This is a genomic window from Streptomyces sp. DG2A-72, from assembly GCF_030499575.1.
In the GTDB taxonomy this organism is placed as follows: Bacteria; Actinomycetota; Actinomycetes; order Streptomycetales; family Streptomycetaceae; genus Streptomyces.
In genome coordinates, this window is the sequence record NZ_JASTLC010000001.1 from 9,470,211 (window position 1) to 9,527,881 (window position 57,671).

The 57,671-nt window shown below is 70.6% G+C and carries 50 protein-coding genes and 4 pseudogenes (2 of these 54 cut by a window edge); 35 read left to right on the plus strand and 19 right to left on the minus strand.

The window, feature by feature from the left end; genetic code table 11:
- The 3 genes in view from panD to QQY66_RS44745 are tightly spaced (at most 37 nt apart) and all read left to right on the plus strand, a layout consistent with a single transcriptional unit that may run on beyond the window.
- Nucleotides 1-19, plus strand: the final stretch of a protein-coding gene (gene panD / locus QQY66_RS44735) for an aspartate 1-decarboxylase (protein ID WP_301986200.1). 401 nt of this gene lie to the left of the window's left edge; 19 of the gene's 420 nt are visible here — the last part of the coding sequence; its start codon lies beyond the left edge, outside the window; its stop codon occupies nt 17-19.
- Nucleotides 20-56: 37 nt separating this feature from the next.
- Nucleotides 57-404, plus strand: a complete 348-nt coding sequence (locus QQY66_RS44740) for a GNAT family N-acetyltransferase (protein WP_301986201.1) — start codon at nt 57-59, stop codon at nt 402-404.
- A gap of 11 nt (nt 405-415) precedes the next feature.
- A complete protein-coding gene (locus QQY66_RS44745; protein ID WP_301986203.1) occupies nt 416-1,078 on the plus strand; it encodes an aspartate/glutamate racemase family protein in 663 nt (220 codons plus the stop codon).
- A 473-nt stretch (nt 1,079-1,551) separates the two neighbouring features.
- Here QQY66_RS44745 and gndA read toward each other — a convergent pair whose 3' ends face one another.
- The 6 genes from gndA to QQY66_RS44775 form a co-directional block, all read right to left on the minus strand.
- Nucleotides 1,552-2,994, minus strand: coding sequence for an NADP-dependent phosphogluconate dehydrogenase (gndA, locus tag QQY66_RS44750; protein ID WP_301986204.1), 1,443 nt, complete (start codon nt 2,992-2,994; stop codon nt 1,552-1,554).
- Between the two features lie 16 nt (nt 2,995-3,010).
- Nucleotides 3,011-3,445 (minus strand): tyrosine-type recombinase/integrase, encoded by a 435-nt coding sequence (locus QQY66_RS44755; protein ID WP_301986205.1) that lies wholly within the window; start codon nt 3,443-3,445, stop codon nt 3,011-3,013.
- Nucleotides 3,442-3,768 carry a hypothetical protein gene (locus tag QQY66_RS44760; protein WP_301986206.1) on the minus strand — a complete coding sequence of 109 codons (327 nt, stop codon included), beginning with the start codon at nt 3,766-3,768 and terminating at the stop codon, nt 3,442-3,444. The genes QQY66_RS44755 and QQY66_RS44760 overlap by 4 nt, the downstream gene beginning before the upstream one ends.
- 44 nt (nt 3,769-3,812) lie before the next feature.
- Entirely contained in the window at nt 3,813-4,373 is a 561-nt protein-coding gene (locus QQY66_RS44765) for an IS630 family transposase (RefSeq protein WP_301987704.1), read from the minus strand.
- The gene (locus tag QQY66_RS44770) at nt 4,370-4,720 is read right to left on the minus strand and encodes a winged helix-turn-helix domain-containing protein (RefSeq protein WP_301987705.1); all 351 of its coding nucleotides are present in this window, start codon (nt 4,718-4,720) and stop codon (nt 4,370-4,372) included. Before QQY66_RS44770 ends, QQY66_RS44765 begins: the two co-directional genes overlap by 4 nt.
- A gap of 590 nt (nt 4,721-5,310) precedes the next feature.
- The gene (locus tag QQY66_RS44775) at nt 5,311-6,219 is read right to left on the minus strand and encodes a LysR family transcriptional regulator (protein WP_301986207.1); all 909 of its coding nucleotides are present in this window, start codon (nt 6,217-6,219) and stop codon (nt 5,311-5,313) included.
- A 176-nt stretch (nt 6,220-6,395) separates the two neighbouring features.
- On the opposite strand from QQY66_RS44775, the gene QQY66_RS44780 reads away from it, so the two are divergent.
- The 4 genes and pseudogenes from QQY66_RS44780 to QQY66_RS44795 all read left to right on the plus strand — a co-directional run bounded on the left by QQY66_RS44780 (nt 6,396) and on the right by QQY66_RS44795 (nt 11,287).
- Nucleotides 6,396-7,631, plus strand: coding sequence for a sulfatase-like hydrolase/transferase (locus tag QQY66_RS44780; RefSeq protein ID WP_301986208.1), 1,236 nt, complete (start codon nt 6,396-6,398; stop codon nt 7,629-7,631).
- Between the two features lie 143 nt (nt 7,632-7,774).
- Nucleotides 7,775-8,185 (plus strand): annotated as a pseudogene (locus QQY66_RS44785) (dihydrofolate reductase family protein); the annotation flags it as partial.
- Between the two features lie 742 nt (nt 8,186-8,927).
- A pseudogene (locus tag QQY66_RS44790) lies at nt 8,928-9,881 on the plus strand (PHB depolymerase family esterase); the annotation flags it as partial.
- Between the two features lie 242 nt (nt 9,882-10,123).
- Nucleotides 10,124-11,287 carry a transglycosylase family protein gene (locus QQY66_RS44795; RefSeq protein WP_301986209.1) on the plus strand — a complete coding sequence of 388 codons (1,164 nt, stop codon included), beginning with the start codon at nt 10,124-10,126 and terminating at the stop codon, nt 11,285-11,287.
- On the opposite strand, the gene QQY66_RS44800 is transcribed toward QQY66_RS44795, so the two are convergent.
- Complete coding sequence (locus QQY66_RS44800) at nt 11,277-12,380, minus strand: DMT family transporter (RefSeq protein WP_301986210.1); 1,104 nt, start codon at nt 12,378-12,380, stop codon at nt 11,277-11,279. The two genes, QQY66_RS44795 and QQY66_RS44800, sit on opposite strands and share 11 nt — an antisense overlap.
- A gap of 210 nt (nt 12,381-12,590) precedes the next feature.
- On the opposite strand from QQY66_RS44800, the gene QQY66_RS44805 reads away from it, so the two are divergent.
- The 9 genes and pseudogenes from QQY66_RS44805 to QQY66_RS44845 all read left to right on the plus strand — a co-directional run bounded on the left by QQY66_RS44805 (nt 12,591) and on the right by QQY66_RS44845 (nt 24,428).
- Complete coding sequence (locus QQY66_RS44805; RefSeq protein WP_301986211.1) at nt 12,591-13,346, plus strand: (2Fe-2S)-binding protein; 756 nt, start codon at nt 12,591-12,593, stop codon at nt 13,344-13,346.
- A gap of 37 nt (nt 13,347-13,383) precedes the next feature.
- Nucleotides 13,384-14,535 carry a glycogen synthase gene (gene glgA / locus QQY66_RS44810; RefSeq protein ID WP_301986212.1) on the plus strand — a complete coding sequence of 384 codons (1,152 nt, stop codon included), beginning with the start codon at nt 13,384-13,386 and terminating at the stop codon, nt 14,533-14,535.
- A 132-nt stretch (nt 14,536-14,667) separates the two neighbouring features.
- Complete coding sequence (locus QQY66_RS44815) at nt 14,668-15,639, plus strand: zinc ribbon domain-containing protein (RefSeq protein WP_301986213.1); 972 nt, start codon at nt 14,668-14,670, stop codon at nt 15,637-15,639.
- Nucleotides 15,640-15,727: 88 nt separating this feature from the next.
- Nucleotides 15,728-16,948 (plus strand): glucose-1-phosphate adenylyltransferase, encoded by a 1,221-nt coding sequence (glgC, locus tag QQY66_RS44820; RefSeq protein WP_301986214.1) that lies wholly within the window; start codon nt 15,728-15,730, stop codon nt 16,946-16,948.
- Nucleotides 16,949-17,140: 192 nt separating this feature from the next.
- Nucleotides 17,141-19,708 (plus strand): PA14 domain-containing protein, encoded by a 2,568-nt coding sequence (locus QQY66_RS44825; protein ID WP_301987706.1) that lies wholly within the window; start codon nt 17,141-17,143, stop codon nt 19,706-19,708.
- Nucleotides 19,709-19,728: 20 nt separating this feature from the next.
- Nucleotides 19,729-19,905 carry a hypothetical protein gene (locus tag QQY66_RS44830; RefSeq protein WP_301986215.1) on the plus strand — a complete coding sequence of 59 codons (177 nt, stop codon included), beginning with the start codon at nt 19,729-19,731 and terminating at the stop codon, nt 19,903-19,905.
- Between the two features lie 88 nt (nt 19,906-19,993).
- A pseudogene (locus QQY66_RS44835) lies at nt 19,994-20,653 on the plus strand (glycoside hydrolase domain-containing protein); the annotation flags it as partial.
- 144 nt (nt 20,654-20,797) lie between these two features.
- Nucleotides 20,798-22,141: a wax ester/triacylglycerol synthase family O-acyltransferase gene (locus QQY66_RS44840; RefSeq protein ID WP_301986216.1), complete on the plus strand. Its 1,344-nt coding sequence runs from the start codon at nt 20,798-20,800 to the stop codon at nt 22,139-22,141.
- 793 nt (nt 22,142-22,934) lie between these two features.
- Nucleotides 22,935-24,428, plus strand: a complete 1,494-nt coding sequence (locus QQY66_RS44845) for an SDR family NAD(P)-dependent oxidoreductase (RefSeq protein ID WP_301986217.1) — start codon at nt 22,935-22,937, stop codon at nt 24,426-24,428.
- 25 nt (nt 24,429-24,453) lie between these two features.
- On the opposite strand, the gene QQY66_RS44850 is transcribed toward QQY66_RS44845, so the two are convergent.
- A complete protein-coding gene (locus QQY66_RS44850) occupies nt 24,454-24,903 on the minus strand; it encodes a hypothetical protein (RefSeq protein WP_301986218.1) in 450 nt (149 codons plus the stop codon).
- Nucleotides 24,904-25,375: 472 nt separating this feature from the next.
- On the opposite strand from QQY66_RS44850, the gene QQY66_RS44855 reads away from it, so the two are divergent.
- The gene (locus QQY66_RS44855) at nt 25,376-25,549 is read left to right on the plus strand and encodes a hypothetical protein (RefSeq protein ID WP_107082809.1); all 174 of its coding nucleotides are present in this window, start codon (nt 25,376-25,378) and stop codon (nt 25,547-25,549) included.
- A gap of 331 nt (nt 25,550-25,880) precedes the next feature.
- On the opposite strand, the gene QQY66_RS44860 is transcribed toward QQY66_RS44855, so the two are convergent.
- Entirely contained in the window at nt 25,881-27,224 is a 1,344-nt protein-coding gene (locus tag QQY66_RS44860; RefSeq protein ID WP_301986219.1) for an amidase, read from the minus strand.
- Between the two features lie 254 nt (nt 27,225-27,478).
- Between QQY66_RS44860 and QQY66_RS44865 the strand changes: the two genes are divergently transcribed.
- From QQY66_RS44865 to QQY66_RS44875, 3 genes are read left to right on the plus strand one after another with little or no spacing between them, the layout of a single operon-like run.
- Nucleotides 27,479-28,024, plus strand: a complete 546-nt coding sequence (locus QQY66_RS44865; RefSeq protein ID WP_301986220.1) for an alpha-L-fucosidase C-terminal domain-containing protein — start codon at nt 27,479-27,481, stop codon at nt 28,022-28,024.
- Complete coding sequence (locus QQY66_RS44870; RefSeq protein WP_301986222.1) at nt 28,017-29,852, plus strand: family 20 glycosylhydrolase; 1,836 nt, start codon at nt 28,017-28,019, stop codon at nt 29,850-29,852. The genes QQY66_RS44865 and QQY66_RS44870 overlap by 8 nt, the downstream gene beginning before the upstream one ends.
- Before the next feature lie 12 nt (nt 29,853-29,864).
- A complete protein-coding gene (locus QQY66_RS44875) occupies nt 29,865-31,409 on the plus strand; it encodes an alpha-L-fucosidase (RefSeq protein WP_301986223.1) in 1,545 nt (514 codons plus the stop codon).
- A 45-nt stretch (nt 31,410-31,454) separates the two neighbouring features.
- On the opposite strand, the gene QQY66_RS44880 is transcribed toward QQY66_RS44875, so the two are convergent.
- The 3 genes and pseudogenes from QQY66_RS44880 to QQY66_RS44890 all read right to left on the minus strand — a co-directional run bounded on the left by QQY66_RS44880 (nt 31,455) and on the right by QQY66_RS44890 (nt 33,927).
- Nucleotides 31,455-32,483 (minus strand): S9 family peptidase, encoded by a 1,029-nt coding sequence (locus QQY66_RS44880; RefSeq protein ID WP_301986224.1) that lies wholly within the window; start codon nt 32,481-32,483, stop codon nt 31,455-31,457.
- A 194-nt stretch (nt 32,484-32,677) separates the two neighbouring features.
- A pseudogene (locus QQY66_RS44885) lies at nt 32,678-32,995 on the minus strand (hypothetical protein); the annotation flags it as partial.
- 227 nt (nt 32,996-33,222) lie between these two features.
- Nucleotides 33,223-33,927, minus strand: a complete 705-nt coding sequence (locus QQY66_RS44890; protein WP_301986225.1) for a FadR/GntR family transcriptional regulator — start codon at nt 33,925-33,927, stop codon at nt 33,223-33,225.
- Between the two features lie 212 nt (nt 33,928-34,139).
- Between QQY66_RS44890 and QQY66_RS44895 the strand changes: the two genes are divergently transcribed.
- Genes QQY66_RS44895 through QQY66_RS44930 form a run of 8 tightly spaced genes read left to right on the plus strand, consistent with a single transcriptional unit; the run spans nt 34,140 to nt 42,073 of the window.
- Nucleotides 34,140-35,171, plus strand: coding sequence for a sugar ABC transporter substrate-binding protein (locus QQY66_RS44895; RefSeq protein ID WP_301987707.1), 1,032 nt, complete (start codon nt 34,140-34,142; stop codon nt 35,169-35,171).
- Entirely contained in the window at nt 35,168-36,778 is a 1,611-nt protein-coding gene (locus tag QQY66_RS44900; RefSeq protein WP_301986226.1) for a sugar ABC transporter ATP-binding protein, read from the plus strand. Before QQY66_RS44895 ends, QQY66_RS44900 begins: the two co-directional genes overlap by 4 nt.
- A complete protein-coding gene (locus tag QQY66_RS44905) occupies nt 36,771-37,796 on the plus strand; it encodes an ABC transporter permease (RefSeq protein WP_301986228.1) in 1,026 nt (341 codons plus the stop codon). Before QQY66_RS44900 ends, QQY66_RS44905 begins: the two co-directional genes overlap by 8 nt.
- 36 nt (nt 37,797-37,832) lie before the next feature.
- Nucleotides 37,833-39,185 carry an L-fuconate dehydratase gene (locus tag QQY66_RS44910; protein WP_301986229.1) on the plus strand — a complete coding sequence of 451 codons (1,353 nt, stop codon included), beginning with the start codon at nt 37,833-37,835 and terminating at the stop codon, nt 39,183-39,185.
- Nucleotides 39,182-39,937, plus strand: coding sequence for an SDR family NAD(P)-dependent oxidoreductase (locus tag QQY66_RS44915; protein WP_301986230.1), 756 nt, complete (start codon nt 39,182-39,184; stop codon nt 39,935-39,937). Before QQY66_RS44910 ends, QQY66_RS44915 begins: the two co-directional genes overlap by 4 nt.
- Before the next feature lie 29 nt (nt 39,938-39,966).
- Nucleotides 39,967-40,935 (plus strand): aldo/keto reductase, encoded by a 969-nt coding sequence (locus QQY66_RS44920; RefSeq protein WP_301987708.1) that lies wholly within the window; start codon nt 39,967-39,969, stop codon nt 40,933-40,935.
- Nucleotides 40,932-41,246, plus strand: coding sequence for an L-rhamnose mutarotase (locus QQY66_RS44925; RefSeq protein ID WP_301986231.1), 315 nt, complete (start codon nt 40,932-40,934; stop codon nt 41,244-41,246). Before QQY66_RS44920 ends, QQY66_RS44925 begins: the two co-directional genes overlap by 4 nt.
- Nucleotides 41,243-42,073: an amidohydrolase gene (locus QQY66_RS44930; RefSeq protein WP_301986232.1), complete on the plus strand. Its 831-nt coding sequence runs from the start codon at nt 41,243-41,245 to the stop codon at nt 42,071-42,073. The genes QQY66_RS44925 and QQY66_RS44930 overlap by 4 nt, the downstream gene beginning before the upstream one ends.
- Here QQY66_RS44930 and QQY66_RS44935 read toward each other — a convergent pair.
- Nucleotides 42,061-43,482: a lipase maturation factor family protein gene (locus QQY66_RS44935; RefSeq protein ID WP_301986233.1), complete on the minus strand. Its 1,422-nt coding sequence runs from the start codon at nt 43,480-43,482 to the stop codon at nt 42,061-42,063. The genes QQY66_RS44930 and QQY66_RS44935 overlap by 13 nt on opposite strands.
- A 185-nt stretch (nt 43,483-43,667) precedes the next feature.
- Here QQY66_RS44935 and QQY66_RS44940 point away from each other — a divergent pair, with 185 nt between their 5' ends.
- From QQY66_RS44940 to QQY66_RS44960, 5 genes are all read left to right on the plus strand, one after another.
- On the plus strand, nt 43,668-45,755 hold the full coding sequence (locus tag QQY66_RS44940; protein ID WP_301986235.1) for a SpoIIE family protein phosphatase: 2,088 nt from the start codon (nt 43,668-43,670) through the stop codon (nt 45,753-45,755).
- Nucleotides 45,756-45,786: 31 nt separating this feature from the next.
- Nucleotides 45,787-46,650, plus strand: a complete 864-nt coding sequence (locus QQY66_RS44945; protein WP_301986236.1) for an Fpg/Nei family DNA glycosylase — start codon at nt 45,787-45,789, stop codon at nt 46,648-46,650.
- Between the two features lie 172 nt (nt 46,651-46,822).
- A complete protein-coding gene (locus QQY66_RS44950) occupies nt 46,823-47,233 on the plus strand; it encodes a MerR family transcriptional regulator (RefSeq protein WP_301986237.1) in 411 nt (136 codons plus the stop codon).
- Nucleotides 47,208-48,149 (plus strand): carboxymuconolactone decarboxylase family protein, encoded by a 942-nt coding sequence (locus tag QQY66_RS44955; RefSeq protein WP_301986238.1) that lies wholly within the window; start codon nt 47,208-47,210, stop codon nt 48,147-48,149. Before QQY66_RS44950 ends, QQY66_RS44955 begins: the two co-directional genes overlap by 26 nt.
- A gap of 15 nt (nt 48,150-48,164) precedes the next feature.
- A complete protein-coding gene (locus QQY66_RS44960; RefSeq protein WP_301986241.1) occupies nt 48,165-48,308 on the plus strand; it encodes a hypothetical protein in 144 nt (47 codons plus the stop codon).
- Nucleotides 48,309-48,444: 136 nt separating this feature from the next.
- Here QQY66_RS44960 and QQY66_RS44965 read toward each other — a convergent pair whose 3' ends face one another.
- From QQY66_RS44965 to QQY66_RS44980, 4 genes are all read right to left on the minus strand, one after another.
- Nucleotides 48,445-49,626 (minus strand): PP2C family protein-serine/threonine phosphatase, encoded by a 1,182-nt coding sequence (locus QQY66_RS44965; RefSeq protein ID WP_301986243.1) that lies wholly within the window; start codon nt 49,624-49,626, stop codon nt 48,445-48,447.
- Between the two features lie 126 nt (nt 49,627-49,752).
- A complete protein-coding gene (locus QQY66_RS44970) occupies nt 49,753-50,403 on the minus strand; it encodes a zf-HC2 domain-containing protein (RefSeq protein ID WP_301986244.1) in 651 nt (216 codons plus the stop codon).
- A 152-nt stretch (nt 50,404-50,555) separates the two neighbouring features.
- The gene (locus QQY66_RS44975) at nt 50,556-51,071 is read right to left on the minus strand and encodes a hypothetical protein (RefSeq protein ID WP_301986245.1); all 516 of its coding nucleotides are present in this window, start codon (nt 51,069-51,071) and stop codon (nt 50,556-50,558) included.
- A 135-nt stretch (nt 51,072-51,206) separates the two neighbouring features.
- Nucleotides 51,207-51,755, minus strand: a complete 549-nt coding sequence (locus QQY66_RS44980) for a sigma-70 family RNA polymerase sigma factor (protein WP_301986246.1) — start codon at nt 51,753-51,755, stop codon at nt 51,207-51,209.
- Nucleotides 51,756-51,965: 210 nt separating this feature from the next.
- Here QQY66_RS44980 and QQY66_RS44985 point away from each other — a divergent pair, with 210 nt between their 5' ends.
- Entirely contained in the window at nt 51,966-53,117 is a 1,152-nt protein-coding gene (locus tag QQY66_RS44985; RefSeq protein WP_301986247.1) for a CapA family protein, read from the plus strand.
- Between the two features lie 268 nt (nt 53,118-53,385).
- Here the strand turns inward: QQY66_RS44985 and QQY66_RS44990 are convergent, their stop codons facing one another.
- Nucleotides 53,386-56,355, minus strand: coding sequence for an XRE family transcriptional regulator (locus QQY66_RS44990; RefSeq protein WP_301986248.1), 2,970 nt, complete (start codon nt 56,353-56,355; stop codon nt 53,386-53,388).
- 156 nt (nt 56,356-56,511) lie between these two features.
- Here QQY66_RS44990 and QQY66_RS44995 point away from each other — a divergent pair, with 156 nt between their 5' ends.
- On the plus strand, nt 56,512-57,504 hold the full coding sequence (locus QQY66_RS44995; RefSeq protein WP_301986249.1) for a LysR family transcriptional regulator: 993 nt from the start codon (nt 56,512-56,514) through the stop codon (nt 57,502-57,504).
- Between the two features lie 73 nt (nt 57,505-57,577).
- Here the strand turns inward: QQY66_RS44995 and QQY66_RS45000 are convergent, their stop codons facing one another.
- Nucleotides 57,578-57,671, minus strand: partial view of a M1 family metallopeptidase gene (locus QQY66_RS45000; RefSeq protein WP_301986250.1) — the 3' end only. Its footprint extends 1,406 nt past the window's final position; the window shows 94 of its 1,500 coding nt (coding positions 1,407-1,500); its start codon lies beyond the right edge, outside the window; it ends in the stop codon at nt 57,578-57,580.

A 57,671-nucleotide genomic window follows, 5' to 3' on the forward strand; every position in this document is an offset into this window, starting at 1 on the left:
GCAGGCCGTACGGGCCTGACCGCGTCGGCCGTACATTTCGGACCAGGAGCGTGCCCATGAGCGAGACCGAGATCCGCGACGACCGGGCGGCGGGCCGCCTGGACGCCCTCGGCGGCGACGGTGAAGTCGTCGGCCACATCGAGTACTTCGTGCTCGATGCGCCGGGGCGCGCCCTGGTCCCCGTGCACACCATCGTGGAACCGGCCCACGAGGGACAGGGCATCGCGGGCTCCCTGGCGCGCGAGCTGTACGCCATGGCCAAGCGCGAGGACATCGCCGTAGCCCCGCTCTGCCCGTACGTCGTGAAGTGGGCGGAACGCCACCCCGAGGAGGCCCCGGCGGCCGACCCGGACTTGCTGCGGGCGGCGATGGACTGGCTGGCGGCACACTCCGACCGTTTCTGAGGCCCGGCACCTTGCTCGCACTCCTGCACACCTCACCCGTCCACATCCCCGTCTTCGACGCCCTGCGCGACTCAGACCACCCAGGCCTGGAGCTACGGCACTTCGTCGACGAGTCGCTCCTCGACCGCGCCCGCGCCGAAGGCCCCGAGGCGGTGGCGGACGACGTGCGTGCCGCCCTGCAGCGGGCCGCCGCCGACGGCGCCCGGGCCGTACTGTGCACCTGCTCGACCCTCGGCGGCGTCGCAGAGTCGGCCGGCGCCGGGATCGGGGTACCGGTGCTGCGCGGCGACCGTCCGATGGCGGCCGCCGCGGTGGCCACGGGACCCCGGATCGTCGTCCTCGGCACGGTGGAGAGCACATTCGGGCCCACCGTGTCGCTGATCGAGGAAGAGGCCCACCGCGCAGGGCACCCCACGGACGTACGGACCCGTCTGGTGGCGGACGCCTGGCGGCACTTCGAAACGGGCGACCTGGGCGGATACGCCCGACTGATCGCCACCACGGCCGACGAGGTGACCGACGCCGACGCGATCGTCCTCGCCCAGCCGTCCATGGCTCCGGCCAGGCAGTTGACGACGACCTCGGTCCCGGTCCTGTCCAGCCCCCGCCCGGCCCTCGCGGCCGGGGCGGAGGCGGCGGGCCACCTGGACCCCTCGGTTGACTCCGGCGAGTGAGTGGCCGTACCGCGCCCGGGTACGCGGGGGAGTAGTCCAGAGCCGACGTTTCACCACTGGCCGGAGGACACCATGACCAACCCGAACCCCGACCCCGTCCCCCCGGGTCCGACCCCTGGCCCCACGCCCGGCCCGGACCCTGCACACCCCGAGCCACCACCGTCCCCGGTCCCGACACCGGAGCCCCCGCCGGTACCCGGTCCCCCTCCACCGTCCCCGGGCCCACCCCCAGGCCCCAGCCCGGTCCCCGGCCCGGACCCGTCCCCGGTCCCACCGGGCCCAGAACCAGTACCGAACCCGGAACCGGGCCCACCACTCACGTGAGGCGAGAATGAAAAGGTGATGGGCGGCGCCACAAGACGCCGCCCATCACAACGCGCCCCTTTAGCAACGCGTCCCTTTAGGGGCGCGGGGAACTGCGCGACAAGCCCCCACGCACCCGCACCCCCGAGCGAACCGCTCTCCCCGAGCGACTAGGCGGAAACCTCCGACCGATCCCCACCCCACAACGTGTGGAACGACCCCTCCCGATCGACCCGCCGATACGTGTGCGCCCCAAAGAAGTCCCGCTGCCCCTGCGTAAGCGCCGCCGGCAACCGCTCCGCACGCAGCGCGTCGTAGTACGCGAGGGCCGCGGAGAAGCCGGGCGTCGGCACGCCCTGACGGGCCGCGGCGATGATCACCTCGCGCCAGTCGTCCTGAGCCGCGCCGATCTCCTGCGCGAACGTGTCGTCGGACAGCAGGCTCGGCAGATCGGCTCGAACGTCGTACGCGGCACGGATACGGTCCAGGAACGCCGCGCGGATGATGCAGCCGCCGCGCCAGATGGAGGCGACGGCACCGAGGTCGATGTCCCAGCCGTACTCGTCGCGGGCCGCGTCGATCTGATGGAAGCCCTGCGTGTACGACACGATCTTCGAGGCGTACAAGGCCTGCTCCACCCGGTCGGCAAAGGCCCCGGCCTCCGCCTCGCTCAGCGGCGACGCCTTCGGCCCGGCCAGCCCGCGTGACGCCTCACGGAGTGCCTCGTGCCCGGACAGCGACCGCGCGAAGACGGCCTCGGCGATACCCGACACCGGAACACCCAGGTCGAGCGCGATCTGCACGGTCCACCGCCCCGTGCCCTTCTGCTCCGCCTGGTCCACCACCACGTCCACGAACGGCTCGCCCGTCGCCGCGTCCACGTGCGACAGCACCTCGGCCGTGATCTCGATCAGGTACGAGTCCAGCCGCCCGGTGTTCCAGGTGCGGAAGATCTCCGCGATCTGCGCGGGCGAGTACCCGGCGACATCGCGCAGCAGTTGATACGCCTCGCCGATCAGCTGCATGTCGGCGTACTCGATGCCGTTGTGCACCATCTTCACGAAGTGCCCGGCACCGTCGGGACCGACGTGCGTGACACAGGGAGCCCCGTCGGCGGCCTTCGCGGAGATCTTCTCGAGCATCGGGCCCAGCGAGTCGTACGACTCCTTCGGCCCGCCCGGCATGATGCTCGGTCCGTGCAGCGCGCCTTCCTCGCCGCCGGAGACGCCCATGCCGACGAAGTGGATGCCCTGCTCGCGCAGGTCGCGCTCGCGGCGGCGGGTGTCGGCGAAGTGCGCGTTACCGCCGTCGATGATCATGTCGCCGGGCTCCAGGAGCGGGGCGAACTCCTGGATCACCGCGTCCGTCGGCTCACCGGCCTTCACCATGATGACCAGGCGCCGCGGCCGCTCCAGCGCCGCCACGAACTCCTTCGCGGTCTCGGCCGCGACGAAGTCGCCCTCACTCCCGAACTCCTCGACCAGGGCGTGCGTCCGCGCCGACGTCCTGTTGTGCACCGCGACCGTGTAGCCGTTGCGCGCGAAGTTGCGGGCGAGGTTGCGGCCCATGACCGCGAGACCCGTGACGCCGATCTGGGCTGAAGTGCCGGACATACCCTTTGACCTCCTGTTATGCCGCTATCTCTATTGCAGAGGGCACATTCAGGGCAGTCTGCGGAGGTGTGGCGATACCGGCCATACCCGCAGTCACTGCGTCCCGAGTCGTGTCTTCCGCCGCTTCCCACAGATGTACGTAGTGATTCAGCGTTGTACTCGGCTTGGAGTGCCCGAGTGCACGCTGAACACCCTTGATGCTCTCACCCTGGGCAATCAGCACACTCGCACAGAAGTCACGGAGGCTGTGGAGCGTCGCACCGTCGTTGCCCCGTGGAACCCGGTACGGCCTGATCGCCTCGACGACGAACGGCGCAAGGTGGACCGTACGGACGCTGTGACGGCTGATGGCCGAGCGCTTTGCCAAGCAGCCGACCGGAGGGACGGCGTTGCCTCCGGGACGCGGCCAGCTCCTGCGTCGAACCTGTTCACACCGCTGCCGGATGGTCACTCCCCCGTGATCTTCCGAAGCAGATCGAGGAAGCTGTCTCGAACCTGCCCGCCGGCCCCGGAAAGCGGATCCGCCGAACGCCGAAAGTAGACAGCGCAGGAGACCGCTGCGGGCGCAAGACGGGAGTCCTCGGCAAGGCTTCCACCGGGAGTCACAGGCCGCATGCCTTGGACGATCGCATCAGCGAGAGGGCGCACGGCGACAGCTTCCACGATTCGGATGGCACAGGCGTGCTCAGCCGGGCTCGGCTCCCACCCGTTGCTGTCGAACGCGGCATGCAGATCACGTATGTGTGTCGCCAACTGCTCGATGTCGGCTGCCATGAGCCGACCATACGGAGTAGGACCAACAGGAGTCGAGGCGCCGATCACGCCTTGGTCGGATCCGGTGCCTCGATTGGGGAGAGGCGGAGTCCTTGGCCCGCTCCCAGTAGCAGTTGTCGATCGCGCTGTCCTCGGCGGGGCCGGCGCTTCACATGAGCACGGCGCTGACCGGCACGGTGCCGGATGAGTCCGGGAAGAAGGACTCCGACCCAGTAGGACCAGACGCCTTCGACGGGATTGAGGTCGGGTGCGTAGGGCGGCAGGTGGACGGCGGTGATCCAGTCGCGGGTGTCGATGAAGGTTGTCCCGCACCAGACCATCGGGGCGCCGAGTTGTTGGTGGGCAGCGGACAGCAGGTCGCGGTAATCGGTCCAGGTGAAAGTGCGCCGACGGGTGCGCTTGTGATCGCCGTGCCGGATCAGCCGGTAGATGAGGCGGGATCGGCTGCCCGGCCGGTAGCAGGCCAAAGCGGCCAGAGAGATTCGGCGTTGGGAACCTCCGCGGACCCGGATAACGGGGGCGCGGCCACACTTGGACCAGGTGCGGGAAGTCGGCGGCGTAAGCGAGAACCCTGCCTCGTGCTCGAAGACGACGAACGCCCTCAGCGTCGCCGCGGTGCTCCCACCTGGGGCCAGGTCTCCTTCACCCAGCCGGTCACCCTCTGCTCGTCGCGCTCCACGGCCCGCCGGGCGGGCACCCGGTGGCTGAAGCCATGCCGGTGCAGCATCTGAGCGATGCCGGAGAGGGTGAAACTCTTGTGGATCCGGCGCCCGATGAGCGTCTTGATCCGGGACAGCGTCCACCTCTGGTCCGGCCAGCCGTACGCCGCCGGCCCCTGCGAGCGCAGGCCCCTCGGGCCAAGGTTTTCCCAAGTCCGGCGCCACCGCTGCACCGACCGCACACTCACTCTTGACCGCCGAACGTGATCACTTGATTTCTGCTGGTCAGGCATGGTTTCGCTCGGGCTGAGGGAGGCATGCCGACGTCTGGTGTCCGCTTCATGGGCGAGGGGTGCGCGGTGGCGTCGGTGCTGGGAATGCTGGAGGAACGGGAGGCGGCTGCCCGCGTGCGGGTGGAGGGCTTGCGGGAGGAAGCCGCGCGGCTGGCTGAGGTGTTGGAGGCCGCGGAGATCGAGCTGGACCGGCGGGTGATCGCGCGGGAGGAACTGGTCGAGGCCCTGGCAGTCTCTGCGGCCGAGTCCACTGCCGTGACCACGACCGAGGCGGGGGAGAAAGCGGCGCAGTCGCTCGCGCCGGTGCCGGGCTCGACGGTGCCGCCCTGGCGGGAAGGGTTGCCGGTGAGGGTTCTGGCGCCGGACCATCAGCGGATCCTGGGCGTGCTGGAACAGCAGCGATCCATGGGGCGCGGACTCTCGTCCAGCAGAGGCGCTTCGCGCAGCCAAGCCCTCCCTCCGCTCGAGCTTCCCGACGTCGCTGCGACGTGTGCCGAGCCCGCAGGGTCTACGGGCGCCGCACACCGCGGGAAGATCGGTGATCCTGCGAAGGTCAAGAGACAAGCTGAGGCGTCGGTGCCTTGTCAGGTTCAACCGGTCTTCGGGACATGCGTGACGTCTCGTGCGACGGCCACGAAGTTCGCGGCGACGGGTGAGACGCCGTGGCGCGGGACCGCCACGGCGAGTTCGGTCGGTGACGTGGTGGGGAGCAGCTCGGCGAATACCGCGCCCAGGCCGCTCAGGGCTCCGACCGAGCCCGGGACGATGCTGACGCCGCAGCCGGCCGCCACCAGGCCGACGATCGTCTGCATCTGAATCGCCTCCTGCACCACCCTCGGCTCGAAGCCGCCCGCGTGCCGGCAGAGGGTGGTGATCCGGTCGTAGAGGCCCACACCCAGGTGCCGGGGAAAGCGTACGAAAGGCTCGTCGGCCAGCGAGCGGATGTGCAGGCACTGTCGGTCGGCCAGCCTGTGGTCGCTGGGCAGCACGACGAGCAGCGGTTCACGGGAGACCGGAAGGAGAGCGAACTCCGCGTCGGCGGGTGAGGGGAGCGGTGGACGGACGAAGCCGACATCGAGCGCGTGTGCGCGCAGTCGCTCGATCTGAGTGGCCGTGGGGAGTTCGCTGAAGCGTACGACCACGTCCGGGTAGCGAGTGCGGTAGGCGCGCAGTACGGCGGGCAACGGGTGCAGCGCGGCGGAGCCGACCATGCCGACGGAGAGCTCGCCGATGTCGCCGCGCCCGGCGGAACGCGCGCGGGTCTCCGCCCGCGCCGCCAGAGCCAGCGCGCCGCGCGCGTCGGCGACGAAGAGCTCTCCGGCCACGGTCAGCCGCACGTGGCGGGTGTCCCGGTCGAACAGCGAGACGCCCAGCTCACGCTCCAGCGCCTTGATGGCCTGGCTCAACGGCGGCTGTGCGATGCCCAGTTCGGCGGCTGCGCGGCCGAAGTGGAGATGGTCGGCGACGGCTACGGCTGCCCGTAAATGTCTCAGTTCCACGCAGCCCACGATATGCACCGCGTATTACTGGCGGTCAATTGTGCTATGGATGCGCAAGAAAGCGTCCGTCTCCGACAACCTGGCGCAACAGTGCCGTCTGCCGTCAGGAATGAGCGAGGGACGTTATGTGTGCGGAGCATAGGGATGGGGTCTCGTCGGCGCCGAGTCGTCGGCGTGTGCTGAAGCTTGCCGGTGCTGCGGCGGCAGGCAGTACGGGAGTCGCAGCGGCTGGTGGGACGGCTGAGGCGGCTGAGGTACGGGACGCCGCTCACCCCGTACGGCCCTCCGGCGGCGTGCGGCGCGTGGTGCTGTTCCACATCGACAGCCTGCACCACGAGGCATCCCGGCGCCTCGGCCTGGAGAATGTCCAGCGTCTGGCGGAGCGGGGCACCCAGGTGAAGGAGTCCCTGGTCATCTCGCCCTGGCATCCCACCGTCAGCGGCTATCTACCGCTCTCCACCACGTCCTTCCCGAACCCGACCACCTTCGCGGGCTCGCTGTTCCTCCGCCCCTCGCATGAGCAGCGCTATCTCCAGCACGGCTTCGCGGGATTCACAGCGCATATCGCCAACAGCGAGGCGTACCGCTCCCTCAACCCCGGCTTCGACTTCACCCGCCTGAGCGGCGACGACAGCGATGAGGACAACGTACGCCTCGGCCTGCGTCTGCTGCGCGAGCACAACGACCTCACCTTCATGCGGCTGCTGCTCCAGGACACCAATACGGCCAGCCAGGAGGTTGCCAACGCCCCGGCCGGCGAGCCCTGGGCGCGCGACATCTACGCCAAGGGATCTCCGTACCCCGCGGTGGTGCGCACAGCAGACGCGCTGCTCGGTACGTTCCTTGACGGCCTGGAGCGGCTCGGCATGACGCACGACACGCTGCTCGTCCTGCTCTCCGACGGCCAGTCACGGCACGGCTGGCACCCCGTCCAGGCTGAGGACTCCTGGCGCATCCCGCTCATCTTCGCGGGTCCCGGGGTGGCGAAGGGCAGGAGCATCCCGTACGCCGAGAACATCGACATCGCCCCCACCGTGGCGGCTCTCGCGCAGGTCCCCGCGCCCAGCGACGACGGCGGCTCCGGGCGGGTGCTGGATGAGATACGGACGGACGACCGCTCGGGCGCCGCGCCCGGCGTGCCCCATCGCGTCGAGCGGATCAACCGACAGATCGCCGAGTACCTCCGCCTGGAGGGCTGGCTGCGCGCCCACGCCCGCGACTACCCCTACCTGGACGTTCGCCTGATGCGCGCCAGCAACGGCTCGCTGTCCGACGCGCAGTTCTGGGGCCTCGACCGGATCGACGAGTGGCCCCAGGCCGAGTCGATCGACCGGATGATCGAGGACAACGACTCCGTACTCGACACCCTGCGTCAGGCCCTCCGCGACTCCGGCGCCCCCGTGCTGCCCTGAGTTGTTGTTGCTGTCGATGAGTCTCCGCGTGATCCGCAGTCAGAGTTCGTGGTTGGTGCGCCGCAGCCGCGAGTGTGGGCGCAGCGTGCGCCCACGCCCACCGAACCTGCTGAGAACCGGTCACGAGACACCGAGGAACCCTGATGCGTACGTTGATCAGCACCGCTTTCATCTCGCTCGACGGCGTCGTGGAGGCCCCGGGCGGCGAGCCCGGCTACCGCAACGAGTTCCTCCCCGAGGCATACGAGATCAAGGGCCGGGAGCAGAAGGAAGCCACCGCGATGCTGCTGGGCCGGACCAGCTACGAGGCGTTCAGCCCGGTGTGGCCCGACATGGAGGACTTCCCCGGCTACAAGGTGATGCCGAAGTACGTCGTCTCCACCACCCTCACCGAGGACGACCTGGTGTCGAACTGGGGCGAGACCACGATCCTGCGCTCGCTCGACGAAGTCGCCGCGCTGAAGGAGACCGAAGGCGGCCCGATCATCGTCCACGGCAGCGCCACCCTGAACCAGGCCCTGTCGGACGCCGGCCTGATCGACCGCTACCACCTGCGCGGCGATGACATGACACCGCTTTGACGCCCTCGCCTGACGCCCTTTGGGCTCCGCTCCGACACCCTCTGCGACGTCGCAGTGGTCATGATCCGAAACGCGGCATGAGGCGCATGGCTGACCCGACGAAACCCAGGGCGTACCCCAGTACCCCTGTTGAACTTCCCGTGGGGTTCGAGGCGTGTCTGCTCGACTGTGTCCCTGCTCCCGGCTGCCGGATCTGTGCTGCCAACCGCACCGAGTCCGGGGCCCGTTGCCTGGTGGACGTTGTGGTCTGGCAGTCGGACGCACCAGCACGGCTGGATCTTGCGTTCACGAGTCTGGTGCGAGCCTGCCCGGCCTGGCTGTAGGGCTGCCGGAGCTGGACCGGACGGTGGTACGGCTGAGCTTGTGACAGAGGGGTCTGTACGCATACGGGTGCGTTCCTTCGGGTGGCAATAGCTGCTCGCATATGTGAACTCTGTACATGATGTAGAAGCGCAAATCGGCAATTCTGCTGATTTCAGGCTGCGAAGGGTCTCTGACGGTCAGCCTGCTGAACCAAACCCGGGAGGCCTGGTGCCTCTGGTCCACGCTTTGCGCGCGACACATTCGGACACCCCTGCTCAGCGGGGGAACAGTCGCAGACGCCGCAGGGGAGCGCCTGCACGGCGGCTGTGTGCATGCCGCGGTGCGTGATGCTCCCTCAGCGATTCTCTGCTGATCCCCTGTCGACAGCCCCACGATCCGCCACTACGAAGGGATGACCACCTTGCCTGCCACCACCAAGCGCAGACCACTTCGCACCATGCTCGCCGCACTCTGCGGAATGCTCGCGGCAGCGCTCATCACCGCACCCCCGGCCGACGCCCGCGTCGACGAGCCCACCGCGGCGCTCACCGAGGTCACCGGCTTCGGCGAGAACCCCAGCAACCTGCAGATGTACCTCTACGTACCGGACAACGTGGCCGACAAGCCGGCCGTCGTGGTGGCCCCGCACTGGTGCGGGGGCTCCGGCCCGGCGATGCACTCCGCCACCGAGTACGCCTCGCTCGCCGACCAGCACGGGTACATCGTCGTCTACCCGTCGGTCACCCGTGACACCAAGTGCTTCGACGTCTCCTCACCCGAGGCCCTGCGCCGCGGCGGCGGCAGCGACCCGGTCGGCATCAAGTCCATGGTCGACTGGGTGACCCGGATGTATGACGCCGATACGAGCCGGATCTTCGCCACCGGCATCTCCTCGGGCGGGATGATGACGAACGTCCTGCTGGCGGTCTACCCCGACGTGTTCAAGGCGGGCGCCTCCTTCGCCGGTGTGCCGTTCGGCTGCTTCGCCAACGCCGACGGCACCGGGTGGAACCATCCGTGCGCGAACGGCGACATCGACCGCACCCCGCAGGAGTGGGGCGACCTGGTGCGCGCCGCGTATCCCGGCTACAACGGACCCCGGCCGCGGATGCAGGTGTGGCACGGCACCGAGGACGACGTGCTGTGCTACCCCAACTTCAAGGAACAGATCGAGCAGTGGACGAACGTGCTCGGTGTCGGTCAGACCCCGGCTGCCACGGACTCGCCGCAGTCCACCTGGACCCGCACCCGCTACGGCGGTACCGGTGACCAGGCTCCCGTCGAGGGCATCAGCCTCCAGGGCGTCGGCCACCACGACCTGTACGCCCCCGGTATGGCCGCTCGCGTGCTCACCTTCTTCGGCATCGCAAGCAGCTGACCGCGCCCCAGCCTGGCGCCTGCGTTGGTGACGGTCAGCCGGTGTTTCAAGCGCTGGTGGCCACCGTCACCTTGCAGGCGCCAACGCGGTCAATGGCCCAGGACGGGTTCCGCAGCAACACACGCCGATTCCTCGCCACTTGGCGTGACCAAGAGGCTGATTGCTGTCTTGTCATGGCCTGTTCGGGGCGCTTACTTTTGGCCCTCCTGACGCATGTCGAGGGGGCTTTCATGGCCGTACGCGGCCGGCACCGCCGGTATCAGCCGAACAGGATCAACCGCGCCTCACTGACCGTCACGGCGGGCAGCGCCGGAATGGCGATACCGCTCATCGGCACCGGTACCGCACACGCCGCGGACGTCGACACCTGGAACAAGGTCGCCGCGTGCGAGTCGACCAGCAACTGGAGCATCAACACCGGCAACGGCTACTACGGCGGACTGCAGTTCGCGCAGTCGACCTGGGAGGCCTTCGGCGGCACCCGGTACGCTCCGCGCGCGGATCTGGCCACCAAGGACCAGCAGATAGCCGTAGCCGAGAAGGTGCTCGACGGACAGGGGCCCGGCGCCTGGCCGGCGTGCTCGGTCAAGGCCGGGCTGACCCGGGGCGGCGGCACACCCGACATCAGCCCGGGCGGCACGGCAGCGCGCACCACCAAGAGCTCCCTGGCCGACGTCCAGCCGCAGACCACGCCCCAGTCCCGGGCGGGCACCGCCGAGATGTACACCGTCCTCAGGGGCGACACCCTCTCCGGGATCGCCGACAAGCAGGACGTACGCGGCGGTTGGCGCGGGCTCTACGCCGCCAACCGGAAGACCATCGGCGCGGACCCCGACCTGATCCTGCCCGGCCAGCGGCTCAGCCTGCGCGGCAAGGCGGCCACGACGACGAGGCCGACGGCCGAGCCGGCACCCAAGGCGCCCGCCCCTGAGAGCAAGCCCCCGGACAGCAAAGCCTCGGAGAGCAAGCCCAAGACCGAGACACGCACGAGCGGCCTCGTCGCGCCGGTGAGCGCCGCGACCGGTACGCCCTACCACAAAGCGGGCTCCGCCTGGTCCTTGGGCTATCACACGGGCGTCGACTTCGCCGTCCCCACCGGGACCTCCGTGAAGGCCGTCGCGGACGGGCGGGTCGTCAGCGCCGGCTGGGACGGCTCCTTCGGCTACCAGGTGGTGATCCGGCACGCCGACGGCCGCTACTCCCAGTACGCGCACCTCTCGGCGATCTCCGTGAAGACCGGTCAGGGCGTGGGCGCCGGACAACGCATCGGCCGCTCCGGATCCACGGGCAACAGCACGGGCCCGCATCTGCACTTCGAGGTGCGGACGGGGCCCGGCTTCGGCACGGACATCGACCCGGTGGCGTACCTCCGGGCCGGTGGCGTCAGGATTTGATGCGGGTGCGCTGCCGGTCCAGGACCGGCCTCGGGATGTACGGGCCGATGTAGAGGGGGCCGTACAGCAGCGGGGGCACGTCGGTGTGCGGCTGGTCCTCCTTCTCGAGGTCCGGCGCCGACGCCTGCGTCGGGATCAGGGCCTCCGCCGGGAGTTCGGCCGCGGGCTGCTCGAGAAGCTCCTTGACGGCTTCGGGGGAGTCGCCGGAGTGCTGTGCGAGCAGCTCCTCGACGGGCGCCGGTTCGGCGGCGGGTGTGGCTTCCTGCTGCGTCCGCCCGATCCGCTCCGTCGTCAGCAGGATCAGCCCGCCTGCCGCCACGACGCCGCAGCTCAGGGCGAGCGCGGTGCCCGTGGTGCCGTAGCGGAAGGTTTCGCCGAACATCGTGATGCCGACCGCTGCCGCCAGCACGGGGTTCACGACCGTCAGGGTGGCCAGCGGGGCCGCGAGTCCGGCGCCGCGGTAGGAGGCCTGGGAGAGCATCAGTCCGGCCGTGGCGAAGACGCCGATGGTGGCCAGGGACGGCAGGTCCGACGCCGAGACGCCGCCGCTCCAGTCGACCGCGACCGTCTTGGTGAACACCGAGGACATGCCGAAGGCTATGCCGGACGCCGTGGCCAGCAGCACGCTGCGCACCGCCGGATGCCGGTGCGCCGCCCGGCCCGCGATCATCAGCGCCACGACCGCACCCGCGGTGACCAGAGCCACGCCCACCCGCGCGGCGGAATCCAGCGACTGCGTGTCGGCGGTGCCGACCAGAGAGAGAAGACCCGCGAGTCCGACCGTCGCCATGATCGCGCCCCGCCAGGCGGTCGCCCCGGCCTTGCGGCCCACGAACAGCGCCGCCATCGGCAGCGCGAACACGATGGTCAGCGCCCCCAGCGGCTGGACCACGCTCAGCGGTCCGTACGCCAGGGCCACCACGTGCAGCAGACCGCCCACGCCGTTCAGCGCCACCGCCGCCCACCAGCTCGGCCGGCGCAGCGGCGCGTAGTCGGGGGAGGACTCCGCGACGCGCTCCTGCACGATCGCGCCGCCCGCGTACGCCACAGCGGAGATCAGCGACAGCACCACGGACAACGCGAGGGCACTCATGAGCCGCTCCTCTGCGTGAGGCGGGGGCCCGGGGCCCGACGCGGCGATCGGTCGTCTTCCATAACCAACACGATGCCGCGAAAAACCCTTCCCGTCGTCGTACCTGAGCACTCAATGGGTCCTACTGCCGATGGAGTACGACCGGACCTCCGTCCTCCCTCAGGCGGGTGACACCCCTGGCAGACCCCCTGGTGGCGCCCCCTACGGGCCTTGGTACTACTGCTCTTCGTGGAAATCGACCCCGATCTCGCCGCGCTCCGCCCGCTCGGCGGGTTCTTCGTACTACGCACCACAGGAGTGCCGCACCGGCCACTGCCGACACTCGCGGAGGCGTACGCCGGAACAGCATCGGACGTTTGCCGGAATCCCCTGACTTTCCGCATCCGCAAAGTCGCCGACGCCCTGCACGCCCCCGAGCCGCGGATCGCCGCCTCCGTGGCCCAGCAGGGACTCGCGGCCCAGCTGTGGTCGGCGGCGCTCGGCTGCGCGGCCCTGTACGGCCGGGTCCCCGACCTCGATCCGCGGCTGCTGCGCTGGGACCCCGACGGCAGCGCACCCGACGACCTCTGGCTGACGGAGGTGCGCCCGCTGCCCGCAGACGCGGCGACCCTCGCCGAAACCGTGCTCCACGCCCACCTGGAACCGCTGACGGCGGCCCTGCACACCCGTCACCGCGTCGCCCCCGGCCTGCTGTGGGGCAACGCCGCCTCCGCGCTGGCGGGAGCCGCCCGGCAACTGGACCTCTGGGCGCGGTCCAACGGCCGCCCCGAAGCCGCCGCCCGGGCCCGCACCCTGACCACGGCGCTTCTCGGCCACCCCCGGCTCGCGGGCACCGGAACCCTCACCGGCACCGCCTTCCGGCGCCGCAGCTGCTGCCTCTACTACCGCGTGCCCGGCGGAGGCCTCTGCGGCGACTGTTGCTTCACACGACCCCCGCGCTCTTCCCCGGACGCCGCATCTGGGTGACCATGAAGGGGCCGGGCGCTGAGACAGGGGGTTGCGGGTGCGAGTGGGACTGCTGACCCGGGAGTACCCCCCGGACGTGTACGGCGGTGCGGGCGTCCATGTCGAGTTCCTCGCACGGGAGTTGCGCGACCTCGTCGACCTGGACGTGCACTGCTGGGGCGAGGGCCGCGCGGAGGGCGTGCTGCGGCACCGCCCCTGGTCCGGCCTCGACACCGCCAACGACGCGCTGCGCACCTTCTCCGTCGACCTCGCCATGACCGCCGCCCTCGAAGGCCGCGAACTCGTCCACTCCCACACCTGGTACGCCAACCTCGCCGGCCACCTCGGCAAGCTCCTGTACGGCATCCCGCATGTGATGACCGCCCACTCCCTGGAACCGCTGCGCCCCTGGAAGGCCGAGCAACTCGGCGGTGGATACGCCCTGTCGAGCTGGGCAGAGCGCACCGCGATCGAGGCCGCCGACGCGGTGATCGCCGTATCCGGCGCCATGCGCGAGGACATCCTCGGCTGCTACCCGACGCTGGACCCGACGAAGGTCCACGTCGTCCACAACGGCATCGACACCACCCTCTACCGCCCCGACCACGGCACCGAGGCCCTCACCCGCATCGGCCTGGACCCCGACCGCCCGTACGTCCTGTTCGTCGGCCGTATCACCCGCCAGAAGGGCGTGCCCCATCTGCTGCGCGCGGCACGGCACATCGACCCGGCCGCGCAGGTCGTGCTGTGCGCGGGCGCCCCCGACACTCCGGAGATCGACCAGGAGTTCCGCGACCTGTTCCAGGAGCTCAGCAGCGTCCGTGCGGGCGTGCACTGGATCCCGCAGATGCTGCCGCGCGCCGACGTGATCCAACTCCTCACCCACGCGGCCGTGTTCGTCTGCCCCTCGGTGTACGAACCCCTCGGCATCGTCAACCTTGAGGCGATGGCCTGCGGAACTCCCGTCGTGGCCTCCCGGGTCGGCGGCATCCCGGAGGTCGTGGAGCACGGGGTGACCGGTCTGCTGGTGGACACCGACGGGTCCTTCGAGGCGGACCTGGCCGGCGCCCTGGACTCGGTGCTCGTCGACCCGGAGAAGGCCGCGCGCATGGGCGAGGCCGGACGGGAGCGCGCGGTCGGGGAGTTCGGCTGGGACGCGGTCGCCCGCAGGACGGTCCGGCTTTACCGGGAGATCCTCAAACAGGCGTAGGACGGCGGAAGATCCTCGAACAGGGTCTTCAACTGTTGGCGGCTTTCCAGCGTTTCCCACCATTACCATGCCCTCGCGGACCGGCTGGGCGCCCCGCACCGTGCCTGGGCCGAACTGCACCGGCGGGCCGACGTGCTGGAGCGCGAGCATGCGCGGGTGTGCGCCCGTATCCGCCACCTGAACCAGGCGCTGGCGTGGTCAGCGGCCCGCTGGGCCGTCGACCAGACCGTCGCGCTCGGCGCCACCGTCATCTACCTCGAAGACCTCGCCACCCTGGAGGCCCGCGGCAGACGCCGGGGCAACGCCCGGCTGTCCGGGCAGGTCCGCGGCATCCTCGCCGAGGCGATCCGGCACCTGGCCGCGAAGGCCGGCATCGCGGTGGTCACTGTCCCCGCCCGGGGCACATCCGCGCTGTGCCCCGGCTGCCTCAGCCCTCTTACCCACCGTCCCGCCCCCGACCCGCTGGGCGAGCGCGGCTGGACCTGGGCCCACTGCGCAGGACGCGGGCTGTCGATCGACCGCGACCACGCCGCCGCCCGCCGGATCGTCTCCCGCGGCCTGCTCGCCCAGGCCCACACCACAACCGACCGCGCCACCCACGCCCGGGCCATCCGCACCACCGTGGAGGGAACCGTCCACAGCGTGCGCCGCCCAAAAAGAGCTACCCGCCGCATGCGCCGCGCCCGCCGCCAGGCAGCCGCACCACCCCGGTCCGCCGGGCCGAAGACCACTCCCGGCGAAATGGGCCCCACACCGGCCCGGCCCTCGCCGTCCCGCCGGTCACCAACTTCCCGCCGTATGCCCGATGCGCGTACGGTCCCCGCCACCACTCCCACTCGGGTGGTCCAGCGTCCGGCGGGGCATGACACCCAGACACCCACCCCTCACGGGCCGGTGCCAGGTCATGGAGTACCCGCACCACCCCGGCCGGGGCTTCCTCCGGCCGGCCGGGTGCGGCTCTCCCGCGGAACCTGTCGGCAGCGCACCCGCGCCGCCGAGCGGACCGGCTTCCACCACGTGCACGCCACCGAAGTCCACCACCTCGTCCCTAGGTTCGGACCCAACGACGGCGCCAGACGGCCACGCCTCGTCCGCAAAGCCTGAGTCACTCAGGCACACACAGACTTCCCGAGACGCTTAGTGGCCTCTGATCAAGGGCACATCATGGTCAACCAGGGTGAGGGGAGAGGCCATGCGGCGTGGCGGACCTTCGGTGCTCGGCATCGTACTGGCGGGCGGAGAAGGCAAGCGCCTGATGCCCCTGACCGCGGACCGCGCAAAACCCGCGGTCACCTTCGGCGGCACATACCGTCTCGTCGACTTCGTCCTGTCCAACCTCGTCAACGGTGACATCCTGCGCATCTGCGTCCTGACGCAGTACAAGTCGCACTCGCTGGACCGGCACATCACCACCACCTGGCGGATGTCCAGCCTGCTCGGCAACTACGTCACCCCGGTCCCGGCCCAGCAGCGGCTCGGCCCGCGCTGGTTCCTGGGCAGCGCGGACGCGATCCTCCAGTCGCTGAACCTCATCTACGACGAACGTCCCGAGTACGTGGCCGTGTTCGGCGCCGACCACGTGTACCGCATGGACCCGCGCCAGATGCTGGCACAGCACATCGAGAACGGCGCGGGCGTGACGGTGGCCGGGATACGCGTCCCGCGCAGCGAGTCGTCGTCCTTCGGCGTGATCAGCTCCGCATCCGACGGCCGTACCGTGGAGCGGTTCCTGGAGAAGCCTGCCGACCCGCCAGGCCTGCCCGACGACCCCGAGTCCGTCTTCGCCTCGATGGGCAACTACATCTTCACCACCAAGGCCCTCATCGAGGCGCTCCAGCGCGACTCCGAGGATCGCAACTCCGTGCACGACATGGGCGGTTCGATCCTGCCGCAGCTCACCGACCGTGGCGAGGCCCAGCTGTACGACTTCAGCGACAACCACGTCCCCGGCGAGACCACCCGCGATCAGGGCTACTGGCGCGACGTCGGCACGCTCGACGCCTACTACGACGCCCACATGGACCTCATCGCCGAACGCCCCGCCTTCAACCTCTACAACCGCCAGTGGCCCATCTACACCCACTCCGGCCAGCTCTCCCCAGCCCGCTTCAACGCCGGCGGCATCGCGGGGGAGTCCATCATCAGCGCCGGATGCCTGATCCGCGGGCAGGTCACGCGGTCGGTCCTCTCCCCGGGTGTCGTGGTCGACCCGGGAGCGGTCGTCCAGGGCTCGGTGCTGCACGACAACGTCCACATCGGCCGGGGCGCGGTCGTCCGGGGCGCGGTGCTGGACAAGAACGTCGAGGTGCCGCCGGGCGCGACGATAGGCGTCAACCCGGACCGGGACGCGGAGCTGTACACGGTGTCCAAGGGCGGGGTGATCGCGTTGGGGAAGGGGCAGTTGGTGTCCTAGACCGCGGATTCGGTGGAACGGTCCCTGGCGAGCAGGCGTTCGCCCGGGACCGTTGTCATGTCCCTGGACAGAGAAGCGGAAGCCGTGTTGTCATGCCAACTGCCGTTGATTGCAACGATGTAAAGCGCAAGAGCCGCCACACGTCCTCAACAAGGAGGATCCGTGCGACCCCTCAGATCCCGCTTCGTGTTAATGCTCGCCGCAGCCCTCGCCTTCGCCGGACTCACCGCCCCATCGCCCGCCACCGCGGCGACCGACGACCCGGTCGAGGCCCAGGGGCTGAAGGGCGAGTACTACACCCACTCCGCCCCGGGCGCCTTCGACTTCCACGAGCTGAAGGCCACCGGCTTCGACCAGAACCTCGACTTCGACAACCTGGAGCCGCGCCTGCGCTTCGCCACCGGTCAGGACAACGATGTCAGTGTCCGCTGGACCGGAAAGATCGTGCCGGAGAAGACCGGCCCCACCACCTTCTCGATCATCGGCGACAACGGCTTCCGGCTCTGGATCGACGGAAAGCCGGTCATCGACCACTGGGTGGACGACTGGGACCGCGAACAGACCGCCGAGCCCATCGAACTGACGGCAGGGCAGGCCTACGACGTCAAGTTGGAGTACTTCGAGCACTACGGCGGCTCCAACCTCCACCTCCGCTGGACCCCGCCCGGCGGCAGCAAGGTCGCCGTCCCGCAGTCGGCCTTCCGGCTCCCCGACGGCTACGACTACGACGGTGCCATCGCCACCACCGTCCTCAGGGACGGCCGTACGCTCAAACTCGACTTCGCACACGAGCTGTCCGCACCCCCGGCCTCCCTCACCGACCACATCGAGGCGGTGATCGGCGGCGCCAAGTGGCCCCTGAGTACGGCCCGGTTGGACCCTTCCGACCCCAAGTCCCTGCTGGTGGGCCTCAAGGAACCGGTCGTCGGCAACAAGACCGGCACCGCACGCGGCACCGCGGAGGTCCGCTACGACGGCCAGGGCGGACTCACCGCCGACGGCAAGGAGATCGGCTCGTTCTGGAGCAGCGGCGCCAACCGCTCGACGTACGAACTGCGCACCCCCTGGGCCAAAGAAGTCGGCCCGGACAACGCCCTCCCCGAGTACCCGCGCCCGCAGCTGACCCGCGACGCCTGGCGCAACCTCAACGGCCGCTGGCAGTTCGCGGCGGCCGAGGCCGGGGAGCAGCCGCCCGTGGGCAAGAACCTCGCCGAGCGCATCCTCGCCCCGTACCCCGTGGAGTCCCAGCTCTCCGGCATCCAGCGGCACGAGGACCGCATGTGGTACCGCCGCACCTTCACGGTTCCGGCCGACTGGCACATCGGCTCCGGCAACCGGCTGCGGCTCAACTTCGGTGCCGTCGACTGGCAGTCCGAGGTGTACGTCAACGGCAAGAAGGTCGCCGCACACAAGGGCGGCTACGACAAGTTCAGCGCCGACATCACCGACGCGCTCAAGCCCGGCCGCACCCAGGAGCTGATCGTCGGCGTGTACGACCCGACCGACGCGGCCGACGGTGAGAACCCGCCCATCGGCAAGCAGCGACTGGACCCCAGCGGCATCTGGTACACGCCGAGTTCGGGCATCTGGCAGACGGTGTGGATGGAGCCGGTCGCCCATGACCACGTCGACTCGCTCAAGGTCACGCCGGACGTGCCGAACGGCCGCGTCACCGTCGAGGCGAAGGGTGTCCGTGCCGGCGTACCGATCACGGCGACGGCGTACGACGGCAAGCAGAAGGTCGCAACGGCGCGCGGCCGGACCGGGCAGCCGCTGACGCTGACCATCGGCGACCCGCACCTGTGGTCGCCGGACGACCCGTTCCTCTACGACCTGAAAGTGAGCGTCGGCTCGGATCGCGTCGGCAGCTACTTCGGGATGCGTTCCATCGCCGTGGAGAAGGTCAACGGCGTCCCCCGCACGATCCTCAACGGTGAGCCGATCTTCCTGATGGCCACCCTCGACCAGGGGTTCTGGCCCGACGGCCTGCACACCGCACCGACCGACGACGCCCTCGCCTACGACCTCAAGGTGCACAAGCAGCTCGGCTTCAACTCGGTGCGCAAGCACATCAAGGTCGAGCCGGACCGCTGGTTCTACTGGGCCGACAAGCTGGGCCTGATGGTGTGGCAGGACATGCCCGCGATGACCGCCGGTGTGACCCCGAACGCCGCCTCGCGCGCCGAGTACGAGCGCGAGATGAAGGAGATGATCGACGAGCACATCAGCAGCCCGTCGATCGTCATGTGGGTGACCTTCAACGAGGGCTGGGGCCAGTACGACATCGGCCGCATCGCCGAGCAGGCCAAGGCCTGGGACCCGACCCGGCTGGTCAACGGCCAGTCCGGGCTGAACCTCGGGGCCGACGGCGGCACCGGCGACATCATGGACGAGCACGGCTATCCCAGCCCCGCCCTGCCACCTCGCCCCGACGGTGAACGCGCCCTGGTCAGCGGCGAGTACGGCGGCCTCGGCCTCGCGGTCCCCGGACACGCCTGGTCCGTGCAGCAGTCGTACGTCGACGTCGACCCGGCGACCTACACCGACGACTACCTCACCAAGCTCGACGAGGTGCGCGCCCTGGCCTGCCGGGGCGGCAACGGCGCCGTCTACACCCAGATCGCCGACGTCGAGGGCGAGCTCAACGGCCTGCTGACCTACGACCGCAAGGTCCTCAAGCCGGACGTGGCCCGCGTGAAGGCCGCGCACGAGGCGCTGATCCGTGACATCTCCCGGCCGGTGCCGGCCGGTTGTCCGTAACACCTTGGAGGACGCGCAGGATGAGATGGACCCGGCACCTGCGCCTGTGGTCGGCCGGGGCGGTGGCAGCGTCCGCGCTGTGCACCGTCCCGGCCGCCCGGGCCGCCGAGCCGCACGACGGGCTCTTCACCGATCTGGTCAACCTGTTGTCGGCGTTCTTCTTCAGCGCCCGGTGGGCCCGCTCCTCTTACCCCTGAAGCAGCCCCTGCTGATACGCGTTGGTCAGGAACGGCGTCACCGCAAGGGAACTGGGCCTTCACCGGACCCGCCGATCCGGCGCAGAGCGAGGGCTTCCATGAGGGCACGTCCTGGCAGTACCAGTGGCTCGTACCGCAGGACCTGCCGGGCATGGTCGACCTGATCGGCGGCGCGCAGGCCGCCCATGACCGGCTCGACTCCTTCTTCGCCTACGAGCAGCTCCTGGCGGACCCGGCGAAGACCGCGCGCGAGGTGTGGGTGAACGGGCCGTACGACTACTACAACGCCGACAAGTACAACCCGCAGAACGAACCCGACCTCATCCGATGTCGTGCACGCCGCGCTGACCCTGTTCACCGACACACCGACACACCGACACACCGACCGGGCATGACCGGAAACGACGACCTCGGGACGATGTCCGCCTGGAACGTGCTGTCGTCGATCGGGATCTTCCCGGTCCAGCCCGGCTACGACACCTGGGGCCTGTCCACGCCCGTCTTCGACCGCGTCGACCTCACGCTGGGCCGTCGCCACTACCCGAGGGGCGGGCTCACGATCACGGAGCCCGGCACCTCGGGCACCGACCGCTACATCGGGTCGGCCCGGACGGACGGGTCGGCCTACGAGCGGACGTATCTGACCACCGCCACCCTGCGGTCCCTGCGGTCGCTCGATTTCACGGTCGGCTCGCGCCCGTCTGAGTGGGGAACGTCGGCGGAGGCGGCGCCACCTGCACCGAAGTAACCCCAGACGCCTCATGAGTCCCGCCCTGTCACGAGGGGTGGGACTTAATCTCTTGTTAACTGTGCGTAGCTTGATCGTACTTGACCGTAATCGGCCGAGGGGGGTTGACTGCTGGCTCACCCTTCGTCGACGCGAGGCAAGCCATTGACTTCTGACCTGCTCGCACCTCTCGACCTGGCGTTCTGGAACATCGAGTCCGACCGGAACCCCATGCACCTGGGCGCGCTCGGCGTCTTCGCCGCGACCTCGCCCACCGCCGGTGCCCACGCGGCCGATCTCCTCGCCGCCCGGGCCGCCGCCGTGCCCGGGCTGCGGATGCGGATCCAGGACGTCTGGCAGCCGCTGACGTTCCCGCCGACGTTCGCGTCCGCCTTCGGTGGCGCCGCGCGTGTGCCCGCCGCCGACTTCGACCCGCTGGACCACATCCGGCTGCATGCCCCGACCGCGGACTTCCACGAGGTGGCGGGAAGGCTCATGGAGCGCCCGCTGGACCGCGCCCGCCCGCCGTGGGAGGCGCATGTGCTGCCGGGGGAGGACGGCGTCTCGTTCGCCGTGCTGTTCAAGTTCCACCACGCGCTGGCCGACGGGCTGCGGGCACTGACGCTCGCCGCCGCGGTCCTGGACCCGATCGACATGCCCGAGCGCCGGCCGCGCCCCGAACCGCCGGAGCGCGGCCGGCTGCCGGACGTGCGCAAGCTGCCGGGGCTGGTGCGGGGCGCCCTGTCCGACGTGGGTCGGGCCCTCGACATCGGCGCCTCCGTCGCCCTGTCCAACCTGGGCGTGAGCTCCTCGCCCGCGCTCACCACCGAGCCCAGCGGCACCCGCAGCACCGCCGGTGCCGTCATCGACATCGACGATGTGCACATCGTCCGCAAGGCCGTGGGCGGAACCGTCAACGACGTGCTGATCGCGGTTGTCGCGGGCGCGCTGCGCCGCTGGCTCGACGAGCGTGGCGACGGCAGCGAGGGCGTCGCGCCGCGCGCCCTGATCCCCGTCTCCAAACGTCGCCCGCGCACCGCCCACCCCCAGGGCAACCGGCTCTCCGGCTACCTGATGAGGCTGCCCGTCGGCGACCCCGACCCGCTCGGCCGGCTCGGCACGGTCCGCGCCGCCATGGACCGCAAGAAGGACGCGGGACCGGGCCGGGGCGCCGGTGCCGTCGCGCTGCTCGCCGACCACGTCCCGGCGCTCGCCCACCGGCTCGGCGGACCCCTGGTCAGCCAGGGCGCGCGCCTCTGGTTCGACATCCTCGTCACCAGCGTCCCCCTGCCCGGCCTCGGCCTGAAGCTCGGCGGTCACACCCTCACGGAGGTCTACCCCTTCGCCCCCCTGGCCCGCGGCCAGTCCCTCGCCGTCGCGATCTCGACGTACCGCGGCCGCGTCCACTACGGCCTGGTCGCCGACGCGCAGGCCGTCCCGGACCTGGACCGCCTCGCCGCGGCCCTCTCCGAGGAGGTGGAGGCCCTGATCACCGCTTGCGCGCCGTGAGCGGCGGGGGTGGGGGCGCGGCTTGCGGTGCGTGGCTTGTGGTGGGTGCGGTCGCCGCGTGCTGGCGTGGCTGTGGTGGGCGTGGTCGTCGCGTGGGGTGCGTGGCTGTCGCGGGTGCGATTGCGCCTGCGGGCCGTGACCACCGTAGGTGTGGGTGCTGCCTGTGGTGCGTGGCTGTGGTGGATGTGGTCGTTGCGTGCTGGCGTGGCTGTGGTGGGCGTGGTCGTCGCGTGGGGTGCGTGGCTGTCGCGGGTGCGATTGCGCCTGCGGGCTGGGGCTGACGTGGGAGGGATCGGTGCTTGCGTCCGTGAGCACCGTGGGTGTGGGTGCTGCCTGTGGTGCGTGGCTGTGTTGGATGTAGTCGTTGCGTGCGGGCTGTGGCTGCCGTGGGTGTGATCGGTGCTTGCGAGCCGTGTCACCGTGGGTGTGCGTGCTGCCTGCGGTGGGTGGTTGTGGCGGGTGTCTCGCACCGCGCCGTTCGTGGCTGCCCGGGAGCTTTGCGCCTGCGGCCGTGGCTATCGCGGACGTGATGGGCAGCTGTGATCCCCCCACAGGGGCCGGTGTGATCGCCGCCCGCTGTCTCTGACCGCCGCGGATGCGATCACCGTGCGCCGACCTTCGCCACTGCGGGTTCGATCACGGAAGCAGGCCGTTGCCACCCTTGGGTAGGATCACCGGCCGCAGTCCATGATCACCGCAGGTTTGGCGTGTGGCCCGGTGCTCCGTAAAATTCCTCGTTCGAAAGCGGACTCGACCGGAGCGCCGCGCGGTGGATCAGGAAACGGCAGCGGCGATGACGGTGACAGAGGACGGCTCGGCGACCATGGACGAGGTCGTGTACGGGCCCGGCATCGACCCTGAGCGGCTGGCCGTCTGCCTCAGCGTGCTGGAGGAACTCGACAAGCTGGAGGTCGACCACCCCGACGCGATCGCGGTGCGCCGGGCCACGGCCGGCGTCTACCGCACGGTCAAGCAGCGCCGCCGCCAGGAGCGCCGGGCCGCGAAGACCGCGCACGACAAGGCGGTCACGGAGGCCACGGCGACCGGCTCCGCCGAGCGCATCGACGACGAGACCGAGGGCCTGCTGCCCTCCTCACGCACCGAGGAGGGCAGGATCGCGGGGATACTCCAGCGCCCGCGCTCCTGCTACACCTGCAAGACCCGGTATGTCGAGGTCGACTACTTCTACCACCAGCTCTGCCAGAAGTGCGCCGCCCACAACCGGGCCCACCGCGACTCCCGCGCCGACCTCACCGGCAGGCGCGCCCTGCTCACCGGCGGCCGGGCCAAGATCGGCATGTACATCGCGCTGCGGCTGCTGCGGGACGGCGCGCACACCACGATCACCACGCGGTTCCCGAAGGACGCCATCCGCCGCTTCAAGGCGATGGACGACTCGGCGGACTGGATCCACCGGCTGGAGGTCGTCGGCATCGACCTGCGCGACCCCGCCCAGGCCGTGGCCCTGGCCGACCAGATCGCCGAGCAGGGTCCGCTGGACATCCTGATCAACAACGCGACGCAGACGGTACGCCGTCTGCCCTCCGCGTACGCCGCGCTGGTGGAGGGCGAGAGCGCCCCGCTGCCGGCCGGTGAACTGCCCGCCCACCACGTCATCGGCGCCTTCAACTCCGGCGCCGTCGACGGCCTCGCCGCCCTCCCCGTCGGCGTCACCGGCCTCGACGCGCAGAAGGTGGCCGATCTCGCCCTGGTAGCCGGCAACGCCAGCGTGGAGCGGCACCGCGACGGCACCGCCATCGACGCGGGCGGTCTGGTCCCCGACGTCGTCGACTCCAACACCTGGGTCCAGTCCATCGAGCAGATCTCCCCGGTGGAGCTGCTCGAGACGCAGCTGTGCAACTACACGGCACCGTTCATCCTGATCAGCAAGTTGCGACCGGTGATGGCCGAGGCCGCGCGCAAGGCGCCCAGCAAGCGGGCGTACGTCGTCAACGTCTCGGCGATGGAGGGCGTGTTCGGCCGCGGCTACAAGGGCGCGGGCCACCCGAACACGAATGCCGCCAAGGCGGCCATGAACATGGTGACGCGGACCAGCGCCCAGGAGATGTTCCAGACCGACGGCATCCTGATGACCTCCGTCGACACCGGCTGGATCACCGACGAGCGCCCGCACTACGACAAGCTGCGCCTCGCCGACGCCGGCTTCCACGCACCCCTCGACCTGATCGACGGCGCGGCCCGCGTCTACCACCCGATCGTCAGCGGCGAGCAGGGCGAGGACCTGTACGGCGTCTTCCTGAAGGACTACGCGCCGGGCAAGTGGTGACGTCCGACGGACGACGAGGGAGCCGTCAGTCGACGGCCCCCAGCCGCGAGTTGCGGGCGGCCACCAGCTCCAGCACCGTGCGCCAGTCCTCCAGCACCCCGGCGTCGAACCCCGCGCTGCGGCCCTCCTCCTCGGCCTGACGCAGGCTGACCAGGTCGTCGTCCACAGGAGTGCCGAGCCGGGAGTGACGGCGTATCAGGCGGGAGACCCGTTCACCGAGCAGGCCCCGCACCGCGTCGGCCGTACGGTCGTCGTGCCCGGCCGTGTCACCCGGCCACAGCAGCCGGCCGATGGGCTGCACCAGGCCCGCGACTTGGAGTTCCTTGTCGGCGGGACGGCTGCGGCGCAGCAACGCGGCGGTCCGCAGGGCGTGATCGTGCAGATCGACGCGGTCACCGGTGCGCTGCCGGGTGTCCCACGTGCCCCTGCACGCGTTCAGTAGATCCATCAGCTCCTCGACGCTGCGCAGCTCCATGCGTCAGTCCTCCCGCGAGACAGCCGTTGTCTGGCGGCAGCAGATCATGGCGAGCTTTCGACACAGCCAACGGGACTTGAACTGCGCGACGACCGATACGGCCGTCTCGAATGCGTCGTCGTCGATGTAGGCCGAACGAGTGATGTTCGCGCAGGGCATCTCATTTCAAAGCGGTGCATATCATGACCCAGTGAACACGGGCGACTTGTGATGGTTACCCCGAGTTTTCAGCCCCATCGAGCGGACCCCCGCTCATTTGGGTACTCTGGAGGGGACGGACAGCAGTACGGGGTCCTACCCACACCCACAGTCCGTCCCGGGGCCGAGCCGGATATCACAGCCTGCTCTCACCTCAGTTACCGGCGCCACCGCGTCCGAACAGTTCTCGACCCAGACCCGAGCGGGCGTCAGGCGCACAGCAGCAGAGTGGCCGGTATGCCCCGAGGGTGACCCGACACATAAGGAGTGCGCGGTGACACCGGAGAAGACGAATCGCGAACAGCGCCCCAAGGAACGCACGGAGCGCGCGGGCCGGCGGCCCGGGGAGATCGGCAGCCTCGACGTGTGGGCCCGTTCGGCCCCCATCCGCCTGGCCGGTTACGAGGACGACCTCGCCGAGCCCCACATCCTGCCCAGCGTCGACTGACGCCCTCAGCCAGGCCCCTTCGCGATCGCAGCCGCAGGGGCGTGTGAACCCCACGCCCCTGCGGACCAGAACAGCCGCGGCCGACGACCGGCCGCGGCTTCGGCTTTGCAGGACCTTGGGTGGGCTGAGCAGGTCGGGCGAAGTCCGCTGCGGTTCGGCAGCGCCCTAAGGGGGCGCGGGGCTCTATCTATATGCGGCTCCGCCGCGATGGGGTCCCCCCGCTCGAGCGAAGCCGAGAGTGGGGGAGCGACCAGCCACGATGGTGCCGCAGACGACCGACGGCCCATCGCGGCCCCGCGGCGGAGCCGCATATCGACACAGCCAGGAGGGCTTAGTCGATCGGTGCCGTCCGCTGCCACGGGCGCAGCTTCTCCACTTGCTCCGCCAGTTCCAGCAGCACCGCCTCCGACCCCGGCCGGCCCGCGAGTTGTACGGCGCAGGGGGCGCCCGAGGGCAGTGAGCCGAACGGGACGGCCAGCGCGGGCCAGCCGGTCAGGTTCCACGGAGGAGTCAGCGGCGAGTAGTTGGTGTCGGCGAGCACATTGCGCAGCCAGCCCCGCTCGTGCCAGGCCACGGCCTTGGGGGAGCGGCGGGCCAGCGCCGGGGTGAGCACCACGTCGTGCTCGGCGAAGAACGGCTCCAGCGTCCTGCGCAACTGCTCCCTGCTGTCGCCGGAGGTGACACGGCCCACGAAGCGCCGCCCCACGGCGGCATGGACCCGGGTGCGCCGGGTCAGCAGACGCGGGTCGTAGTCCCTGGCGTCCACCGCCGTGCCCGCCGTCCAGTGCGCGAGCGAGGTGAAGCTCAGCGACAGCGGATACGGCGGATCGGCGCGCCGGATCTGATGACCCGCCTTGGCCAGCACCCCCGCCGCCTCCCGGGTCGCCTCCGCATACGGCTTGCTGATGGTGACGCCGGCGAGCGGGCTGCGCAGGGACACGGCGACCTTGCGCGAGGCCGGCTCGTGCGGTCGTACTGCATCGGTGCCGGCGAGGACCGACAGCATCAGGCGGGCGTCCTCGACGGTCGTCGCGAGCGGGCCGTTCTCGGACATGCCGAACCAGTCGCCCTCGCCGATCCCCGCGGGCACGACGCCGTGGCCCGGCTTGATGGTGACGAGGCCGCAGTTGGCCGCCGGGATGCGCAGCGAGCCCATGCCGTCGTTGCCGAGGGCGATCGGCACCAGCCCCGCGGCGACCGCCGCCGCACTGCCGCCCGAGGAGCCGCCCGCCGAGCGGGAGGTGTCCCACGGGTTGCGGGCCGTGCCGTGGACGCCCTCGCTGGTGCCGAAGACGCAGAGCTCCGGCACGTTCGTCAGACCCACCACCACCGCGCCCGCCGCCCGCAGCCGGGCCACGGTGACATGGTCGTGGTCGGCGGGGGTGTCCGGGGTCGCGGCCGAGCCGATCCGGTTCGACTCGCCCCGCACGGCGAGGTTGTCCTTCACGGCCACCGGCACACCGGCGAGCGGCAGTTCGGCCAGATCCCCGCGCGCCGCCACCTCGTCGGCCTCGGCGAGCGCCGCCTGAGCGCGCACCACACGGAACGCCCCGACGCGGCCGTCGAGCCGCTCGATCCGGGCCAGGTGCTCGGCCACCACCTCCCGGGGTGTGGCCCGCTTCTCCCGTACGGCGGCGGCGATCTCGACGGCGGTCCGGCCGGTCCAGTTGGTCACGTGCGCTCCTTCACAGTGCGTCTACCGGCGAGTATGTAGGCAGAACTGTGCCCGGGACCGGGCGGCACGTCGAGAGGGAGCGGGGCTTGGACATTCGGGCGGCGGTTCTTGGACTTTTCGCGCGGGTGTGCCCCGGAGTCGCCCGCTGAACAGCAGATCCTCCGATCAATCGCTCAACTCTCCTGCCGTTCCGCCCCATTGACAGGTTCAGGAGCCCGCTCAATCATCGGACATCCGATGAATTGGAGCCGCTCATGGGTATGTATCCAAGACGTCTGGTCCTGGGTGTCGCGGCGGGCGTCGCCGCTTCGGCAGCCCTTCCCCTCACCGTGACCGCCGAGGCACACGCTGCCGGTCAGTGGGTTCCCGTCCCCGACCCGGTCCCCGTCCCGCTGGACGGGCTGTCCGACAACGACGGCATCGACACCGGCTCCGACCGCGGCGGTGACTTCGACGGCTCGGGCTACACCTTCCCGGGCGAGGAACTCCCCTCCGGCCGGGTCGAGGTCGACGGCATTCCCTTCCTCGTACTGGTCGCGGACGGCGCAACTCGGCGAAGACCTCAGGTTCACGGTCCGCCCGAACGAGGCCTTCTACATCCACTCCCTGGCCCGGCCGGGCGCACAGCTCACCGTCGAGGCCCCGTCCCGGTCCGTGGCGGCGACAAAGTGACGATGCTTGGCCACGACCGGCCCCTGACCTGGACCGTACGGAATGGAGCACTGGTGATCGACGTACCCGAGGCGGCCCGGAAGGCGGGTCGTCACGCGTGGGTGTTCAAGGTGGAGTGGCATGGCTGAGCGCGGGAAGAGACGGTTCGCCCTGATCGGGCTCGTCGCCGTGCTGATGCTCTTCGGGGTACCGGCGCAGGCGACGGCGAAGCAGGAGGCGCCGCCGGTCACCGTGCCCGCGCTGACCGACTGGACGGCAGAGGCGGGCAGTTATGCCTACGGGAACGGGACTCGTCTGGTCGCCGGTTCCGGGGCGGAGCGCCGGGTCGCCCAGACCCTCGCCGATGATCTGCGGGTCGCGGGACACGGCACGGTTCCTGTCGTACGGGGTGGGGCGCGTGCCGGTGACATCGTGATCGACGTACAGTCCGGGAGGACATCGCTCGGCAGGGAGGGCTACGAACTCCACGCCGGCAAGCGGCTGTCGGTGACCGGCGCGACCGAGACCGGCGTCTTCTACGGCACCCGGACGGTCCTGCAACTCCTCGCGCAGGGCGACCGGATCCCCGCGGGACGCACGGTCGACGTGCCGCGTTACCAGGAGCGGGGCGTCGGCGTGTGCGCCTGCTACATCCACATCTCCATGCCCTGGCTGGAGAACCTCGTCCGCGAGATGGCGTACCACAAGCTCAACCAGCTGCTCCTCGAGCTGAAGGTGAAGAGCGACGCCCACCCCGAGGCCAACACCTGGGGCTACTACACGAAGGACGAGATACGCCGCCTCGTCGCCCTCGGCGCCAAGTACCACGTCGAGATCATCCCCGAGATCAACTCCCCGGGCCACATGGACCCGTGGCTAGAGAACCGCCCCGACCTGCAGCTCACCGACACCGACGGCAACAAGCAGCCCTCGCGCCTCGACATCACCCGGCCGGAGGCCTTCGCCTACTACACGAGCCTGATCGACGAGTACGCGCAGGTCTTCGCATCCACGTCCTGGCACATGGGCGCCGACGAGTACATGCTCGGCTCCGACTTCGCCAAGTACCCGCACATCCTTCAGTACGCGCGGGAGAAGTACGGCTCCGACGCCACACCCCAGGACGCGTTCGTCGACTTCGTCAACCGCGTCCACGCCCACGCGGCAGCCAAGGGCAAGAAGCTGCGCATCTGGAACGACGGGCTCACCGGCGCCAACACCGTGCCCGTGGCGGCGGGCACGACGGTCGAGCACTGGCTGAACGTGGCCGTGAAACCGAGCCGACTCATCGACCAGGGCTACCCGTTGATGAATGCCGCCTATGCCCTGTACCTCGTCCGCGGCGGTTTCCACTCCGACACCCAGGGCTTGTACGAGCAGAACTGGGATCCGCGCAGCTTCGAAGGCGAGAAACTCACCTCGGCCGACGGCATCACCGGCGCGAAGATCAGCCTGTGGCCCGACAACGGCCGCGGGGAGACGGAGAACGAGGTCGCCGAGCGGCTGTGGCCCGCGCTGCGCCATATCGCCCAGGCCACCTGGGGCGATCCGCACCCCGACGCCACGTACGCCGAGTTCACCGCACGCGGTTCGGCCGTGGGCCACGCGCCCGGGTGGCGGGACCTGACCCGGACGCCGGTGGCGGACGGGACGTACACCTTCCGGACGGACGGGCTGTCGTTCACGGCTCAGGTGAAGCGCACGGCCGACGGCTATCTGACCCTGCGGACCGTGGCGGGCTGCCTGGAGGTGCGCGGCGGAAAGCTGACGCTCAACGTGCCCCTCCAGCCGGGCGTCGAAGCGACCGCGCAGATCTGCGATGCCACGAACACCTTGCAGCGCTGGGAGTTGGAGCCGGTCGCCGGCGGATACCGGCTCGTCAACGCCATCACGCAGATGACCCTGAGCCCGGACGACGGCCGGCTCGTGCAGTACCCGCCCGACCGACTTCCCTCCGCCGTCTGGCACTTGAGCTGAGGAGTCTCACCGATGACTGTCTCCAGACGCCTCTTCGTCACCGGAGCGACCGCCGTCACCGCGCTCGCCGTGACCGGAATCCCCGCGGTGGCCGCACCCGCCGAGGCCGAAGATCCCCGCTACCGCATCCCCGTCTCCCCGGACGACACCGAGGCCGACCTCGTCCGCAAGGCATCCCAAGTCCGGCCCACCGCACGGCAGATCGCCTGGCAGCGGCTGGAGCGGACCGCGTTCCTGCACTTCGGCGTGAACACCTTCACCGGTCTGGAGTGGGGCACCGGCGACGAGGACCCCGATGTGTTCCAGCCGACCGGCCTCGACACCGACCAGTGGGCCGGAGCCCTGCGCGACGGCGGCTTCCAGCTCGCCATCCTCACCGTCAAGCACCACGACGGCTTCGTGCTCCACCCCTCCCGCTACACCGACCACACCGTGGCCTCCAGCAGCTGGCGGAACGGACGGGGCGACGTGCTGCGCTCCTTCGCCGACTCCATGCGCCGCCACGGCCTCAAGGTCGGCGTCTACATCTCGCCCGCCGACGAGAACCAGTACCTCCACGGCGTCTACGCCAACGGCAGCGCCCGCACCACGCGCACCATCCCCACGCTCGTCGAGGGCGACGACCGCACACCGCAGGAGTCGTACAGCCTCCCGGCCACCGACTACGGCGCCCACATGCTCAACCACCTCTACGAAGTACTCACCGAGTACGGCCCGATCGACGAGGTCTGGTTCGACGGAGCCCAGGGGCGCATCCCGCCGGACAAGGTCGAGAAGTACGACTGGGACAGCTGGTACACCCTGGTGCGGTCGCTCACCCCGGACGCGGTGATCGCGGTCTCCGGCCCGGACGTGCGATGGGTCGGCAACGAGGGCGGACTGGCCCGCGAGGACGAGTGGAGCGTCGTACCGGTCCAGGAGAAGGACTACGGCCGGACCGACTACGCCCTCGCCTACGACGCCCCCGACATGGGCAGCCGTGACGCGCTCGTCGCCGCCCTGCCGACGGCGGACCATCTGCAGTGGTGGCCGGCCGAGTGCGATGTGTCCATCCGGGACGGCTGGTTCTACCATGCCGACCAACAACCCAAGAGCGTGGCCCAGTTGACGGACATCTACTTCCGGTCCGTCGGGCGCAACTCGGTTCTGCTGCTCAACATCCCGCCGGACACCGACGGATTGCTGCCCGCCGCCGACGTGGTCCGGCTGCGGGAGTTCCGCGAGCGCGTCGACCAGGAGCTGCCCGAGGACCTGGCGCGAGGAGCCCGTGTCACGGCCTCACCCGGGCGGGTCACCGTCGACCTCGGAAAGGAGCGGGAAGTGGACCGTGTCCGGCTGGCCGAGGACACCCGGCACGGGCAGCAGGTGGAGAGCTTCGTCGTCGAGGCCCACGTGGCCGGATCCTGGACGGAGGTGACCGGGGCGGGGACGGTCGGCGCGAGCCGGATCCTGCTGCTGGCGGCTCCGGTGCGGGCCCGGCGGTGGCGGCTGCGGGTGACCGGCGCCCGGAGTGCCGTACGGATCATGGAGTTCGGTCTGTACCGGTCCCGGGTCTGAGGGAGCAGGTGGCCACCAGGGCGTCGGTGACCTGGTGGCCACCGTTCAGCGCAGACGCTCCTCGAAGAAGTTCATCGTGGTCTCCATCGAGCGCGGCCACTGCCCGTAGAACGTGTGGCCCTCGCCGCGGTAGGTACGCAGTTGGACATCCTTGCCCGCCTTCTCGAACGCGGCCACGGTGTGCCGGGTCCAGACGATGGGGCAGGTGTCGTCGACGGTGCCGTGATGGATCAGGAGAGGCTCGGTGACCCGGTCGACGTAAGTGAGGGGGGACACCTCGCGCCAGAACTTCGGGTTCTCCTCGGGCGTGCCGTGCGCGGCCTCGATCTCGCCGACGAGCGGGTCCCCTTCGGGGCGCTGGAAGTGGTCGATGTTCTCCTCCGGGTGCCCGCTGACCGGAGCGAAGGCGACGGCGGCGTCGAAGAGCCCCGGAGCCACCACCAGGGCGTTGTAGACGACACCCCCGCCCATCGACCGGCCCAGCAGTCCGATCCGGTCGCCGTCGATCTCCGGCCGCCCGGACGACCGCAACGCCTTCGCCGCGCCGATGACGTCCTCGGTGTAACCGAGCCGGAGGTTGACGTCGTTCTCGGCATCCTTGTCCGACCTCGCGTGGTTGCGGTAGTCGGTGTGCAGGACGACATAGCCGTTACGGGCGAGGAGATCCTGCTCGCGCGCGAGTCCCCGGCCGGTGGTGTAGACGTCCGGGTCGATGTAGCCGTGCGCCAGCACCAGCGCCGGGAACGGCCCCTTGCCCGTGGGGATGTTCATGAGCCCGGAGATCGTCAGCCCGTTCGCCTCGTACGTCACCTCGTAGCTGGTGTAGGCGGCGGTGCGGGCCAGCACGGTGCCGAGCTTCAGCCCGGAACCGGTGTGCTCGCGCTCGATCAGGCCGGGGATGGACACGGGGTCGACCGGTGTGGGGGTGGGCGTGGGGCTCTGCGTGGTGGTGCGGGTCGACGCCGGTGGACTCGGGCGTACCTGGTCGTCGTCGCCGCCGTCACTCGACGTGCAGCCCACGGCGGCCGACAGCACCAGAGCGAGCACGACACGGACCGTTCCCCTGAACCCCATACGCCCATTGTCCCCGCCGGGGCCCGCGCCCACCACCGTCCTCGGCTCCCGCGCGGACGACAGGGAACACCTCGCAGGCTTCGAGGTCGCGGACGTCACGGCGACGGACCTGCTGGAGCGCCCGCCGGCCGAGTCCCCGGCGTGCGACGATGCGCGGCGGGTCGCCGTGAGGTGGTCGGCAACTGTCCCCACACTCAAGCAGGTTGGCGTCCCGACGGTTCGCCGCCCGCGCCGGGGACGCTCGTGTCGTACGCGGGCATGATCGTGTCGTGGATCAGCCGCAGATGTGTGTTCACGTCAGCCATGTTCTCCAAGTCACGGCCGGTGAAGGCCTTCACGAGGGTGCGGTCGGTCAGGGCGCAGATTTCCTCGGGAGTGCCGGAGACGGAGAGTCGTTCGGCGAGGTCACCGGCGGCGATGTCGAGGGAGCGCCATTCCTTGCCCGGCCGTTCGGCACCGGCCCGTATGTGCCGCACCGCGTAGTCGTGCGCCTCGCGTGTATGGCTCAGCGCGTCGTCCGGCGGCGGCGAAGAGCAGCCACATGTCCTGGAGGGGTAGTCGGGGAGCATGGCGTAGCTGGACTTCACCGGGGCCGCCTTCCGTAGCGGGATGGGGCCGTTCTGCGGACGGGTCGTACTCCTTCCAACCCAACCGAGGGTGGGTGAGCGGCCCGCAGCTGTCCAGTGCGCGGCGGAATCCCGTGCGGCCCTACTGCATCCCGTCCCGTCCCGTACGGCCCTTACTGCGGCCCGAGTTGGGTCCGCAGCCACTCCTCCACCTCGCCCACATGTGCGGCCGCCGCCGCCCGTGCCGCCTCCGGGTCGCGGGCGGCGAGGGCGCGGTGGATCGCGGCGTGTTCGCGGCGGGTGCGGGCGAAGGCGCCCTCTTCCTGGTAGCCGCGCCAGACGCGGGCGCGGAAGGTGCGGGAGGAGAGGCCCTCCAGGATGGCGGCCATGGTGTCGTTGCCGGCGGCGACGGCGATCTCGCGGTGGAAGGCGAGGTCGTGGGCGAGGATCTCGTCGGGGTCGTCAGTGGCGTTCATCGCCGTGAGGTGCTTCTCCACCTCGGCGAGCTGGTCCGGGGTGATGCGCGCGGCGGCCAGCGCGGTCGCCGTGGACTCCAGGATGCGGCGGACCTCCAGCAACTCCACGAGGCGCGGGCCGCGGGAGAGGTCGGCGACCACCCCGAACGTCTCCAGCAGGTCACCGGCCTGGAGCTGGGTGACGTAGATACCGGAGCCGTGCCGCGCCTCCAGGACGCCGAGCACGGTGAGCGCGCGGATCGCCTCGCGCATCGAGCTGCGGGAGATGCCCAGCTGGACCGCGAGATCGCGCTCGGTCGGCAGCCGCTGGCCCGGCTCCAGCCGGCCCTCGCCGATCATCGCCTTGATCTGCTCGATGGCGCGCTGCGTCACCGTGCCCTTCTGCGGGGCGGTCTCGTCCACGCCATTCCTCCTGTCGCCGGTGCGCCCGCAGTCTAATCTCCGATGTGGTCGGACCACTATGGCCGGAAACCGCGAATATTTGCTGCGAGAGGGTGTTGTCAGGTCGAAGTGGTCTGATAAGTATGCGGGCAACTGCTCGATCACGCTCGATGAGGAGCTGGCAGATGGCCGACGGATCTGTGCGGAACGGACGGTGGCGGGTTTCCCCGCGGATGGTGCGCGCGGCGGCGGTGGCCGTCTGCGGCGCCCTCGCGCTCACGGCATGCGGCAGCACCAACGACACCGGGTCCGCGAGTGCCGGAGCCGGCGGCACCGGCAAGGTCGGGGTGATCCTGCCTCTGCTGACCTCGCCGTTCTGGCAGTCGTACAACGACTACGTACCGAAGATGGCCAAGTCCGAAGGGGTGGACGCGCTGAAGACGGTCAACTCCAACAGCGACCCCTCCCAGCAGATCACCGACATCAACAACCAGCTCAACCAGGGCGTGAAGGGCGTGGTCGTGGCCCCGCTGGACAGCGCCGCCATCGAGGCCGGGCTCGACCAGGCCGAGCGCAAGGGCGTACCTGTGGTCGCCGTCGATGTGGCGCCCGAGAAGGGCAAGGTCGCCATGGTCGTACGCGCCAACAACGTCGCGTACGGCGAGAAGGCCTGCGAGTACCTCGGCAAGCAGATCCCGTCCGGCAAGGTCGTGCAGATCATGGGCGACCTCGCCTCGGTCAACGGCCGTGACCGCTCGGAGGCGTTCCGCGACTGCGTCAAGAAGAACTACCCGAAGCTGAAGGTCCTGGAGATACCGGCCAAGTGGGAGTCGGACACGGCCGCTTCCAAGCTCGACACGCTGCTGAACGCCAACCCCGACATCAAGGGCATCTACATGCAGGCGGGCGGCGTCTACCTCGCGCCCACGCTCCAGACCCTCAAGTCCAAGGGCATGCTGAAGAAGACGGGCCAGGCGGGCCACATCGCGATCGTCTCGAACGACGGCATCCCGCAGGAGTACGACGCCATCCGCAAGGGCGAGATCGACGCCACCGTCTCCCAGCCCGCCGACCTGTACGCCAAGTACGGCATGTACTACATCAAGGCGGCGATGGAGGGGAAGACCTTCAAGCCGGGCCCGACCGACCACGGTTCCGAGATCGTCAAGCTGCCCAGCGGCATCCTCGAGGATCAGCTGCCCGCGCCGCTGGTCACGAAGGACAACGTCGACGACCCCGAGCTGTGGGGCAACACGGTCGGATGAGCACCCCACTTGTCGAGGCGCGTGGCATCACCAAGCGGTACGGCCCCACAACCGCCCTGTACGAAGGACAACTCACCGTGTTCCCCGGCGAGTCCCACGGCCTCGTCGGCCGCAACGGCGCCGGAAAGTCCACCCTGGTGAACATCCTCACCGGCCTCCAGCCCGCCGACGAGGGCACGGTCCGCTTCGACGGCGAGCCCGCACCCCCGCTCGCCGACCGGGACGCCTGGCGCCGCAAGGTGGCCTGCGTCTATCAGAAGCCCACCCTCGTCCCTGAGATGACGGTTGCCGAGAATCTCTTCATCGCCGAGATCCACGCTGCCAAATCAACGAGGCTCGGCGTCAGGGTCGGCCGGGGGTCCGGCCCGCGGCGGAGCCGCTATGGGATGCGGCGTCCCCCGGATAAACACAGCATCAACCGGCAGCCGTTGCAGCGCGGCTTCATCAGCTGGCGCACCCTGAGGTCCGAGGCCGCCGCGCTCCTCGACACCTGGGACGTGCACGTCGACCCCGAGGCCCGCACCGCCGACCTCAAGGTCGAGGACCGCCAAATGGTGGAGATCGCCCGTGCGTTGAGTTTCGGCGCCCGGTTCATCGTGCTCGACGAGCCCACCGCCCAGCTCGACAACCGCGAGATCGAGCGGCTCTTCACCCGCATGCGCGCGCTCCAGGACTCCGGCGTCACCTTCCTGTTCATCTCGCACCATCTGCAGGAGGTGTACGAGGTCTGCCAGACCGTCACCGTGCTGCGTGACGCCCGCTGGATCACCACGGCCCCGGTCGCCGAACTCCCGCGGCAGGCCCTGGTGGAGGCGATGGCGGGGGAGTCCATCGAGGCCATCGCCGAACAGGCCGTGGATCCCAGGGACGTCGACCACGAGGCCCCCGTCCTCCTCGAAGCCCGCGGGCTCACCTCTCCGTCGTACCAGAACATCGACCTCACCGTTCGCCGCGGCGAGGTCGTCGGACTGGCCGGCATCAGCGGCAGCGGCAAGGTCGAACTCGCCGAGTCCTTCGCGGGACTGCACACCCCGACGGGCGGGACCGCCCGACTGGACGGTGAGCGGCTCCCGTTCGGCGATGTGCAGGCCGCCCTCAAGGCGGGCGTCGGCTGTGTGCCCCGTGACCGGCACGAGCAGGGCCTGGTCGCCGGCATGACCATCGGCGACAACGCCACCATGACCGTCCTGAACCGGCTCGGCCGGTACGGCTTCGTCGGCACCGACCACAAGCGCGGCTTCGCCACCGCCCTCATCGACCGCCTCGACATCCACACCGAGGGCCCCGACCAGCCCGTCTCCGACCTGTCCGGCGGCAATGCGCAGAAGGTCGTCATGGCCCGCGCCCTCGCCTCCGACCCCAAGCTCCTGGTCCTCATCAACCCCACCGCGGGCGTCGACGTGAAGTCCAAGGAGTCCCTGCTGGCCCGGATGGACAGCGCCCGCGAGGACGGCACCGCCGTGCTGGTCGTCTCCGACGAACTCGACGACCTTCGGCGCTGCGACCGCGTCCTCGTCCTCTTCCACGGCCGTGTCGTCGCCGAGCACCCGGCGGGCTGGCGCGACCACGAGCTGATCGCCTCCATCGAAGGAGTGGACCATGGCTGACACCAAGGCTCCGCCGGTGAAGCAGCCGCGGGTGCCCGAGGCCCGGGCGGCCCGCACGGTACTGCTGCGTCGCGCCCGCGAACTGGCCCTCGTGCCGGCCCTGTTGCTGCTCATGGTGCTCGGCGCGGTGGTCAACGACTCGTTCCTCACCGAGCGCAACCTGATCTCGATCCTCGGTGCCTCGGCCGCGCTCGCGATGGTGGTGCTGGCCGAGTCGCTGGTGCTGATCACCGGCAAGTTCGACCTGTCGCTGGAATCGGTCGTCGGTATCGCGCCCGCTGTCGGAGCGCTGCTCGTGCTGCCCGTCGCCCAGTCCGGCTGGGGCACCGAGTTCCCGGCCGCGCTCTCCCTGCTGGCGATCCTGGTGGTCGGTGCGGCGATCGGCGCGTTCAACGGGATCCTGGTCGTGAAGTTCCGGCTGAACGCGTTCATCGTGACCCTGGCGATGCTGATCGTGCTGCGTGGTCTGCTGGTCGGCGCGACCAAGGGCAAGACGCTGTTCGGAATGCCCGACAGCTTCTACTCCCTCGCGACGACGACCTTCCTCAACGTCCCGATGTCGGTGTGGCTGGCCGCCGTCGCCTTCGCGGTCGCCGGGTTCGTGCTGAAGTACCACCGGATCGGGCGCGCGCTGTACGCCATCGGCGGCAACGCGGACGCGGCCCGGGCGGCCGGTATCCGGGTCGAGCGCGTGATGCTCGGCGTGTTCGTCGTCGCGGGTGTGCTGGCGGCGGTCGGCGGGATCATGCAGACCGGCTATGTCGGAGCGATCAGCGCCAACCAGGGCAACAACATGATCTTCACCGTGTTCGCGGCGGCGGTGATCGGCGGCATCAGCCTCGACGGCGGCAAGGGCACCATGTTCGGCGCCCTGACCGGCGTCCTGCTCCTGGGTGTCGTACAGAACCTGCTCACCCTCGCCCAGGTGCCGTCCTTCTGGATTCAGGCCATCTACGGCGGAATCATCCTCGTCGCCCTCATGATCGCCCGCGTCACGACGGGCCGCGCCCAGGACTGACCCGCATTGTCCCCGCCAGCCACCGAAAGGCCCTCTGTGTCCCAGACGCCCGTCCCCTCTTCCCGCATCTCCGCGGTCGACACCTATGACATCCGTTTCCCCACCTCGCGGGAGCTCGACGGCTCCGACGCGATGAATCCGGACCCCGACTACTCGGCCGCGTACGTCGTGCTGCGCACGGACGCCGAGGGTGGTCCGGAGGGGCACGGTTTCACCTTCACCATCGGGCGGGGCAACGAGGTCCAGGTCGCCGCGATCCACGCTCTGCGCCACCATGTGGTCGGACGGTCCGTCAACGAGGTGTGCGCCGACCCCGGCGTGCTGTTCCGGGATCTGATCGGCGACAGCCAACTGCGCTGGCTCGGGCCCGAGAAGGGTGTGATGCACATGGCGATCGGCGCGGTGACCAACGCCGTGTGGGACCTCGCCGCCAAGCGGGCGCGCAAGCCGCTGTGGCAGTTCCTCGCCGACGCCGACCCCGAGTGGCTGGTCGGCCAGATCGACTTCCGCTACCTCACCGACGCCCTCAGCCCCGAGGAGGCGCTGACCCTCCTGCGCCGCGGCCGGGACGGCGCCGAGGACCGCAGAGCCCGGCTCCTGGAGCGCGGCTACCCCGCCTACACCACCTCCGCCGGCTGGCTCGGCTACGACGACGACAAGCTCACCCGGCTCGCCGCCGATGCGGTCGCCGACGGCTTCCGGCAGATCAAGCTGAAGGTCGGCGCCGATCTGGAGGACGACATCCGGCGCTGCCGGGTCGCCCGGTCCGTGATCGGCCCGGACATCCGCATGGCGATCGACGCCAACCAGCGCTGGGACGTCGACGAGGCGATCCGCTGGACCAAGGCCCTCGCCGAGTTCGACCCGTACTGGATCGAGGAGCCCACCAGCCCCGACGACGTCCTCGGGCACGCCGCGATCCGCAAGGCCGTGACCCCGGTGAAGGTCGCCACCGGAGAGCACGTCCACAACCGGGTCGTCTTCAAGCAGCTGCTTCAGGCCGGCGCGATCGACGTCGTCCAGATCGACGCGGCCCGCGTCGCCGGCGTCAACGAGAACCTCGCGATCCTGCTGCTCGCCGCCAAGTTCGGCGTGCCGGTGTGCCCGCACGCGGGCGGCGTCGGCCTGTGCGAACTCGTCCAGCACCTCTCGATGTTCGACTACGTCGCCGTCTCCGGCACCACCGACGACCGCGTCATCGAGTACGTCGACCATCTGCACGACCACTTCCTCGACCCGGTGGTGATCCGCGACGGTCACTACACGGCACCCACCGCGCCGGGCTTCTCCGCGGACATGCGGCCCGAGTCCATCGCGCGGTACACGTTCCCCGGCGGCGCCTTCTGGGCCGCCGACCTCCAGACGCAGCAGAAGGGGCAGGCGGCATGAACGACTTCGAGGGACTGAGGGCCCTGGTGACGGGCGGCGCCTCCGGCATCGGCCGGGCCACCGCGGAACTCCTGGCCGCGCGCGGCGCCCAGGTCGCCGTCCTCGACCTGGACCCGTCCTCCGTGGAGAAGCCGCTGCTCGCCCACCGCGCCGACGTCACCGACGACGCCTCCGTCCGGGAGGCCGTCGCCGCCGCCCTCGCCGAACTCGGCGGACTCGACATCCTGATCAACAACGCGGGCATCGGCGCCCAGGGCACCGTCGAGGACAACGACGACGCCGAATGGCACCGCGTGATGGACGTCAACGTCGTCGGCATGGTCCGCGCAGCCCGCGCCGCCCTTCCGCACCTGCGCGAGTCGTCGCACGCCGCGATCGTCAACACCTGCTCCATCGCCGCCACAGCAGGCCTCCCGCAACGTGCCCTGTACAGCGCGACCAAGGGCGCCGTGTACTCCCTGACCCTTGCCATGGCCGCCGACCACGTCCGCGAGGGCATCCGCGTCAACTGCGTCAACCCCGGCACCGTGGACACCCCGTGGGTCGGCCGCCTCCTCGGCGTCGCCGCCGACCCGGCCGCCGAACGCGCCGCCCTGGAGGCCCGCCAGCCCACCGGCCGCCTGGTCAGCGCGGCTGAAGTCGCGGGCGCCATCGCCTACTTGGCGAGCCCTCTGTCGGGCGCCACCACCGGCACGGCACTGGCCGTCGACGGCGGCATGCAGGGTCTGCGCCTGCGTCCGGCGGGCCGGTGAGCACCCCGCCTGCGCCCGGCGGCCGGCCGGTGAACACCCTCGGCAGGAGCGGCGTCGAGGTCACCCCGCTCGCCTTCGGCGCCGCCCCGATCGGCAACCTGTTCACCGAGATCACGGAAGAGCAGGCGCACGAAACCGTCGCCGCCGCCTGGCAGCAGGGCATCCGCTACTTCGACACCGCCCCGCACTACGGCCTCGGCCTGTCCGAACGCCGCCTGGGCGCCGCCCTGCGCGAGCACCCACGGGAGGCGTACACGATCTCGACGAAGGTCGGCCGCCGCCTGGAGCCGGTCGACACCCCGGGCGACGACCTCGCGCACGGCTTCGCCGTACCCGCCTCCCACCGCCGCGTCTGGGACTTCAGCGCCGACGGCATACGACGCACCCTCGACGCCGGCCTGGAACGGCTCGGCCTCGACCGCGTCGACGTCGTCTACCTCCACGACCCCGACGACCACGCCGAACAGGCCTTCCACGAGGCCTATCCCGCGCTGGAGAAACTTCGCTCCGAAGGCGTCGTTGGCGCCATCGGCGCGGGCATGAACCAGGCCGGGATGCTGACCCGCTTCGTCCGCGACACGGACGTCGACGTGGTGCTGTGCGCCGGCCGCTACACGCTGCTCGACCAGAGCGCGCTCACCGAACTCCTGCCCGCCGCCGTGGACCGCGGCACGTCCGTCGTCATCGGCGGCGCCTTCAACTCCGGCCTGCTGGCGGATCCGAGGCCGGAATCGACGTACGACTACGACCGGGCACCACAGGAGGTGCTGGACCGCGCCCTGCGCATGCAGTCCGTCGCCCACCGCCACGGCATCACCCTGCGGGCCGCCGCCCTCTCCTACTGCGCCGCGCACCCGGCCGTCGCGAGCGTCCTCGTCGGCGCGCGGTCGGCGGCCGAAGTCCGGGACTGCGCCGAGCAGTTCGCGTCTCAGGTGCCTCAGGCGTTCTGGCGGGAGCTGAGAGAGACCGGCCTGCTGTCCGACGAGGAGCCGTCATGAGAGTCGCCCTGCACACCAAGGTCCGCGCAGACCGGGTCGCGGAATACGAGGCCGCGCACCGTGAGGTCCCGAAGGAGCTGACGGACGCCATCCGCGCCGCCGGCGCCACCTCCTGGACGATCTGGCGCAGTGGCACCGACCTCTTCCACGTCCTGGAGTGCGCGGACTACGCCCGGCTCCTCGCCGAGCTGGAGCGGCTGCCGGTCAACGTCGCCTGGCAGGCGCGGATGGCGGAACTCCTCGACGTGGTGCACGACTACTCCGACGAGGGAGCCGACGCGGGCCTGCCCGTCGTATGGGAGCTGCCGTGACCGTCGACGCCCACCACCACGTCTGGGACCTCTCCGTACGCGACCAGGACTGGATCACCGGAGACGAACTCCGGCCGATCCGGCGGAACTTCTCCGTCGCCGACCTGGAACCCGAGGCGCGGGCCGCCGGAGTGGACCGTACCGTCCTCGTCCAGACCGTCACCGTGCCGGACGAGACCCCGGAGTTCCTCGCTCTCGCCGCCGCGCACGACCTGATCGGCGCGGTCGTCGGCTGGACGGATCTCACCCGCCCGGACGTCGCCGACGAGCTGGCCCGGCTGCGTGAGCTCCCCGGCGGCGACCACCTGAAGGGCATCCGCCACCAGGTCCAGGGCGAACCCGACCCGGAGTGGCTGCTGCGTCCCGACGTCCGCCGCGGACTCGCCGCCGTCGCCGACGCGGGCCTGGTCTACGATCTCGTCGTCCTGCCCCATCAGCTGCCGGCCTGCGCCAAGGCCGCCGCGGACCACCCGGACCTCACCTTCGTCCTGGACCACCTCGGCAAACCCCCCATCGCCTCCGGCCGACAGGAACCCTGGGCGAGCGCCGTCCGCACCCTCGCCGCACTGCCCAACACGGTCTGCAAGATCTCCGGCATGGTCACCGAGGCCGACCCGAGGTTCTGGACGGTCGACGACCTGCGCCCGTACGCCGACACCGTCCTCGAGGCCTTCGGCCCGGACCGCCTGATGTTCGGCTCGGACTGGCCGGTGTGCACGCTGGCGGCGACCTACGGTGAAGTGCTCTGGGCAGCACGGGAGTTGACGGACGCAAGCGACCGCTCCCGTATCTTCGAGGCCACCGCCACCCGCGTCTACGACCTCTGAGTCACCCCCGCCAGCCGGGTAGGCGGCAGATACTCCCGCACATACGTCCGCTCCCAGCACGCGCCCGTCTCCCGCAGCTCACGCCAGGTCGTGTAGCGGTAACGGAAGAGACGGGCGCGGACGAACCGCGGGGGCTCGTCGGGCTGGAAGGGCGAGCGGCGCAGCAGCTTCAGCGTGGCGCGGTCGTTCTCCAGGAGCCGCTCCACCAGGGCGCCGAACCAGGAGCCGGCATACGCGGGCGACAGCGCGGCGAACCACATCATCCAGTCGAGCCGCAGATGGTACGGCGCGAACTGGCGCGGCCAGTGCCGGGGATCACCCGGCTTGCCCTTGAACTCGTACTCCCGCCAGTCCGAGTCCTCGCGCGCCACCGGATCGGTCGTGCCCTCGACGACCACCTCGTAGCGGACCCGGCTCACGCTGCCGAACGCCCCGTAGGTGTTGACCAGGTGCAACGGGTCGAAGGAGCGATTCATCACCTGGCGGCGGGAGATCATGTTGCGGACCGGCCGGTAGCTCAGGCCCACGAGCAGCGCGGCGACGGCGAGAACCACGATCTCGTACCAGAGCGGGGCGTCGGCGACGGACGGCGGCGTGGTGGGGAACTCGATCGCCGACAGGGCCAGCACGATCGTGATCCAGTTCAGCCAGGAGAAGTTGCCCGACAGGACGAGCCACAGCTGGGTGACGATCATCAAGGACGCCGCGGCGGTCGCGATCGGCTGCGGGGTGAACAGCAGGATGGGCACGACGAGCTGGGTGAAATGGTTCGCGGCCACCTCCGCGCGGTGCAGGGGCCGGGGGAGATGGTGGAAGAACCAGCTCAGCGGGCCCGGCATCGGTTGGGTCTCATGGTGGTGGTACAGGCACGTCAGGTTCCGCCAGCAGGCGTCACCGCGCATCTTGATCAGCCCGGCCCCGAACTCCACCCGGAACAGGATCCAGCGCAGCAGGAAGAGGACGACGATCGGCGGGGCCACTTCGTCATTGCCGAGGAAGACCGCGAGGAAGCCGACCTCCAGGAGCAGCGACTCCCAGCCGAAGCCGTACCAGGTCTGGCCGACGTTGACGATCGACAGATACAGCACCCACGGCACCAGCCACAGCAGCATGCCGCCCCACAGCGGCAGCAGCGAGTCCAGCCCCGCCAGCAGAGCCGCCGACACCGCGCAGCCCGCCCAGGCGGAGGCCGCGAAGAACCGGTCCGAGTAGTGCAGTTGGAACAGGCTCGGCGCCTGCTGGAAAGGCACCCGTGCGACGAACCGGGGGATCGGCAGCATGCCGCGCTCGCCCAGCAGTGGGCGGAACTGCAGCGCCGCCGTGACGAACGCGACCAGATACACAGCGGCCAGAGCCCGCTGGAAGACCAGCCGGCTCAGCCAGTAGTCGGGTGCGATGAACCACTCCACGGCCGTGCGCGCCCCTCTTTGCGGCTAAACCGCCGCCGCTTTCGCGGACCTGGTTGATCGCCGTCGTGGTCGCTCAATTGATGGTTGCGGTGGTCGTCGCTTACATCATGGCTTCTTCCCGGGTTGCGTACCAGATGGGCCGCTCACCGGTCGAAGAATCAGCCGAATCCTGGCAAGGTAGGCCCATGGTTGATCGGGGAGCGAGCGCCCCGTCAGTCCCGGACGACTGGCCCGCCCACCCGGATCCGATCCTGGCGCTCAATCGCATGGGCAGCTTCGACTGGGACCTGGACACCGGCCTCTTCCACATGGACGCCCAGGCCCACGAGGTCTTCGACCTGCGCCCCGACGAATACGACGGCAACCCCGAAACCCTCGCCGTCCGGGTCCCGCGCCCGGAGGCCCACCGGCTCGACGGCCTGGTCGCCCAGGCCATGAAGGACGGCAGCGAGAACTACGGCACCTACTTCCGCATCCGCCGCCGCGACGGCATGCTGCGCTGGACCCACACCCAGGGCTACATCCGCCGCGACGAGACCGGTCGGCCACGCCGCATCATCGGCATCGTCCGGGACGCCACCCAGGAATTCGAAGAGATCGAGGCGTGCCAGGACCAGACCGCCCAGGACGAGGTCCGCCGCCGGCAGACCAACGTCGTCCAGCTCACCACCGCAGCCCTCGCGCACGCCCGCACCGTCCAGGACGTCATCGACGTCCTCAAGGACACCCACGGCCTCACCCACCTCGGCGCCACCAGCCTGGTGATGGGCCTGGTCGAAGCCGGCCGGATCCGGCTGATCGCCGAGGGCCCGGCGGGCAGCTTCGTGCCCGGCACCGGCGTCACCCGTATCGACGAGCCCTATCCCATGGGCGAGGTCGTCCGCACCCTCGCCCCGCGGTTCATCGAGTCGCCGGAGGAGTTCGCCGAGAGCTATCCGATCCTGTGGCCGCACATCACCGACCTGAACATCACGTCGGCCGCCTATCTGCCGCTGATCGCCCAGGCCAAACCCATCGGCGCCATGGGCCTGCTCTACAGCGACCGGCGCGGCTTCAGCTCCGACGAACGCAACGTCCTCGTCGCCCTCGGCTCCAGCATCGCGCAGAGCCTGCAGCGGGCCATGTTCTACGAACAGGAGAAGGACCTCGCCACCGGCCTCCAGCAGGCCATGCTGCCGCGCACCATCCCCAGCGTGCCCGGCGCCGACATCGCCGTCCGCTACCGCGCCGGTTCTACCGCAGGCTCCCTGGGCCGGGACATCGGCGGCGACTGGTACGACCTGATCCCGCTGCCGGGCGGCCGGATCGGCGCCGTCATCGGCGACGTCCAGGGCCACGACACACACGCCGCCGCCGTCATGGGACAGCTGCGCATCGTCCTGCGCGCCTACGCCGCCGAGGGCCACACCCCCGCCACCGTGATGGCCCGCGCCTCCGTCTTCCTGCACGAACTCGACACCGACCGCTTCGCGACCTGCCTGTACGCGGAGGCCGACCTGTCCACCGGAGTCGTCCAGGTGGTCCGGGCCGGCCATATCGACCCGCTGATCCGGCAGACCGACGGGACCTGTCGCCGGATAGCCGTGGAGGGCGGGCTGCCGCTCGGTCTGTCCGCCGAGTTCGGCCGCCTCGAATACCCGGTCGGCACCATCGAGCTCGACCCCGGCCACACCCTGCTGCTGTGCACCGACGGCCTGATCGAACAGCCCGGCGCCGACCTCGACGACGGCATGCAGACCCTCGTGGCCATGATCAAGACCGGCCCGGACGACGTACGCGACCTCGCCGACCTGCTCATCGACGTGGCCGAGGAACGCGGCGGCGACGACGACGTGGCCCTGCTCCTGCTGCGCCGCCGCAGCCTGGACACCCCCCAGTCCGGCGGCCGGCTCCAGCAGCACGTGGCACCGGGCGACCCCGAGGCCCTCACCCAGGCCCGGCACATGATCCGCGCCGCCGTTCTCGCCTGGGGCGCCCGCGAGCGCGCCGACGAGATCGAACTCGTCGCCGACGAGCTGATCACCAACGCCCTGATGCACACCGAGGGCTCCGCCGTCGTCACCCTGCGCGTACTGACCGCCACCGACCGGCGGCTCCGTGTCGACGTCGAGGACTCCTCCAGCGCCCTGCCCCGCCGCCGCGACGCGGGCGAGTCGGGCGTCTCCGGGCGCGGACTGCTCCTCGTCGACCTGCTCACGGACGTGTGGGGCGTGGAGGCGCGGGGCGGCGGGAAATGCGTGTGGTGCGAGTTCGTGGTGGGGGAACGGAGCTGAGCCCGTCGGTCCATGATGGCACTCTGGACGTATGCCGGAACTGCCCGAGGTGGAAGCGCTCAAGGACTTCCTGACCGAGAACCTGGTCGGCCACGAGATCGTCCGGGTGCTGCCCGTCGCGATCAGCGTGCTGAAGACGTACGACCCTCCGCTCACGGCCGTCGAGGGCCACGCCGTCACCGCCGTGCACCGGCACGGCAAGTTCCTCGACCTCGAAACCGCCGGCGGCCCGCACTTCGTCACCCACCTCGCCCGCGCCGGCTGGCTGCACTGGAAGGACAAGCTCCCCGACGGGCCGCCCAAGCCCGGCAAGGGCCCCCTCGCGCTGCGCGTCGCCCTGGAGAGCGGTGAGGGCTTCGACCTGACGGAGGCCGGTACCCAGAAGCGGCTCGCGGTGTATGTCGTCCACGATCCCCAGGAGGTCCCGGGTGTCGCCCGCCTCGGCCCGGACCCGCTCGCCGACGACTTCGACGAACCGCGGTTCGCGGCCCTGCTCAAGGACGAGCGACGGCAGCTCAAGGGCGCCCTGCGCGACCAGAGCCTGATCGCCGGCGTGGGCAACGCCTACAGCGACGAGATCCTGCACGCCGCGAAGATGTCCCCCTTCAAACTGGCCGCCTCCCTGACCCCCGAGGAGACCACCCGCCTGTACAAGGCGCTGCGCGGCACGCTTATCGAGGCCGTCGAGCGCTCCCGCGGCGTCGCCGCCGGACGCCTCAAGGCCGAGAAGAAGAGCGGCCTGCGCGTACACGGCAGGACGGGCGAGTCCTGCCCGGTGTGCGGCGACACGATCCGCGAGGTCTCCTTCAGCGACTCCTCCCTGCAGTACTGCCCGACCTGCCAGACCGGCGGCAAGCCCCTGGCCGACCGGAGGCTTTCCCGCCTTCTCAAGTAGCCCCCTGGTAGGTGGCGCCTGGCGTGCAGGGGCAGGCTCGCTCCCCCGTGGCGGGTCTGCCCCTGCACGCGAGACGGCGGGAGGCGCGGTGGCGCCCAGAACCCGCCCACCGACCACGCGTCCCTGTCCCGGCCCTTGCGTTGAAGCGCGCTTCAACTCGTACGGTCGTGGTGTGGCGACCGAGCGGATCGACAGGACTCTGACCATTGCGGAGACGTCCGACCTGACCGGATTGAACCCCTCCACGCTCCGCTACTACGAACGCGTCGGCCTGATCGACGGCGTGCAGCGCGGGCCGGACGGCCGGCGCCGTTACCAGGCGTCAGATCTGGCCTGGATGGCGTTTCTACTGCGGCTTCGCACGACCGGGATGTCCATCCAGGGGATGTCGGAGTTCGCGGAACTGCGCCGGGGCGGGGACGCCACCGTGCGGGAGCGGCTGGAGCTGTTGCGGCGCCACCAGGCACAGGTCAGGAGGAACTACGAGGCCGTCATGCGCAGCCTCGATGCCATCGACAAGAAGATCGAGCACTACGAGCGACTGGTGGAGGAACGGGATGGGGACAGCGGGCGAGGGGCATGACGGACAGCGGGCGGGAGCGGAAAGCAGCGGCAGGCGGGCCCTGTTGCGGTACGGAGTGGTGGGAGGGGCCGGTGCGGTGGCGGCCTCGCTGACGGGGACGGGTGTGGCGGTGGCCGACAGCGCGGATGATGGGGTGTCCAAGCGCTACGCACGGGGCGTCGCCCGTATGAAGGAGATCGCCGGGGAGGACGCCCTCGCCACGGTGGAGGCGCTGCAGGACATCGCCCCCGACCTGGGGCGCTTCGTGGTCGAGTTCGGCTACGGGGATGTGCACGCGCGGCCCGGACTCGATGTACGGCAGCGGCAGTTGGTGACCATCGGCGCGCTGACCTCTGCTGGGGACACCGCCCCGCAGTTACGGTTCCACATCGGCGCGGCACTGCATGTCGGACTGGACGCGGCGCAGGTGGTGGAGGCGCTGATCCACTTGGTGCCCTTCGCGGGGCTCCCGCGGACGCTCAACGCGGTGGCCGCCGCGCGCACCGTGTTCGAGGAACGGGGAGTGCGGGTCGAGCCGATCCAGGTGAAGCCCGGCGGGGACCGCTACGCGCGGGGCGAGGACAAACTCCGTGAGGTCGACGGCGAGCACGGCATCGAGGTGATCGAGTCCCTGAACGACGTGGCGCCGGATCTCGGCCGTTACATCGTCGAGTTCGCCTTCGGGGACGTCTACGCACGACCGGGGCTGGACCTGCGGCAGCGGCAGCTCGTCACCCTGGGCGGGCTGATCGCCCTCGGTGACACCGCACCCCAGCAGAAGGTGCACTTCAACGCCGCACTCAGAGTGGGGCTCTCACCGCGGCAGGTGATCGAGACGGTCATCCAGACCGTCCCGTACGCGGGGTTTCCCCGAGCGCTCAACGCCGTCGGCGTCGTGCGCGAGGTCTTCGAGGAGCGGGGCATCCGCGCCACCTGACCCCGGAACGGGCCCGTGCCGTGCTGCGCCGCGGACCCCGACGCGCATCAGCCGATGGTCTACTACGAGCGCGCGTGCGACACCTCCTACGCGCTCAAGTTCCGCTGGGCGTACATCAAGGGCTGCGCTGACTGCTACGCCTACATCGTGTACCCGTAGGTTCTAGAGGGGCACCCGGACCGGCCTACGGGCCCCACAGACCCGGCGAGGCTGCCGCCGGCCTGGAGCGCGGCCCTCGTCACCCCGTCCACCGAGCCGAAGCCCCGCCACCGTGCGGGGCTTCGGCGCGTCGGACTCACCGCGCGGGCGGCCACCACTCGATCATCACGATCGTCGCGTCGTCCCGCAGCCTGCCGGGCTGAGCCTCCAGGATCGAATGGATCAGCCGCCGTAGGGTCTCCGGAGCCAGCTCGCCCGCGGCGGTGGCCCGGATGATGTAGTCGGTGAACCGGGCGAGCCCGAACAGGCCGCCGTCGCGGGTCCGTGCCTCGGTGAGCCCGTCGGTGTACAGCAGCACCCGGTCGCCGGGCTCGAGGGAGATCTCGTGCGTCCGCCGCGTGCCCTCCGCGAGCAGGGACGGCAGCCCCATCGGCGGATCGGCCTCCCGTTCCATCGCGCCGTCGAGGAGCCGCCGGTCCCGGATGAGCAACGGCGCGGGGTGCCCGCAGTTGATCCACCGCAGCATGCCGCTGGCCAGATCCAGCTGGGTGAGGATGCCGGTGCAGAACTGGTCCGGCAGCCACCGCGCCAGCGCGTCGTCCACGCTCGTGACCAGCTCCGGCAGATCGGCCCCGGTCCGCCGGGCGTTGCGGCAGGCGGACAGCGACACCGCGGTGGTCAGCCCCGAGGCCAGGTTGTGCCCCATCGCGTCGAGGACCGCGGCGTGCAGCGTGGTCTCGGTGAGGGAGTGGTCGAAGGCGTCGCCGCCCAGCTCATAGGCGGGTTCCAGCACGGCCGTGGACACCACGTGCCCGGTGCCGATCGTGCGGGGCGGCAGAAAGGCGCGCAGCATCTCGGCGGGCAACTGCATCGGTTCGGTCCGGGTCCGCCGTACGAAGGAGTCCTTGTACGCCCGCTTAGAGGTGATCATCATGGCCAGCAGGGCGGCCAGAGTCCTGCTGCGGCGCAGCGAGAGGGGGGTCAGCGACGGGCAGTGCACCGCGAGCACGCCGAGCCGCTCCGCGCCGTCCACCAGGGGGAGCCAGGCCGTCATGCCGCCGGTCTCGGACTCCTCCACCCGCAGGGACTGGGTGCGGTAGGTCCAGCCGGCGAGCGAGTCGTCGACGGGCAGCGCCGAGGCCACGTCGGTCAGCGGGACGAGCTGGAGCTGCTGGAGGTCCGCGAGGTAGACCACGGAGTGCCGCAACCCCAGCGCCTTGGAGCAGCGGGCCACCGCGGTGGACAGGTCGAGTGCGGCGTTGTCCGGATCGGCGAGGAATTCCTCCAGCAGGCCGTCACCGGTCTCCGTCGTCGCCACCTCGTCTCCCCTCGTCGGACCGTGGACGCGCCGGGGTGCTTCGCCAGCAGTCTCACACCGGGGACGCCGGACCGCCCGGTGGCCGGGGCGGGACGGATGACAGGGGCGCGGGGGAGGGGTGTCGTGCTACTTCGCGTCGAGTGTCACCAGATGCTCGCCGTCCGTCGTGCGGACCTCGTACCGGTCGATCTGGTCGGTGTGCATCGACGAACTGCCGTGCATGGTGTTCGGACGGGCGTCGTGGCGGGGCGTCATCCAATGGGTGACCGTCTCCTCCGAGCCGTCCCGGCCCAGGACGACCAGGCGGCAGGGGCGCGGCCCGGCCCCGTCCTTCACCCTCAGCTCGATCTGACTGCCCGAGGCCGCGTTCTCCGCCGTGACCTGCGCCCATACGCCCGACCGCTCGTCGGTCGCGGTGATGCGCACGGAGCCGTCGCCGCCGCCCGCCGTGATCGCCACCGCGGGCGCCGCCACAGCGATCGCCACCGAGGCCGCCACGGCGTACAGCACCCGCCTGCGCCCGACCCGTCGCCGTGCCGTCACCTCGCCGAGCAGCCGGTCCAGCAGCCGGTTTCCGGGCTGGGTCAGGGGGTTCACAAAGCGCGGAGTGGCCCGTCGGTACAACATCAACTGCCGGGTCACCGGCCCGAATTCGGTCACGTGTGCCGTACAGCTGGGGCACTCCATGAGGTGGTCCTCGAAGCGGAAGGCGTCCGCCTCGTCCAGCACGCCGAGCGCGTACGCGGCGACGTCGCGATGCCTCTCCAGGGACCTCATGCCGAATCCTCGTGCCGTTGGGTGCGGGTGGGGTTACTCCTTGCTCCCACCGGTACGCACCAAGCCGAAGAATCACTCAAGCCACTTACCGAATCGCAACCAAAGGATTCGGAGCGGCTCGGGCCGAGGATTGGTCGGATCGGCGCCGAATCTCAAAAAAGATGGATGGCGAGATGTCCCAGCGGCAGCCCCAGCTGCCAGGCCGGTGTCCACACCTTCGGCCCCTCGTCCTCGCCGGCCATAGCGGCACCCCCGGGCACCGCGTTCAGGTCGGGCGCGAGCAGCTCGGTCTCCTCCAGCCAGCGCCAGGCCGCCTCCGCCAGCGCCAGGTCGGGTGCGGGGTCCCCCGACTCGATCGCCTCGGCGGCCAGCTTCGCCAGGTGCTCGCGCACCCAGTCCTGCCACGGCTGGTCGTACGCCGTCAGCGAGAGCCAGGTCTCCAGCTGGGAGACGACCCGGATGCCGGACAGCTCGCCGTCGGTGTCGGACAGGAAGATGGTCAGCGCCAGCGCATCCCGTCCGGCGCGGAACTCGAAGGACGTCGGCGGCATCAGATCGCCGGTCCGCAGCAGCTCGTCGGCGATGTACTCGGCGTACAACCACGCCATGGGGACGGTCAGTTCACCGCCGCCGGTGCCGTCCGTGCTCTCTTGACCTCTGTGCAGCATCCCTTCCTGCCTTCCTCCGGTGCGTGCGCGTCGCCCGACCCCGGGCCCCAGTCCGGAACACGGATGAAGACAGCAGATTGCTCAACGGGGGTCTTCAGCAAGGCGCTTTACGGAGGTTTGACTCATCCATTGGTTTCACCGCAGGTCGGCCGCGTATCCCGGAAGCACCCTGCGCAGGGCGCGCAGCGCGTAGTACGCGCGGGACTTCACCGTACCGGGCGGAATTCCGAGCGCCGCCGCGGCCTCCGCCACACTCGCCCCGTGGAAATACACGAGCACCAGGACTTCACGGTGCTCCGGAGTGAGTGTCTTCACAGCCTCGCGCACATCGAGTGCCGCCGCCGCCCGCTCGGCGTGGTCGGCTATCACACGCGAGTTCTCCAGGACCGCGTCCCCGACCTCGGCGGGCCGCGCCTGCCGGGCCCGCCGGGCGTCTATGGCCAGCCGCCGACCCACGGTCAGCAGCCACGGCCGTACGGAGTCGAAGTCATCGGCGCGTAGCGCCTCGGGATGCTGCCAGGCGCGTACGAGCGTCTCCTGCACGAGGTCCTCGGCGCGCTGCCGGTCACCGTCGCAGAGCCGGAGCAGCAGCGCGAAAAGAGGCCGGCCGTGCTCCCGCTGCAGTGCGGCGAGCTCGTGCTCGGCGGTCGTCGTCCCGTTCGAGAGGGTGGTTCCGGCCGTCATGGCCGTATGGCATCGCAGGGTGCGCCTTTCGGACAGAGAGCGCACACGAATCTGCGGCGGACGGTCGATCGCGTCGACGAACGGTACGACGAACGGTTCATTCCGCTGCCGGTGGGCGCCGGACGGGCTAATGAAACCAGTCAGGTTGTTTGCGGAAGCGTGCAGACTCGTACCTATTTGTCTGTAAATATGATCGCAACGGGGTGAGCGATGATTGCACGCAGACAGCAGGTTGCCCTGGCCCTCACGGCCGTTCTCGCCGCAGGCGCCGCCTGCCAGGCCGAGGCCCGCGACGACACCGACCCGGCGGGGCGTCCAGCCCCCTCCGCGGCCGGCGGATTCACGCTCGTCGCCTCCGGCGACGTCCTCCCGCACAGCTCGATCATCGACCGGGCACGCTTCGACGCGGGCGGCACCGGCTACGACTTCCGCCCGATGTTCTCCGGGGCCGAACGCGTCGTCTCCCGCGCCGATCTGGCGCTGTGCCACATGAAGACGGTGTACGGAGAGAACGGCGAGTACACCGGCTACCCCACCTTCAAGTCCCCGCCCGAGGTCGCGACCGGCCTCGCCGCCACCGGCTACGACGGCTGCTCCACCGCCTCCGACCACAGCCTGGACGACGGCGCGGACGGCGTCCGCCGCACGCTGGACGCCCTTGACCACGCGGGCCTACGGCACGCCGGATCGGCGCGCAGCGAAGCCGAGGCGCGCACCGCCACGGTCCTGCTCGCGGGGAAGGCGAAGGTCGCCCACCTCGCCTACACCTACGGCACGAACGGCTTCCCAATGCCGCCGGGGCAGCCCTGGGTCGTCAGCCTGATCGACGAGCACAAGATCATCGCGGACGCCCGCGCGGCCCGGCAGGCCGGTGCCGACGTGGTCGTGGTGTCCATGCACTGGGGCACGGAATGGCAGGACGCCCCCGACCGGCGCCAGCGGTCCCTGGCCCGGACCCTCACCGCCGCCCGCACCGGGGACCGCCCGGACATCGACCTGATCCTCGGCACCTACGCCCATGTCCCGCAGGCGTACGAGAAGGTCAACGGCACCTGGGTGGTCTACGGGATGGGCGACCAGATCGCGGGCGCCATGTTCAACCACCAGGGCGTACAGGACCCGCGGGGCAACCAGTCCACCCTCGGCCGCTTCACCTTCGCGCCGCCCGCCAGGCCCGGCGGCCGGTGGGAGGTGACGAAGGCCGAGTTCATCCCGCAACAGTTCGACATCGACGCCGGCCGACTGGTGAACCTCAACGAGGCACTGACGAAGGGCGCCGAGGTACAGGGCGTACGCGACCGGATCCGGGACGTGGTGCTCAGCCGGGGCGCGGCGAACGACGGGCTGGTGATGGGTCGCTAGTGCTGTGACCAGAAACGATCAACGGGGTGGTGCTGACTGGCCTCGCATCGGTTGGATGTGACGACACGTCCGATCGGCGCGGGGAGGCGGGATGGCAGAGCCGGTCAGGGTTCGCAGGCTGACCGAGCAGGAGGGGCAGAAGCAGCAGCGGATCTGAAGCTGGCCCGGATCGACTGGGAGGTCAGCAAGCGGCCTGTTCTGTACGAGTGGGACGAAGGTCGGCGGCTCTGGAGGTGCTGGGGGCTGCTGGCCTGAGCGGCCGTCCGTGTCAGCGGCCGCACGGCGGGTTGTACGGGATCCCGGGCAGCCGGCGTTTCCACTCGGCGGCGGTGATCACCGGACGGGCGCGTTGACACGCCGCCTCCCTGGCCGTGGACCAGTCGGTCCGCCAGACCTGGGCGGTGTGGTCCGAGCTGCCCGTGACGAGCACCGGGGCGCCCTCGCCGGGGCGGAAGGCCACCGCGTTGACCGCGCCCAGATGGCCGGTCAGTTCCGACCGCGGGCGCGGCGGGGCCGTCGCCGTGACGTCCCACAGCCGTGCGGTGCGATCCGTGCTGCCGGAGGCGAGCAGGCGCCCGTCCGGGCTGAACGCGACCGAGGACACGACATCGGTGTGCCCGGTGAGCACGGCGCTCACGCGGGGGCGGCGGGGATCGGCGATGTTCCAGAGCCGGATCGCGCGGTCGTCGCTGCCCGAGGCGACAGTGCGTCCGTCCGGGCTGAAGGTCACGGCGTCGACGAAGTCGCGGTGACCGGCCAGCACGCCCAGTTGCCTGGGGCGGCGCGGGCTGGTCACGTCCCACAGGCGGACGGTGCGGTCGTCGCTGCCGGAGGCGAGCAGGCGCCCGTCCGGGCTGAACGCGATCGGTTTGACGTTGAGCCGGTGGCCGCGCAGCACCACCGGTCTGCTCGCGGCGGACACAGACGTCGTGTCCCACAGGCGCACGGTGTGGTCGTAGCTCCCCGATGCCAGCGTGCGCCCGTCGGGGCTGAAGGCGACGGAGAACACGATGTCGGTGTGCCCCCGCAGGACGCGGAGCTGGGCCGGGCGCCGGGGGTGGGAGACGTCCCACAGCCGGACGGTCCGGTCGCGCCCGCCGGTGGCGAGTCGGCGCCCGTCCGGACTGAACGCCACCGCGGTCATGATGTCGGGGCCGCCCTGGAACTCGGCCACCGCAACGGGACGGAACGGAACGGTCAGGTCCCACAGCCGTACGGTGTAGTCGTAGCCGACCGTGGCGAGCATCCGTCCGTCCGGCCGGAAGGCGAGCGCGCTGACCGCCTGTTCGTGGCCCAGCAGAGAAGCCGCGGTGACACCGAGCAGCGCGTCACGGGTCGTGGCGCTGGAGCTGAGGCGGTCCGCGGCCACGCCCAGCTGGGTCGCCAGCGCCGGCCGGGCCTGCCGCAGCGCGACGGCCTCCAGCGCGACCTCCCGCGCCAGCACCGTGTTCCGCTCCCGTGTCAGCTCGTCCCGCGCGCGCAGCGCCAGCCCCGCCGCGGCGACGGCCACGGACAGCAGCACCGCCAGCAGCGCGGTCAGCCGGCGCATCCGGCGTGCGCGTCGCCGCCCCCGGGCCGACTCGGCACGCTCGGCGGCGGCACTGGCGTCGAGGAACGCATGCTCCTCGCCGGACAGCACCTGGTCGCCGGCCTCTCGCACCAGGGCCAGCCGGGCGCCGCGGAACAGCGCGTCCGGGTCCCTGCCGAGCGACTCCCACGTCCGGGCGGCCTCGGTGAGCTGACGCAGGACGCGCAGCCGCTCCCGGTCCTCGGTGAGCCAGCCGTGCAGACGGGGCCAGCAGCGGATCAACGCCTCGTGCGTCAGCTCCACCCGGTCCTTGTCCAGTGTCAGCAGCCGTGCGCGGGCGGCGCTCTCCAGTACGGCCCCGACGTCCTCGGCCATGTCCTGGCCCGGGCCGGGGCCAGTGCCCTGGACCCGCTCGCTGTCCGGGCCGGGCGGAGCCGGTACGCCCAGGTGGGCCAGCTCGCCGAGCGGTACGCGGCGCCTGGTGTCCTCCGTTCCCTCACCGAGGGCTGTCAGCCGGACGAACACCTGCCGCGCCAGCTCCCGCCGCTCGTCGCTCAGCTCCGCGTAGAACTCCTCCGCCGTACGGGCCAGCGCACCCTCCAGGCCGCCCGTCGCCCGGTACGCCTCCAGCGTCAGCGCGTTCCCGCGTCGGCGTCGCCAGGTCTCCAGCAGCGCGTGGGACAGCAGCGGCAGCACACCGGCCTGCCCGAGTGCCTGGGCCGCGAGCGTCGCCAGGAGGGAGCCTTCCACCGTCAGCCCGGCGCGTACGGCGGGCTGGACCACCGCCCGCCGCAGTTCCTCAAGACCCATGGGGCCCACCGGTACCTGCGCGTCGCGCATCGCCGCCACCAGGTCGGGATGGCGGGTGCAGTGCGCGTAGAAGTCCGCCCGCACACCGAGCACGACCCGGCAGCGGCTGCCGTCGGCGGTCGCCGCCGTGAGCAGCGCCGTGATGAAGTGATCGCGTTCCCCCGGGGCGCAGTGCGTGAAGAGTTCCTCGAACTGGTCGACAACCAGGACGACTTCGCCGTCGGCTTCGTCACCGTCGCCCGCGTCCGAGCGGGCGCTGATCTGCCGGGCGACCCGCCCCAGGTTCGCGGGGTCGTCCACCAGCTCCTGGTACAGGCGTCCCGGTGTGATGTCCGCCGCGGCGCCGAGCCGTACCGCGCACTCCTCCATAGGACGGGCGCCCGGGGTGAACACCACCGCCGTCGCGCCCGCCGGCAGCCGGGGGACCAGACCGGCGCGCAGCAGCGACGACTTGCCCGATCCCGAGGCCCCGATCACCAGCATCAGGCGTTGCCCGCGCAGGCGTCGCACCAGTTCGTCCACCAGCCGCTCACGGCCGAAGAACCACTCGGTGTCACTCGCCTGGTAGGCCGCGAGTCCCACGTAGGGCGCCGGGCTGTCGGGCCGGTCCGCGTCCGGTGCGGGGCCGTCCGCGCCGACCTCGGCCGCCAGCGCGTGCCACGCCCGCTCCCACTCCGCCTCGTCCCCGTCACAGGCCCGCACATACGCCAGGGTCACCGCCAGCGTCGGAAGTCCCTTCCCCGACGCCGCGCCGGACAGCGTGGACACCGAGTAGTGCGCCCGCTCGGCCAGTTGACGGTAGGTCGGACGGCCGGCCCGCTGCCGCAACTGCCGCAACTCCGCGGCGAACTTCACTATCCGCGCGTCCCCCGCCTCAAGCGGGCGCTCTCCACGAGGCATCGCCGCAGCCTCCCCCGATGTACGGCCGGATCCTGCGTCCGGAACGAGACCCCATTGTTCGGTATCCGTTTGTTCTGGACCACTCGGCCGATTCCGAACAACGACCGGCCTGTACATCTGGGGCCCGACTGCTGTGGTGAGACGGGGGGCGAGCAGGTGGAACTGCGTGATGTGGAGACGTTTCTGGAAGTAGCCCGTGTGCTGCACTTCGGGCGCGCCGCCGAGCGTCTGAACGTGTCCCAGGGACGCGTCAGCCAGATCATCAAGGCGCTGGAACGCGAGGTGGGCGGCGCGCTGTTCGAGCGCAGCAGCCGACGGGTGTGTCTGACGCCGCTCGGTGAACAGTTCCGCGCCGGTGCCGCGGACGGCTACGACCGGCTGACGACCACCTTGCGGGAGTGCCGTGACGTGGCCCGGCAGGTGGGCGACCGGCTGCGGATCGGCTACCAGTGGACGATGGGCGGCCAGTTCGCCGAACGGCTGGTGTCGACCTTCGGCGACGGCCATCCGCACTGCGAGGTGGTCATCAACAGCCTCGTGTACCAGGCCGGCGGGAATATGGAGCCGCTCACGGAAGGAAGCGACATCGATCTGGCGCTGTGGTGGTCGCCGGGCGGGGACGGCAGCGCGGTCGAGGCTCCCGGTCTGGTCGTCGGCCCGGTGCTCGCCGCGGTGCCACGCGGGGTGCTGGTCCCGTCGACGCATCCGCTGGCCCGGCGTCCGGCGATCACCCTGGACGACCTCACTCCCTACGAGTTGCTGCGGCTGCCGGACACGGTGAGCGCCCGGATGCGGGAACGGTGGCTGCCCACACACACCGGCTCGGGCCGGGCGCTGCGGCACACCGCCGAGGACATGAGCCGCCTGACGGGCACACCGGACCTGCCCGTGGAGGACATCCTCGCGCTGGTGGCGCAGGGCCGCGGTCTGCACCTGACGGTCGCCAACCTCCTTGAACGGGTGCCCTTTCCGGGCCTCACCGTCGTCCCGGTGCCCGATATGCCGCCCATGGTGGTGGTCCCGGTCTGGCAGTCGGCCCGCGAGAACGCGACGATCCGCGCGTTCGTGGAGTCGGCCGCCCGCGCGACGGGGGCGAAGCGTGCCGCGGTCGCGCGGGGAACGACGTTGACGGGAGCGACGGCCTCCTAGCCGCAGAGGCCCGCTTCGCTGGGCAGGCCCCGTAGCCGTTCTCCTTACGGGGTACGCGTTACGGATTACCGGTTTACGGGGTCGCCACCCAGTCGGGGTGGTTCGGCATGGGAGGCGTCGTGGGCCCGTACAGCCAGGGGCGGAGGAAGGACTCCATGTCCTCGCCC

Coding starts and splice junctions, on each gene's coding strand:
- QQY66_RS44740 (WP_301986201.1), top strand. CDS start 57: ATGAGCGAGACCGAGATCCGCGACGACCGGGCGGCGGGCCGCCTGGAC.
- gndA (WP_301986204.1), bottom strand. CDS start 2,994: ATGTCCGGCACTTCAGCCCAGATCGGCGTCACGGGTCTCGCGGTCATG.
- QQY66_RS44760 (WP_301986206.1), bottom strand. CDS start 3,768: ATGGCAGCCGACATCGAGCAGTTGGCGACACACATACGTGATCTGCAT.
- QQY66_RS44770 (WP_301987705.1), bottom strand. CDS start 4,720: ATGCCTGACCAGCAGAAATCAAGTGATCACGTTCGGCGGTCAAGAGTG.
- QQY66_RS44795 (WP_301986209.1), top strand. CDS start 10,124: ATGGCCGTACGCGGCCGGCACCGCCGGTATCAGCCGAACAGGATCAAC.
- QQY66_RS44800 (WP_301986210.1), bottom strand. CDS start 12,380: ATGAGTGCCCTCGCGTTGTCCGTGGTGCTGTCGCTGATCTCCGCTGTG.
- glgC (WP_301986214.1), top strand. CDS start 15,728: ATGCGGCGTGGCGGACCTTCGGTGCTCGGCATCGTACTGGCGGGCGGA.
- QQY66_RS44825 (WP_301987706.1), top strand. CDS start 17,141: ATGCTCGCCGCAGCCCTCGCCTTCGCCGGACTCACCGCCCCATCGCCC.
- QQY66_RS44830 (WP_301986215.1), top strand. CDS start 19,729: ATGAGATGGACCCGGCACCTGCGCCTGTGGTCGGCCGGGGCGGTGGCA.
- QQY66_RS44845 (WP_301986217.1), top strand. CDS start 22,935: ATGACGGTGACAGAGGACGGCTCGGCGACCATGGACGAGGTCGTGTAC.
- QQY66_RS44850 (WP_301986218.1), bottom strand. CDS start 24,903: ATGGAGCTGCGCAGCGTCGAGGAGCTGATGGATCTACTGAACGCGTGC.
- QQY66_RS44865 (WP_301986220.1), top strand. CDS start 27,479: ATGGGTATGTATCCAAGACGTCTGGTCCTGGGTGTCGCGGCGGGCGTC.
- QQY66_RS44870 (WP_301986222.1), top strand. CDS start 28,017: ATGGCTGAGCGCGGGAAGAGACGGTTCGCCCTGATCGGGCTCGTCGCC.
- QQY66_RS44875 (WP_301986223.1), top strand. CDS start 29,865: ATGACTGTCTCCAGACGCCTCTTCGTCACCGGAGCGACCGCCGTCACC.
- QQY66_RS44880 (WP_301986224.1), bottom strand. CDS start 32,483: ATGGGGTTCAGGGGAACGGTCCGTGTCGTGCTCGCTCTGGTGCTGTCG.
- QQY66_RS44895 (WP_301987707.1), top strand. CDS start 34,140: ATGGTGCGCGCGGCGGCGGTGGCCGTCTGCGGCGCCCTCGCGCTCACG.
- QQY66_RS44900 (WP_301986226.1), top strand. CDS start 35,168: ATGAGCACCCCACTTGTCGAGGCGCGTGGCATCACCAAGCGGTACGGC.
- QQY66_RS44905 (WP_301986228.1), top strand. CDS start 36,771: ATGGCTGACACCAAGGCTCCGCCGGTGAAGCAGCCGCGGGTGCCCGAG.
- QQY66_RS44915 (WP_301986230.1), top strand. CDS start 39,182: ATGAACGACTTCGAGGGACTGAGGGCCCTGGTGACGGGCGGCGCCTCC.
- QQY66_RS44925 (WP_301986231.1), top strand. CDS start 40,932: ATGAGAGTCGCCCTGCACACCAAGGTCCGCGCAGACCGGGTCGCGGAA.
- QQY66_RS44940 (WP_301986235.1), top strand. CDS start 43,668: ATGGTTGATCGGGGAGCGAGCGCCCCGTCAGTCCCGGACGACTGGCCC.
- QQY66_RS44945 (WP_301986236.1), top strand. CDS start 45,787: ATGCCGGAACTGCCCGAGGTGGAAGCGCTCAAGGACTTCCTGACCGAG.
- QQY66_RS44955 (WP_301986238.1), top strand. CDS start 47,208: ATGGGGACAGCGGGCGAGGGGCATGACGGACAGCGGGCGGGAGCGGAA.
- QQY66_RS44970 (WP_301986244.1), bottom strand. CDS start 50,403: ATGAGGTCCCTGGAGAGGCATCGCGACGTCGCCGCGTACGCGCTCGGC.
- QQY66_RS44975 (WP_301986245.1), bottom strand. CDS start 51,071: ATGCTGCACAGAGGTCAAGAGAGCACGGACGGCACCGGCGGCGGTGAA.
- QQY66_RS44980 (WP_301986246.1), bottom strand. CDS start 51,755: ATGACGGCCGGAACCACCCTCTCGAACGGGACGACGACCGCCGAGCAC.
- QQY66_RS44985 (WP_301986247.1), top strand. CDS start 51,966: ATGATTGCACGCAGACAGCAGGTTGCCCTGGCCCTCACGGCCGTTCTC.
- QQY66_RS44990 (WP_301986248.1), bottom strand. CDS start 56,355: ATGCCTCGTGGAGAGCGCCCGCTTGAGGCGGGGGACGCGCGGATAGTG.